This is a genomic window from Bifidobacterium sp. ESL0800, assembly GCF_029395355.1.
Lineage (GTDB): Bacteria > Actinomycetota > Actinomycetes > Actinomycetales > Bifidobacteriaceae > Bifidobacterium.
The window spans coordinates 2,191,519-2,249,189 of the sequence record NZ_CP113913.1 but is presented as its reverse complement, the minus strand read 5'-3'; the positions used below and the strand labels follow the sequence as shown (position 1 = coordinate 2,249,189).

At 53.7% G+C, this 57,671-nt stretch carries 45 protein-coding genes, 2 tRNA genes and 2 pseudogenes (2 of these 49 only partly in view); 7 read left to right on the top strand and 42 right to left on the bottom strand.

What is annotated here, in order from left to right:
• The 8 genes and pseudogenes from OZX75_RS08545 to OZX75_RS08510 all read right to left on the bottom strand — a co-directional run.
• On the bottom strand, nucleotides 1-287 hold the 5' portion of the coding sequence (locus OZX75_RS08545; protein ID WP_277146207.1) for an NUDIX hydrolase. The gene continues 457 nt to the left of window position 1, outside the view; the window shows 287 of its 744 coding nt (coding positions 1-287); its start codon is at nucleotides 285-287; its stop codon lies off the left edge, out of view.
• A gap of 139 nt (nucleotides 288-426) precedes the next feature.
• Nucleotides 427-2,577 (bottom strand): hypothetical protein, encoded by a 2,151-nt coding sequence (locus OZX75_RS08540; protein ID WP_277146206.1) that lies wholly within the window; start codon nucleotides 2,575-2,577, stop codon nucleotides 427-429.
• Nucleotides 2,578-2,618: 41 nt separating this feature from the next.
• The gene (locus OZX75_RS08535) at nucleotides 2,619-3,047 is read right to left on the bottom strand and encodes a hypothetical protein (RefSeq protein ID WP_277146205.1); all 429 of its coding nucleotides are present in this window, start codon (nucleotides 3,045-3,047) and stop codon (nucleotides 2,619-2,621) included.
• Nucleotides 3,037-3,591, bottom strand: a complete 555-nt coding sequence (locus tag OZX75_RS08530; RefSeq protein ID WP_277146204.1) for an ImmA/IrrE family metallo-endopeptidase — start codon at nucleotides 3,589-3,591, stop codon at nucleotides 3,037-3,039. The genes OZX75_RS08535 and OZX75_RS08530 overlap by 11 nt, the downstream gene beginning before the upstream one ends.
• A 133-nt stretch (nucleotides 3,592-3,724) precedes the next feature.
• Nucleotides 3,725-5,140: an oligosaccharide flippase family protein gene (locus OZX75_RS08525; RefSeq protein ID WP_277146203.1), complete on the bottom strand. Its 1,416-nt coding sequence runs from the start codon at nucleotides 5,138-5,140 to the stop codon at nucleotides 3,725-3,727.
• Nucleotides 5,141-5,187: 47 nt separating this feature from the next.
• A pseudogene (locus OZX75_RS08520) lies at nucleotides 5,188-5,982 on the bottom strand (glycosyltransferase family 32 protein); the annotation flags it as partial.
• A 127-nt stretch (nucleotides 5,983-6,109) separates the two neighbouring features.
• A complete protein-coding gene (gene wecB, locus OZX75_RS08515) occupies nucleotides 6,110-7,213 on the bottom strand; it encodes a non-hydrolyzing UDP-N-acetylglucosamine 2-epimerase (protein WP_277146201.1) in 1,104 nt (367 codons plus the stop codon).
• 323 nt (nucleotides 7,214-7,536) lie between these two features.
• The gene (locus OZX75_RS08510) at nucleotides 7,537-7,779 is read right to left on the bottom strand and encodes a hypothetical protein (protein ID WP_277146200.1); all 243 of its coding nucleotides are present in this window, start codon (nucleotides 7,777-7,779) and stop codon (nucleotides 7,537-7,539) included.
• A gap of 498 nt (nucleotides 7,780-8,277) precedes the next feature.
• Between OZX75_RS08510 and OZX75_RS08505 the strand changes: the two genes are divergently transcribed.
• Complete coding sequence (locus OZX75_RS08505; protein ID WP_277146199.1) at nucleotides 8,278-9,282, top strand: glycosyltransferase family 2 protein; 1,005 nt, start codon at nucleotides 8,278-8,280, stop codon at nucleotides 9,280-9,282.
• Nucleotides 9,283-9,475: 193 nt separating this feature from the next.
• Here OZX75_RS08505 and OZX75_RS08500 read toward each other — a convergent pair.
• The 7 genes and pseudogenes from OZX75_RS08500 to OZX75_RS08470 form a co-directional block, all read right to left on the bottom strand.
• A pseudogene (locus OZX75_RS08500) lies at nucleotides 9,476-10,682 on the bottom strand (IS256 family transposase).
• Between the two features lie 420 nt (nucleotides 10,683-11,102).
• Nucleotides 11,103-12,215, bottom strand: coding sequence for an acyltransferase family protein (locus tag OZX75_RS08495; protein ID WP_277146198.1), 1,113 nt, complete (start codon nucleotides 12,213-12,215; stop codon nucleotides 11,103-11,105).
• Between the two features lie 895 nt (nucleotides 12,216-13,110).
• A complete protein-coding gene (locus OZX75_RS08490; protein ID WP_277146197.1) occupies nucleotides 13,111-14,247 on the bottom strand; it encodes an acyltransferase in 1,137 nt (378 codons plus the stop codon).
• A 38-nt stretch (nucleotides 14,248-14,285) separates the two neighbouring features.
• The gene (locus OZX75_RS08485) at nucleotides 14,286-15,398 is read right to left on the bottom strand and encodes a glycosyltransferase (RefSeq protein ID WP_277147530.1); all 1,113 of its coding nucleotides are present in this window, start codon (nucleotides 15,396-15,398) and stop codon (nucleotides 14,286-14,288) included.
• 17 nt (nucleotides 15,399-15,415) lie between these two features.
• Complete coding sequence (locus tag OZX75_RS08480) at nucleotides 15,416-16,249, bottom strand: glycosyltransferase family 2 protein (protein WP_277146196.1); 834 nt, start codon at nucleotides 16,247-16,249, stop codon at nucleotides 15,416-15,418.
• A 68-nt stretch (nucleotides 16,250-16,317) separates the two neighbouring features.
• Nucleotides 16,318-17,442 (bottom strand): EpsG family protein, encoded by a 1,125-nt coding sequence (locus OZX75_RS08475; RefSeq protein WP_277146195.1) that lies wholly within the window; start codon nucleotides 17,440-17,442, stop codon nucleotides 16,318-16,320.
• Nucleotides 17,443-17,549: 107 nt separating this feature from the next.
• Nucleotides 17,550-19,382, bottom strand: a complete 1,833-nt coding sequence (locus OZX75_RS08470) for a DUF4012 domain-containing protein (RefSeq protein WP_277146194.1) — start codon at nucleotides 19,380-19,382, stop codon at nucleotides 17,550-17,552.
• A gap of 254 nt (nucleotides 19,383-19,636) precedes the next feature.
• Between OZX75_RS08470 and OZX75_RS08465 the strand changes: the two genes are divergently transcribed.
• Both OZX75_RS08465 and OZX75_RS08460 read left to right on the top strand, forming a co-directional pair.
• Nucleotides 19,637-21,376, top strand: coding sequence for a sugar transferase (locus OZX75_RS08465; protein ID WP_277146193.1), 1,740 nt, complete (start codon nucleotides 19,637-19,639; stop codon nucleotides 21,374-21,376).
• Nucleotides 21,377-21,630: 254 nt separating this feature from the next.
• Entirely contained in the window at nucleotides 21,631-23,463 is a 1,833-nt protein-coding gene (locus tag OZX75_RS08460; RefSeq protein WP_277146192.1) for an MDR family MFS transporter, read from the top strand.
• 110 nt (nucleotides 23,464-23,573) lie between these two features.
• On the opposite strand, the gene OZX75_RS08455 is transcribed toward OZX75_RS08460, so the two are convergent.
• The 13 genes from OZX75_RS08455 to dapE form a co-directional block, all read right to left on the bottom strand.
• The gene (locus OZX75_RS08455; protein WP_525930242.1) at nucleotides 23,574-24,392 is read right to left on the bottom strand and encodes a GmrSD restriction endonuclease domain-containing protein; all 819 of its coding nucleotides are present in this window, start codon (nucleotides 24,390-24,392) and stop codon (nucleotides 23,574-23,576) included.
• A 311-nt stretch (nucleotides 24,393-24,703) separates the two neighbouring features.
• Nucleotides 24,704-25,399, bottom strand: a complete 696-nt coding sequence (rplA, locus tag OZX75_RS08450; RefSeq protein ID WP_277146191.1) for a 50S ribosomal protein L1 — start codon at nucleotides 25,397-25,399, stop codon at nucleotides 24,704-24,706.
• 13 nt (nucleotides 25,400-25,412) lie between these two features.
• Entirely contained in the window at nucleotides 25,413-25,841 is a 429-nt protein-coding gene (gene rplK / locus OZX75_RS08445) for a 50S ribosomal protein L11 (protein ID WP_277146190.1), read from the bottom strand.
• Between the two features lie 558 nt (nucleotides 25,842-26,399).
• A complete protein-coding gene (nusG, locus tag OZX75_RS08440; protein ID WP_277146189.1) occupies nucleotides 26,400-27,296 on the bottom strand; it encodes a transcription termination/antitermination protein NusG in 897 nt (298 codons plus the stop codon).
• Between the two features lie 31 nt (nucleotides 27,297-27,327).
• Nucleotides 27,328-27,555 carry a preprotein translocase subunit SecE gene (gene secE / locus OZX75_RS08435; protein WP_277146188.1) on the bottom strand — a complete coding sequence of 76 codons (228 nt, stop codon included), beginning with the start codon at nucleotides 27,553-27,555 and terminating at the stop codon, nucleotides 27,328-27,330.
• A gap of 29 nt (nucleotides 27,556-27,584) precedes the next feature.
• Nucleotides 27,585-27,660, bottom strand: a tRNA-Trp gene (locus OZX75_RS08430).
• 546 nt (nucleotides 27,661-28,206) lie between these two features.
• Nucleotides 28,207-29,412 (bottom strand): pyridoxal phosphate-dependent aminotransferase, encoded by a 1,206-nt coding sequence (locus OZX75_RS08425; RefSeq protein ID WP_277146187.1) that lies wholly within the window; start codon nucleotides 29,410-29,412, stop codon nucleotides 28,207-28,209.
• A gap of 322 nt (nucleotides 29,413-29,734) precedes the next feature.
• Nucleotides 29,735-30,868, bottom strand: coding sequence for a glutamate 5-kinase (proB, locus tag OZX75_RS08420; protein ID WP_277146186.1), 1,134 nt, complete (start codon nucleotides 30,866-30,868; stop codon nucleotides 29,735-29,737).
• A 461-nt stretch (nucleotides 30,869-31,329) separates the two neighbouring features.
• A complete protein-coding gene (gene obgE, locus OZX75_RS08415; protein WP_277146185.1) occupies nucleotides 31,330-33,027 on the bottom strand; it encodes a GTPase ObgE in 1,698 nt (565 codons plus the stop codon).
• A 207-nt stretch (nucleotides 33,028-33,234) separates the two neighbouring features.
• Entirely contained in the window at nucleotides 33,235-33,486 is a 252-nt protein-coding gene (rpmA, locus tag OZX75_RS08410; RefSeq protein ID WP_277146184.1) for a 50S ribosomal protein L27, read from the bottom strand.
• 43 nt (nucleotides 33,487-33,529) lie between these two features.
• Nucleotides 33,530-33,838: a 50S ribosomal protein L21 gene (gene rplU / locus OZX75_RS08405; RefSeq protein ID WP_277146183.1), complete on the bottom strand. Its 309-nt coding sequence runs from the start codon at nucleotides 33,836-33,838 to the stop codon at nucleotides 33,530-33,532.
• A 228-nt stretch (nucleotides 33,839-34,066) separates the two neighbouring features.
• The gene (locus tag OZX75_RS08400; protein ID WP_525930241.1) at nucleotides 34,067-37,189 is read right to left on the bottom strand and encodes an Rne/Rng family ribonuclease; all 3,123 of its coding nucleotides are present in this window, start codon (nucleotides 37,187-37,189) and stop codon (nucleotides 34,067-34,069) included.
• Between the two features lie 564 nt (nucleotides 37,190-37,753).
• Nucleotides 37,754-38,947 (bottom strand): succinyl-diaminopimelate desuccinylase, encoded by a 1,194-nt coding sequence (dapE, locus tag OZX75_RS08395; protein ID WP_277146181.1) that lies wholly within the window; start codon nucleotides 38,945-38,947, stop codon nucleotides 37,754-37,756.
• Between the two features lie 251 nt (nucleotides 38,948-39,198).
• On the opposite strand from dapE, the gene OZX75_RS08390 reads away from it, so the two are divergent.
• Nucleotides 39,199-40,140: an AEC family transporter gene (locus OZX75_RS08390; RefSeq protein WP_277146180.1), complete on the top strand. Its 942-nt coding sequence runs from the start codon at nucleotides 39,199-39,201 to the stop codon at nucleotides 40,138-40,140.
• 89 nt (nucleotides 40,141-40,229) lie between these two features.
• Here OZX75_RS08390 and OZX75_RS08385 read toward each other — a convergent pair whose 3' ends face one another.
• The 9 genes from OZX75_RS08385 to OZX75_RS08345 form a co-directional block, all read right to left on the bottom strand.
• Nucleotides 40,230-41,867 carry a Maf family protein gene (locus tag OZX75_RS08385; protein ID WP_277146179.1) on the bottom strand — a complete coding sequence of 546 codons (1,638 nt, stop codon included), beginning with the start codon at nucleotides 41,865-41,867 and terminating at the stop codon, nucleotides 40,230-40,232.
• A gap of 85 nt (nucleotides 41,868-41,952) precedes the next feature.
• Nucleotides 41,953-42,231, bottom strand: coding sequence for a type II toxin-antitoxin system RelE/ParE family toxin (locus OZX75_RS08380; RefSeq protein ID WP_277146178.1), 279 nt, complete (start codon nucleotides 42,229-42,231; stop codon nucleotides 41,953-41,955).
• Complete coding sequence (locus tag OZX75_RS08375; RefSeq protein ID WP_277146177.1) at nucleotides 42,224-42,493, bottom strand: type II toxin-antitoxin system RelB/DinJ family antitoxin; 270 nt, start codon at nucleotides 42,491-42,493, stop codon at nucleotides 42,224-42,226. Before OZX75_RS08375 ends, OZX75_RS08380 begins: the two co-directional genes overlap by 8 nt.
• Before the next feature lie 122 nt (nucleotides 42,494-42,615).
• Nucleotides 42,616-43,806: a homoserine kinase gene (locus OZX75_RS08370; protein ID WP_277147525.1), complete on the bottom strand. Its 1,191-nt coding sequence runs from the start codon at nucleotides 43,804-43,806 to the stop codon at nucleotides 42,616-42,618.
• A 53-nt stretch (nucleotides 43,807-43,859) separates the two neighbouring features.
• On the bottom strand, nucleotides 43,860-45,188 hold the full coding sequence (locus OZX75_RS08365) for a homoserine dehydrogenase (RefSeq protein WP_277147523.1): 1,329 nt from the start codon (nucleotides 45,186-45,188) through the stop codon (nucleotides 43,860-43,862).
• A 360-nt stretch (nucleotides 45,189-45,548) separates the two neighbouring features.
• On the bottom strand, nucleotides 45,549-47,219 hold the full coding sequence (locus tag OZX75_RS08360) for a diaminopimelate decarboxylase family protein (RefSeq protein WP_277146176.1): 1,671 nt from the start codon (nucleotides 47,217-47,219) through the stop codon (nucleotides 45,549-45,551).
• Nucleotides 47,220-47,396: 177 nt separating this feature from the next.
• Entirely contained in the window at nucleotides 47,397-47,807 is a 411-nt protein-coding gene (locus OZX75_RS08355; protein WP_277147521.1) for a GNAT family N-acetyltransferase, read from the bottom strand.
• A gap of 120 nt (nucleotides 47,808-47,927) precedes the next feature.
• On the bottom strand, nucleotides 47,928-49,805 hold the full coding sequence (gene argS / locus OZX75_RS08350; protein ID WP_277146175.1) for an arginine--tRNA ligase: 1,878 nt from the start codon (nucleotides 49,803-49,805) through the stop codon (nucleotides 47,928-47,930).
• 120 nt (nucleotides 49,806-49,925) lie between these two features.
• Nucleotides 49,926-50,525: a PBECR4 domain-containing protein gene (locus tag OZX75_RS08345; RefSeq protein WP_277146174.1), complete on the bottom strand. Its 600-nt coding sequence runs from the start codon at nucleotides 50,523-50,525 to the stop codon at nucleotides 49,926-49,928.
• Nucleotides 50,526-51,028: 503 nt separating this feature from the next.
• On the opposite strand from OZX75_RS08345, the gene OZX75_RS08340 reads away from it, so the two are divergent.
• On the top strand, nucleotides 51,029-51,382 hold the full coding sequence (locus OZX75_RS08340) for a hypothetical protein (RefSeq protein ID WP_277146173.1): 354 nt from the start codon (nucleotides 51,029-51,031) through the stop codon (nucleotides 51,380-51,382).
• A 51-nt stretch (nucleotides 51,383-51,433) separates the two neighbouring features.
• Here the strand turns inward: OZX75_RS08340 and OZX75_RS08335 are convergent.
• Nucleotides 51,434-51,507: transfer RNA gene (locus tag OZX75_RS08335), tRNA-Arg, on the bottom strand.
• A gap of 66 nt (nucleotides 51,508-51,573) precedes the next feature.
• Here OZX75_RS08335 and OZX75_RS08330 point away from each other — a divergent pair.
• Nucleotides 51,574-52,200 (top strand): CYTH domain-containing protein, encoded by a 627-nt coding sequence (locus OZX75_RS08330; RefSeq protein ID WP_277146172.1) that lies wholly within the window; start codon nucleotides 51,574-51,576, stop codon nucleotides 52,198-52,200.
• Nucleotides 52,201-52,241: 41 nt separating this feature from the next.
• Here OZX75_RS08330 and OZX75_RS08325 read toward each other — a convergent pair whose 3' ends face one another.
• From OZX75_RS08325 to OZX75_RS08315, 3 genes are all read right to left on the bottom strand, one after another.
• Nucleotides 52,242-53,213, bottom strand: a complete 972-nt coding sequence (locus tag OZX75_RS08325) for a co-chaperone YbbN (RefSeq protein ID WP_277146171.1) — start codon at nucleotides 53,211-53,213, stop codon at nucleotides 52,242-52,244.
• 137 nt (nucleotides 53,214-53,350) lie between these two features.
• Nucleotides 53,351-54,358, bottom strand: coding sequence for a DUF8094 domain-containing protein (locus OZX75_RS08320; protein ID WP_277146170.1), 1,008 nt, complete (start codon nucleotides 54,356-54,358; stop codon nucleotides 53,351-53,353).
• Nucleotides 54,355-56,127, bottom strand: a complete 1,773-nt coding sequence (locus tag OZX75_RS08315; protein WP_277146169.1) for a hypothetical protein — start codon at nucleotides 56,125-56,127, stop codon at nucleotides 54,355-54,357. Before OZX75_RS08315 ends, OZX75_RS08320 begins: the two co-directional genes overlap by 4 nt.
• 307 nt (nucleotides 56,128-56,434) lie before the next feature.
• Here OZX75_RS08315 and OZX75_RS08310 point away from each other — a divergent pair, with 307 nt between their 5' ends.
• The gene (locus OZX75_RS08310; RefSeq protein WP_277146168.1) at nucleotides 56,435-57,400 is read left to right on the top strand and encodes an FKBP-type peptidyl-prolyl cis-trans isomerase; all 966 of its coding nucleotides are present in this window, start codon (nucleotides 56,435-56,437) and stop codon (nucleotides 57,398-57,400) included.
• Nucleotides 57,401-57,644: 244 nt separating this feature from the next.
• Here OZX75_RS08310 and nucS read toward each other — a convergent pair whose 3' ends face one another.
• Nucleotides 57,645-57,671 carry the end of an endonuclease NucS gene (nucS, locus tag OZX75_RS08305; protein WP_277146167.1) on the bottom strand. Its footprint extends 810 nt past the window's final position, so 27 of the gene's 837 nt are visible here — the last part of the coding sequence; its start codon lies off the right edge, out of view; its stop codon occupies nucleotides 57,645-57,647.

The window sequence follows — 57,671 nt, the reverse complement described above, 5'->3', positions numbered from 1 at the left end:
ACCGAAGCCCGCCAGTGACGTGCAACAAGGTAACGGTCCTCGAAGTCAGGGCCTTCTGCAGCTTTGATTACCGCAACGCACACGGCTCCCGGCCGGTCGTCCTTGACCGAAGCGAAATGGAGGGTCATCTTTTCGCCGGTCCGCTTGGCCACGGCGCCCACCGCCGTCACAGTGAAATCCGCACCGCCCTGCTCGCGGAAAACCTGACGTTCGTTACTCAGTTTGAGGGGCGCCTCGCCGTCCTCAACCCTGAATACGTCATCGTTTACCTCAGATTTTCCTGACATATTCAAGCCTCCATATCCTAGATACCTCTGAACACACAACCTATGCATGGATAATAATGTTTATCACAAGAATAGCGGAATACACATTGCCATACTATTTTCGACATGGCGGGTAAAAATTGACGGATCCCATATTTAATCACCCATCGATAAGAACCGTTTCCCCGCTGGATTGCACTTCTTTCTTCCACCGATGAAGATTAATAAAACTGGGAAGCGTAGAAATAATCCACGAAAGGAAAACCATCAAGACCAGAGGCAACGCGTTGCCAGGCAAAACCAGATCAATCAGCACTGCCACGAGAGCAAGCACCAATGCAAGCGCCGTGTCCTCCTTCAACCCAATATCCTGACTGGAAAGCGTATGCTGACTGCCGGCTTGCAGAATACAGTACCCGACATCACGGGTATTCCCCCTGTCGGCGCCGTTCAATCGCCACCTTTCAATCGCCCCACGCGATTCGTAACAGAATGTTTGGAACTTGCTATGTGGCATGTGACGAAGCGTGTCCGTTACCGGTCCGAACAGGGTATGAATACCATTCGTCTGGGTTTCTCCACCGTTCTCTGTATTTTTGCCGTTCGCGCCTTTTTCTGCATTGTCCATACTCTTAGAAGCCTTCCTAGCCAATTCCCTGACACGATCGAGGAAACAGTTATCCACATAGATTTGCCCGTCAAGATCGTCGGTATCGATGTCTTCGGGAACCGTTTTCCATCCCAAACGACGTTTTGACCAGCACCATGCAACACAAGCGCCTTTTTTGATATTTTTCCAAGTCTTGCCGACGAAGGAAACATTTTGTTCCCGAGGTCGCTCTTCTTTGTTGCTGACGTAAATCAGATTGCAAAAGCCGTCTCCGAATTGGCTCTCTTCACGCTCTTGTGTTGTCGCTGAATCATCGCTTTTGTTTGCCTTCCCATTACCAGTAACGGTTTGAGCTCTATTAAGTTCACGTTGCGGCGCTTCTTGGACATCGGCTTTCAGACATTCGCCAATATGGTCAGCCATGGCTTTCTGATAGATGTATTCATACCAACCCTCAAACCATTTCTGTTCCTTATGCTTTTCGTCTTTATTTTTCTCGTTTTTGGTGCCGTCACCGTTTTCGTAAATATCTTTGAAAAGCTCCAGCGCCTGACTGCGAGCGCATATATTGTTTTCGACCACTATTCGCGCCGTCACCGCTCGCCTTTTATCAGAATCGCACTCAGAAATCCAATCGGTAACGGCCTTTCGTTTTTTCATATCTTTGGGTAGAACAGGTATCTTCACACCAACGTCATCGTAGGAATCCGCGTCATAGACAAAGCCTTTAGCAGCCTCTTGAACCGGAGCGGATTGAACCACGTTCTTGAATCTTTCTGCAAACTGATGGTTCTTTTGCTCCTGATAAATAATTTCCCCACGTTTTTCGGCATCAAGCCATTCCTGCCAGCGCATTGCCAGAAAATCGAACCATTGCAAGGCACGGGTTTTGCCACCGTAAAGGGCTTGCGCATCCTCTATGGATATCCCGGATTGTTTTGATCGAATGGAATCCTGTATACTCAGAGTCTTCAGGAGCGCACCAACCAATGTGCGGGCAACCGACCCGGAGCCTATCCCCGTTTCGCCACACACCTTTTGTTTTTGCACTAAATCACACACTTGAGATTCATCCGGATTCACTGATCTGGCACTAAGATGGGTTCCCCACCCCAGCGAAGCCCCCTTAAATTCAGGTGACAGCCCAAGCAACCTGCCATCCAACGTACAATAGGTCTTCTCCTTGGTTTGGATTTTTGCAGCTTTACTGGCGCCTTCCTGCTTATCCGTATTCTTGCGATTTTCAGGCCCGGCAATAAATGAAACCAGACTTTGTTCAAGAGTGTGTTCCATTCCGGAAACCACCAGCTTCGCGCCGTCCTTATAAGAGGTCCCGAGTATGCCGTTAACCGCTTTCGGCCCAAGCGCAACAAAGAACACTCCGTCAAAAAGATCGGCAACAGTGACGACAATCCTAGGCGCATACAGATACGCCGTACGGATGATGCCGGCAAAGCAAGAGGCGAACTGCGGATAACTGTTCAGAAACCTCTCACAATTGCTTTTACCGGCCGATTGTGACCATAGTCCGTTAGCGAGTTGAGCTTGTTTCGACGCTTCAGAATCGGATATCTTGCCCGCCTCGCCGCCCAATACCCCGTTGGCAGGTATCTTCAACGAATCGGCAATCCGTATCCACTGCTTCAGCTGCTCCATAGAGTCGAAATTCGCGACCATTGTCGTCTGTTCAAATTTATCCATAGAGCTTAGTGTAACGAACTACGATTAAAAGTAATAAAGATTCACAGACTGCTAGCCTGATCAATGGTAGTCGATACCTTATTATGACGCTGGGGACCATTTCCCGGAAAAAGATATTTAGCCATAACAGCTGCGATGCCGACAACCTCGACAGCCAGACCGCTGATAAAAGCAATCAGAACCGAACCTAGCTGCGTATAAGTTTTAAACCAGAAAAGAGCTACAACAACCAGTATAGAAACTCCGATGCAAATGGAAGTTGCCCATAACCCCCAATTTAAAAATTTCTCGCGATCTTCAGTAGCATTTTGCAATGCCTTAAGATCCTCTTTGTCGAATTCATCAAGAACAGACGGCAAAGAAATTTGTGGAGCTGCATCTGGTTGCGGGTATAGGCCAGTATCATTCACGACATCACAATCGTCAGTGTCATTTTTGCCCATGAGAAACTCACTTCCCTCATTCTGCATGAGAAGACAGTTTGGCGCGTCGATCTATGTTGGTCAGACGCCTATTTACTGCTGCGACAGAAACATCGAACAGCCGTGCCATCTCACTTGGTGTTTTCTTTTCCTCACGCAATTCTTCTATTTTTGATTCTGGCATCAATAAAGCCGCCGCAAATTCATCAGCAAAGAACTCATGAGGAAAATAATCATTTCTCTGATCCTTGCGACGTCCTTTTGCAAACTCAGTATCCTGCTTATCGTCATTGAACCCGAATTCAGAATTTTTTGCCAACTTTGACTGTTCTATATAATGTCCAAGTTCGTGAGCAAGAGTAAATCGCCTTCTTATTCTAGGCTCTTCAGCATTGGTATATGCATGAGCCTGCGAATCATCCGCCCTTTTTACAATTGCGCCTGATAACCGCCCAGGCAAATTCGAAGTAGTCAGAGGCAAAACATTCTCCATCAAGCATATCCGTGTAATATCAACCGGAAGACTCTGATCCCAATTTTCGTCCAATACATTTTGTGCCTGCTCCTGTGCATGCTGCCAAACATACTTCATTGTTTTAGCCTCCTTTTTAAGATATAGTTATTCAACTATACTCGTAGCGCATGATAACGTCCAGTTAGTTGTACACTTTTATTTATTCAATCTTATGCATCGCAGATCTATTCATCTTCAACGAGCGTCGAATTTAATGCATTTTTACTTTATCGAGATAGCTTCTCATAAGAGCCGTAATTTTCTTTAGCTCTTGCCTATGAATCGCGATAATGATAATCAGAATTATACATTGCACTAAAATAGATTTAACACCAAATTGGGCAATACAGATTTGAAGTAGTAAAAGGATATTCGTAACAATTGTCTGGAACAGACTAAACTTCATTTTTATATATTTTCGCATGGCTACGAGGCGAGTAATATAGACGCATCCATATCCAACTGCAGTGGCTACAGCAGCACCAAATGCTCCAAAAGAAGGGATAAGGAGGAAGTTTAATATAAGATTAATAGCCGCACCAGCAATTGTTGTATAAGAAATTACTTTCGTATCCTTTACAGCAGTAAAAACCCCTCCAATAAACTGGCTCATTGTGTCAAAGACTACAGCCAATAGGATAAATGGCACGTAATGCCAAGCTTCAAAAAACTCTTTTGCATAAAGCATACGAGCAAGCGGAATATCCAGAATAGTCAATATTGAGCTGACCGTTATGATCGCAAAATTCATTAGGGTATAAGTTTTACCAAAAAAACCGTCATTATCATGCAAATCATATTCGTTAACGGCCGAAATTGACCATGCTTGGGAAAAAATATTTCCAAACATTGATAGGATACTCGGAATCTTATAAGCGACAGCGTATACACCACTAATAGCAACTCCATACATCGCTGAAATAATATAACGATCGGCCGCGCTATTTATCCACCAAGAGACGACGCCGAAGATAAGAGGAAAACTGTACCCAATCATTTCCCTACGAACTCTTGATGATACATGAAGTTTTAGGCATCTAAAAAGTTGTGCTGCCCCAAAAAGATATATCAGCCCTATTAGAGGACCAATTGAATTTGCTAAAAGATAACCATTTAAACCCCATTTAAACACGAGTAAAAATAGAATATTAAATGTAAGTGTAGCTACTGAATTAATAATGCTCGCAACTGCTACTTGTTTGACGCAATCAATTCCTCGACAATATAAAGAGAAGGTGCTAAAGCCAGCTTGCGAGAAAAAAGTCAACGTCAAGAAAAACAGGTATTCATTTTTTAACCCTGGAATGTTGAATAAGGATACACAGAAGGAACCAAATGCAACAACGACAGTTCCAATGATAAATATTTGTAGCGCAACATTGAATACTTCTTTGTTGTCATATTTTTTGTCTAAAGCATATCTCATTGCAGCATCTTGTATGTCTAATGTTGCAATTGGTATAAGAAACATTACCGTTGTTGTAATAAGATCAGATATGCCATAATCAGCAGTAGAAAGAATATTCGTGTAAAGTGGCACCAAAAAAAAGGATAGAGCTTTCGGTATGAAACCACTTAACGCAAAGAAACCCAAATTCTTTGAAAGGAGCTTATATTTTTCTTTCACTACTCTACCCTTTTAGAATTCAAACACCCCAACTTTTAGCTTTACAGCTATTTACTCCTTTTATTGTTAAACCACGTAACAAAAGGTTTGAAATTTCGCTGCGACCAGCAGGCACAAAGCAGAGCAAAAAATGAAACAATCTTATGAGGTATCCATGGATATGTTCGTATGATGTCTCGACGCCAACGAAGAAATACAGCAGTCTCACTTGGTATCCATGAACCGTTAAAGTGATGAATCGTACAGGAATTTTTAGTCAAATTTATCTCTGAAGTTTCAAAATCCTTTGGACAGAAAAAATCTGACGGATATAGAGTAAATCCATCAATTGTTTGCTTCTCTCCATTCAGTATCAGGCCTTTTTCTATGCAGGCATCCGTAATATATGTAACATTCGTTGTCAAATTGAAGGAACCATCTGGATTCACAAACGTGCGGTTATCATAATCAGCAAGCAAACGAGCGAAAAGAGGAAAACCCCTTTCGCTAGCCATAAGACCTGTAGGAATTTTTGTTTTCGATTCAAACCCAGAAAAAGCCTTTTCAGAGAGAAATTTGTCCAACGATGAAAGCACTTCTACATCTGTATCCATATATATGCCGCCTTCATGTACAAGAACCCACAACCGGGCATAGTCGCTGACAAATGCCCATTTTTTGGCTTCATAAGCTTCACGACAATATCGACTTTGAGAAAAGTCGAAATTCGATTCATCCCAACGGACAATCTCATAATCCGGGCAATATTTCTTCCAAGAAGCCAAGCACTTTTCAGCCAATGCCGGAAGAGGTTTACCCCCAAACCATATATAATGAATCACTTTCGGTATCATTTTATATCCATTCTCATTTACAGAATTTTGACATTATATCGGCCGCATACCGCCCTGCATCTGTAGTCCAACTTCTATATCGCCAGAACATTCTTATTATTTATAGATAAGGCAGACACATTGACAACCCATTCAATTATGCCGACAAAATAGATGCTATACGCTTGCTTGCTTTACCATCGCCATAGGGATTAGACGCATGAGACATGGCAAGATATTCAGATTTATCAGACAACAGTCGAGAAAACTCGTTGTAAATAGTCTCCTCGTTAGTACCCACCAGTTTAAGTGTGCCAGCCTTTATGCCTTCAGGCCGTTCAGTGGTATCGCGCATCACAAGAACCGGCTTACCGAGGCTAGGGGCTTCCTCTTGGATACCACCTGAATCTGTCAAAATTAAATACGAAGCTGCCATAAAATTATGAAAATCAAGAACACCTAATGGATCAATAATGCGCAACCTATCAAAACCATCCAACTCTTCATGCGCTGCCTTACGCACGGTAGGATTCATATGAATCGGATACACGGCTTTTGTATCAGGGTGTTCCTCCATGACACGACGAATAGCCCTGAACATATGATGCATGGGCATTCCGAGATTTTCACGGCGATGTGCTGTAATAAGAATAAGGCGACTACCCGCAGCCCAATCGAGTACAGGATTAGAATAATCCGACGTGACTGTTGTCTTTAAGGCATCAATCCCCGTATTCCCAGTAACCCATATTCTTTCTTTTGGTTTTCCTTCCGAAATTAAATTCTGCCGACTCACCTCTGTAGGTGCAAAATACCACTTGCAAACCAAATCAACTGCTTGACGATTGAACTCTTCTGGCCAGGGGCTATCTAGGTTATAGGTCCTCAAACCAGCTTCAACGTGACCAACAGGAATATGCAAATAAAAACAGGATAATGCTGCTGCAAATGAGGTCGTTGTATCTCCATGCACAAGCACGACATCGGGACCCCAAGATTCCAAAACTGGCTTTAACTTATTCAATACACTACATGTCACATCAAATAGAGTTTGGCCTGGTTTCATAATAGAAAGATCATATTCGGGGACTACGCCAAATACAGATAGGACCTGATCAAGCATTTCACGATGTTGCCCAGTAACACACACGGCTACATCGAACTTATCCGGATAGGCCTTAAGCTCTTTTACAAGTGGGCACATTTTGATTGCCTCGGGACGAGTACCAAAGACGAGCATTACTTTTTTCATTTTAGACATGTTCCAGGCTCCTTGTCATGCTCGGTTTATTATCGAATTTACGTTTAAAAAGTCGATATGCCAGATGGGTCGTGCAAGATGAAACGCCTACTGAAACTAGATGCACTTCATCGGCGGGGCAGGTCTCAAATACTTGTTGAGTCTTGTCCTGCACGATGACGCCACTCCCCTATCTGTTGCTCTGCCCATACTATTTTTTTCAAGCTACATTAAGCGCCTGACAATAATACGTCGATTTCGAAAGGCGGCTGCACCATCATTGTTGTTTAGTTGACTGGTTTAGTCGGATGCCTCGGAGGAGTGTTGTAACTTCTCTGTCGGTGTCAGCTAGCCGAAAGCCAAGTGCGCGGGCGTTGGATTCTTACGTATAAGCTGACATAGAGATCTGGCCGCTCGGTGTCGATGTAAACGTTGAGGTCGATCTTCCTGTTGATTGAGCTCACTGTTGTGGTTGATATGGAATCGTAGAGTGTGAATCTCAGTATGGCGAACACGCTCTTGGCGAAGGCGGTGTCCTTAACGGGCCCGACGGCGTAGCCGACTATCGACCGGTCAACCCAAGCCATGAGCAGCCAAGTATACCACTAACCATGACCAAGACGCACGCGTAAATCAGGTCGCCGGATAGGCGTGCATGGCATAGCCGTCGAACTCGTGGCTGAAGATGTTGGGCATGACACACCCATCTATCTTTCTCAATCGGTTTTCTTGTCAGCGTTTGAAAACGTAGACAGTAAAGGGAGTCGCGCCTCATTCAAATTCCAAACCCAAGTGCACAAGACTCCGGACACTACCAATTCAAACCTACTTGAATCAAAATATATTACATTAACTTACAAGCTTTAGTCCTTCAGCCTAATGATTCAACAATCAAACGGAGTTTCTTTTTTCTCTTTTATGATTAAAAAACTGATTGAACCGAAATCGTGCTTCAACTAATTCAACAACACGAAACAAGTAAACTACTTAACATCCCTTGAAGGCATATACTGTCTTAGAGCGAGAAAATCTAATACAGCAAAGAATAGCTTTTGCATAGACTTCGTGAGGAGCAACCAAGTAATATGGACATTAAATCTAGCAGCGATGAACCGCTCGTCTCCGTTATAATTCCGGCTTTCAACGTCGAAGAATATATAAGCAATTGTCTAACAAATGTGCTGGAACAAACTTATAGCAATTTACAAATTATCGTTGTCGACGATGGGTCAACAGACACTACTGGACTTATCTGTGATAAGTGGAGTACTCGTGATCCACGAATAACAGTTGTACATGAAAAAAATAGAGGTCTATCAGGCGCTAGGAATCACGGGGTTTCCAAAGCTATCGGGGAATATATTCTTTTCCTCGATGCAGACGATACGTTGGATCCTGAAACCATAGCTTCGACAACAGCCCTCGCAGCTTCTTCGAATAGCGAATTGATATCTTTCGACGTACAGCCCATAGATATTAGTAGCGGAAACAAGCTGTCACGATCCGAAAGAGTATCCCCGAATCCTTTCCCGATATGTCAGAAAAGTACCGGTAAAGAATGTTTGAAATTTATTCATGCGGGAAATTTGCCAAACCTTGTTCAGACATTTCTTTATAAAGGTACGTTATTTTATGAGAAGGGCTTTACTTTTCCCGAGGAAATCAGGTTCCTAGAAGATGTAGCCTTTGTAAATCACGAATTTGATAAAATCAACACGGTAGCATATATTCAAAAGCGTTTTTACCGTTACGCGTGCAATAGATCAGATTCTTTGACAAACACAAAAGACATTAAAAGCATCACCAATGCTTTTAATCTCATTATTTCTCTCTCTCATAACCGCGCCTCGTATGATTCAGACTATATAAATTATTTGCTAAACCTACTGTTTTATACTGAAACACTTCTTTTCAATTCAAATGACTTCGATAAAAAATTAGACGCACAAATGCGCAAAGAAATACATAAAATTGCCCCTAATTATCTCTTGAAATCGCTTTCAAAAAGAAACCTTGTAAAGGTCCTACTCACCACGTTTCACTTATTCAGGCCAAGTTTTTTGCTGTACAAGCATCTAAATCGTCATTGAGCGGAACTTTAAAGAAACGACAAAACAGACAAAATCTTTTAACAAGCCCTATATACTAAACGAATATTGTCAAGACTTCTGTCTCAACGCACAATTAAACAATGATAATATCTCTGGCTTGTTTTCCGTATCCCGATACCACCATCCTAAAAGTATGTTGGATAACGTCCGGTTTGTTGCGCACTTTCGGTTTTCAGCCTTGGTCGCCTCTGTGCGGTGTTTCAACCGTGTCTTTTATTATCGGTTCGAGCAGTGACATGTCGAGGTAGCGGTGGTCCGGCCAGTCCTGGGTGACGTGGCGGATCCTCGCGGTGACGAGCGTGAGGGCGCTGCGGTCGTCGGGGAACTGGCCGACGACCCTGGTCCTGCGCCGTATCTCGCGGTTGAGGCGTTCGATCATGTTGTTGGTGCGGATGAGCCGCCAGTGTTCCATGGGGTATTCGGGCAGCTGGTAGGCCGTGGCCTCGCCGATGCCCTCGCGCAGGCAGGAGGCGGCCTCCCCGAGCTTTCCCGAGTCGAGTTCGGCGGCCGACGATTCGGCCTCGGCAAGGGTCTTGTCGCGGTCCTCCATGGCGAATATGGCCTTCACATGGCCGCCGTCTTGCGTTTCCGGCTGGGCACCTTGGAGAGGACGTTGCGTTCGAAGTGGACCATGCACCGCTGGTAGCGCGCCCCGGGCAGCAGCCCGACGGCGCGCACCAGCCCCGGGTTGCGGTCGCCTATGGCAAGTCTGACACCGGTGAGCCCGCGGTCGGTCATCGAGCGGATGAACAACTCCCAGCTGGCCGCGTCCTCCTTCATGCCCTCGTCGATGCCGATGATCTCGCGCCGCCCGTCGTCACCGACTCCGATGGAAACCAGCACGCTGACGTTCTCGATGCTGCATCCCCAGGAGCGTTTCAGTCAGATGCCGTCCATGAACACGTAGGGGAACGCGCGTTCGAGCGGACGCCCGCGCCATGCGTTGATGTCCTTGTAGACCTTCTTGAGATCGTCAGAAAGCGTCTGGGGGGCGGCATGCGGTCGCCCCACAGCTGCTCGCCGATCGAATCGACCTGACGGGTCGACACCCCGCTGAAGTACATCTCCATGAGCGCCTCCTCGACGCTCGACTCGCGCGTCCGGTAGCGCTGGATGATGGCCTACTCGAACAGCGCGCCCTTCAGCTTCGGCACCCTGACGGTCATGCTGCCGGCCTTCACCGTAAGCCCCCGCTCGTAATGGTCGGCGCGATACGCCTTCCGGCCCGCCTTGCGCTCGTAGCGTCCGGCGCCTGCGGCCTGGTCGGCCTCGGCGTCCAGCATCGCATTGAGGATCTCCTCGACTTTCGAGGAGACGAGCCTGTCGAGCTCGGTCTCGAACTTGGACTCGTCGACCTGTATGATTCTGTTATCGAGCATGATCACGCCTGCTTCCAATCGGTTTTCTTTGTCAACGTTTGAAAATCGTACACAGGCAAGGGCCGTGCCCCCCCCCTATCAAATCCCAAAACCCAAAGTGCGCAAACTACTGGACACTACCACCCAGTCGAACTGTAATATGTCATTATCGGTCATGGTCCCCAACTCACTTTCCAATTAGCGATTGTTTGATCTAGCGATTGAAAAACGTACATAGGAGAAGGGCACTACCCGTACAACAGCTTTTAGGAAGAACTGTCAAACAACAACGGTGTTGCAACGAGCACTAAGAATCACCTGCGATAAGCCCTCAATCTAATGCTGATCGTAACAGTGACGAGCCAGAAGTCACTGGAAACTGGACAGTACGAAGGTGCGACCATGGCCGAAAACCGGAAGCACGCAATTCACTGGATGTTATCAAATTCTAAACACTCGAGTTATTACATTGTTGGTCTTGGACCATAGAAATTCGAACACACGTCCTTTCTTCCTATCCACAGTTAAAGAGAAAATGCAACTTTTCACGATATCTAAGATTACGCACAATACACAAACACCTATAACGATACCAATTGTGTAGGGTACCATCCATACCGTGGAATATATCTTATCGGATATCAAGGTAAAGTAATTCCAAATCGGCCCCCTCAATGTGGAGAACTCTGTGATGAGGTATATAGAAAAGACATGCGAAGCCAAACCATTAATGGCCTTACTCGAAAAATGAAAATTGTAGAAAACAATAAACCACCCTACTACTTCAAATAAAACCGATGGGTTGAATGTAGTAGGCTCTTCACCTCGTTTGGTAAATACATGTACCAGTGACCAAAGGTATCCAATTGTGCAACATATGATACCCAACGTTCTTTTTTGTAGCAGCCAAGGTACGTACCAGCGGATATAGGCCACAATCGTAAAAATAGCTATAAAATCAAGGTTGATAATTCCCGGAGAAAAACTGATAACACTATTCGAATTCTTAAAGATGGGAAGCTGCGTAGAAAGTCCAGCAAAAAGCGCTATTACGCATAAAACAAAATGCCACCTTTGTGACAGGGCTTTCAAACCAGCGATAAGAAATGGAGCAATAATCAAAAAACCCATATAGCTAGTTGCAAACCACCAGCAATTCGAGGTCGTTGGCAGAAAAGCAGAAACGATAAATTTGATTCTGTCCTTCAAAGATTCTTGGCTAGGCAATAGCCCAACAAGGAAACTAATCAAAGTCAATAAAAGCGACCAAAACAACAAGGTTCTTTCTAGAATCCAAGCTTTCTTAAACGATTTATGGACAGGCAAATCAGAAACACACAAGAAATATGCAGTAATGATGAAAAAAAGTATAGCCCCGACTCGCCCCTGAGTTAGAAATAAAGTCTCTAATAAAACTTTATTGGCACTCATAGGCCTTAATCTTAGCTGAAGGCCAAATAAGCAGAAATGACTACCAATAATCATAACCATAGAGAGGATACGCAGTGCTTCAAAATTTGAACCACGTAATGGTGCTACTGTCTTCTTACTCACTAATTAAGTATACATTAAGCCACATACAGAAGCATTATTATCTGGGAGTGCGAACGTTTTCTTGGACTGGCTGTGTGGCCACTCCCTGGTTTTTCTATATTGTACCGAGCTAGCCAACTCGCTGATTTCTTGATACGGGTCTCTTTGTAGTCGTCACGTGCGCGGCAAGCCGCCGTTCGAACTTCCCATAGGCGGCCCCTTCCCCTGTCACAGCAGTAATGAAACTCGTTCTTGGTCTTCCGCCGAAGAAGCCCCCATCGCGCTGTTGTCCTGCAAACATCCCCTAGTACTCATCAAGCACGTTAGTCTGCCCTCGCTGCAGATCGCAATCAAGACTGACCAACGATTGTGGCAGTGGAAAACCGGATCCCCGAGTGAACCACCGGCCGCTCGCCGTCCTTGAGCGTGGCCATCGTCATTCGAACATGGTGTCCGTCATCACCTAGTCAGAATACTTTGAGCGAATGACGCCCCTGTCACATAGCACTCTATGACCGGCGACAGGTACGCCTTCGGCCGTTAAGCCTGAACTCGGTCACGTCGGTCAATAACAGCCTGCTCGGAGCTTGGCCCTGGAAGTCCCGGTTCACGAGGTTAGGTGCCTCAGTAATCTCGCTGGCGTACGAGCTATACCATCTGCACTGTTTGACGTATACGGACTACGAGCCTCTCCTCGCCCATTAGATGCAGCACGAAACATCAAGGGACCGTCATCATCCAGGCACAGCATGCGGCAGATAGTGCAGTGACCCAGATCCGACCACCATTTTGTGCATCATCATACCCGGTGAGAAATACGAGACAACTACCCGATAACGCTCCTCCATGCCGGACAACACGAACTCCAAGTTGGACACAGAAGCGTCCAACTTGGAGTCTGCACCCCGACCATTGTCTATTTAAACGAGAAAATTCTACCAATTATGGGAATTTTCCTGCATGCCCATGTCACGACTGCACAAAGGAAATAAATTGCCAAGGCTAAAAAGACATCTTCAACCATAAGACGACAAGAAGAACCCCTCCCGACAGGCAAAGCAAATACACCAGAGCCACTGCCCAATTTTGATAACAAGAAATAGACGGGGAAGTGCAACATATATACGCCAAATGTATTAGAACCAAAGAAAATTACGATTTTAGTGCAAGCCTTAGGCAAATGAAGCGGTATGCAGAGTAGCAGTAAAAGAGCGACAATCGTCAACATCGGTAATATTACGCTAAAATCGAATTTTGCATATTCCGTATTGGCAAACTTCTGCTGAAAATAAAGCATACCATCGAGTAGTATCCAACAGATTATGACACCGGATAGAAGACTCAACCTGCCTTTGCGTGAAGTTATAAAGTACCGACCTTTGGATGTATTGGCATAGCGAGCGATATAGCCACCAAGCATAAAATACACCAGCACATAAGCGTATCCTCCAAAAACCGAAAAAGATCCGAGTGGATCTAAGACATCAGAGATATTATGTTTTGTTAATCCCCCAAACAACAATAGAAGAAACTTTGCAGTTGGCAATAGAATAGTAAAGAATAAAAGCACTAAAAACAGCCATCGAGTAAAGAACGGACTCACAGCATCAAAAAGATACTGGATTATCGGGAATACAAGGTATACACCGATCAATGCATTCAGGAACCAGAAAAAGCCGACAGGATAATCGCCTAAACTTGTGCCGCCAAGTAAAAATAGGACCATTTGTTTAATGGTAATCGATTCCGTCCCAATCCATAAATAGAAAGCAATGTTGATTAATTTCCAAATTTCCACAAAAATAATTGTGGACACCAAACGTTTAGTATGTTTTTTTAAATTTTTATACGGCCGGTTGAGCAGTAAAGCACCGTTGACAATAAAGAATAAAGGTACTGCCATCATCACAAAGCTCCACACAGCCCGACCGACAAATGTCCAATCAGGGAACCATCTTAAATACGGTATATGCAATAGTATTACAAACAACATCGCGAAGGCTTTGACAAAATCAAAGCCGACCACTCTTTGTCGCTGTTGTGCCACGGGCATCAGAACGCAATCCTTCTCTTCGTTGATTATCACTATAGCTAGCTACGGTAGACCTCTTCTAGTCTTTTTGTGGTAGCTACCCGATCCATACCCATCTTCCGTACATGTGCACCTCCTTCGCGACGTACCGTCACATCATTATTCTGCCACTGTCTGATAGCTTCATTAACCCATAAATTGACATCTTGAATTACAAGATGCACTTCCTTCAGATCATTGTTATCTAACACTGGTATCTCTTTCGAGAGAAGCATCGGTAGCCCGTTTGCACAAGCTTCGACAACCGCAAATGGGGCGCCCTCGAAAAAACTGGGCATAGTGAATACATCCATCGCGCTGAGATAAGCTTCAGGACGAACTGAATTTCCCGGTAAGAAAACATAGTTTCCCAAACCCAAGGTATCGGCGTAATCTTTAACGCGTTCTTTCAGCGGCCCCTCCCCCACTAAGACCAAGTAGGCAGATATACCCGAATTACGCAGCGATTTGAGGATGTTGACCTGAAATAGAGGATTTTTGGCCTCAGCCAAGCGCCCAACAGAACCAAATAAAAGAGCGCCATCAGGCACACCTAATTGTCGCCGTATCGCTACCCTTGATTCTTGGTTAAAACGGAAACGTCGAGTGTCAATACCATTCTGAAGGACTGTAAAAGGCTTACCAGCAAATAGATATTCGCCAGCCTGCTGTGAACACGCCAAACGATCCGTTGCTGTATTGCCAAATAACGCTCTCCCAAGCCTATGCGCGACATCTTTAATACGTCCGCCCGAAAAAGCTGAGTTATGAGAGTGGACGACGCGAACCGGAACTTTGTGCTTTTTTGCAATCTCAGAATAGACAAAGCCAACACCATTCATCGTATTGATATGAACGGCATCATAATGATGAGTCGCGAGAAGATCATTCCACGCCTTAGTACTGGAAATAAGGCGTCTGACCAAATTCGGTTTTTGATTATGGAACACGACACTGCGATGGCCACCAAGTTCCTTGATACGCTCGTCATATGCATCGCTCCAGTCATGTGTGGAGAAGATGTCGAAGCCGAAACGATCACGATCCAAGGTTTCAGCAGTGTTCATCACGAAGCTTTCAATGCCTCCGACACCCCAAGCTTCAGTGTAAAAAAGTATCTTTCTTTTTATCATTTTCAATTATCAAACCTTTAAAGCAAAGCTTTTCTAGCGTTAAAAAGATAATGATATTTTCTGAAATAATAAGAGAGCCCACTGATATGTCTGAGATTCATTCTACTGAAAAACCTATGCTGTGAGATTCTTTGATAATCGTGCATAATGTCAGCTTCAGGGCAAAACACGACACGTAATCCAGCCCTATGCACTCGAACACAATAATCGACATCTTCAGGAGCATAGAAAATATTCTCGTCCAACAAACCAACTGTTTTCAACGTGGAATATGGCATCAGCCAACATGCCGAAAGCAAATACGGCACGTCCTGCAGCCCATTATTGACCGAGGTCTGAGGGATCTCCATAAAAGCTCCCTGACGTTTTATAGATTTTGCAGGAAAAACTTTACGAAGTTTAATACCTAACGTAGGCAGATTCCTGCCACTAAGCTGATACTCACCGCGTTGATTATGCATACGCGGACCGACAAGACCTATGGCATGCCCAGTATCTCTGTTGAGCTGTTCTACCATTGACGAGAAAGCCTCAGCGCCTACTTGCGTATCTGAATCAATGATGCAGACATAATCGGTATCAGCCGAAACCATTCGCAGGGCCAAATTACGAGACCTTGTAGTACCGATGTTTCTATCTAAAGAAATAAGCTTTATCTCTGAGTTTGAAGCGGCTATGTCCTTAACAAGATTCTGAGATCCATCAACCGAACCATTGTCAACAACAAAAATTCTAATTTTTTTGAACGGCAGCTGCAAAATCGACGTTAAACAAGTTTCAATGTATTTAAGAGAGTTCCACGTAAGAACCACAAAAGATGCAGATGCCTTTTTAATCAGAGGGTTTTGCACATTTGTCTCCTGCTCATAGAGTCCCAGTATCTCAATTCCATTTCAAATTCCGTATGACACTAATAAAATCACTGAGGAGTCCATCTCCGAATAGCGCTTAGTACATCAGTTTGCTGCCAGAAAAAAGAATAATCTGTCCACATGAATCGTTTGGAATAGCAATCCGCGACAAGATAAAGAGCAAAAACGAGAATAATCAGAACGTCACACCACAAAGGAATAAAACGTGTTTCTTTTTCTGTGTCAATTTCTTTGTTACCCATGCAACTCGGTATCAGAACAGATGAAATCTGCACACCGTAGAAAGGCAATCTTGCCAGTACTGGAAGAACCAACGCCAAAGCCTGGAAAAAAATACCATAAAAGAAAATTCCAACTTCTTTTTTATCTTTATTATCACTTTTCGTTTTATGGAAACAATAAAGAACACCGATAAAGACGAGAAGCCTGAAGGTAAAAACGGCAACATTCTCGAGAGAAATTTTGGAATCAAACTGCGATCCTACGTAATTTTGCACATAAGGAAGAATATTCATCGCTTTGTGTATCAAGGGAGTTAATACACTAAAGAGAATCACAGATGATATCGAAACAACAATCATTGTTAAGTCAGAAAAATGCCAATGCAACACAATCGGTATGAGCAAGCAAATTAAAGCTGACGGGTGGAAGCAACAGGCCAAAATTATTAATAGATAATATATTATAACTTTATTCTCAATAAAAAAAATAAATGAAAAAAGAACAATTGAAAGTGCCAGAAATTGACGGTACTGATTCACCGACTCCAGTAAATTGCCGAAACTTAATAATATGAACAATGTTACAGCCGGCATCTTGCTTAAACGCCAAACCGCAAAAAGGAGAAAACCGAAGGTCAAACCGGCCATGACAATAAAGAGATACTGATACTCATCCAGTCCAATGACACGAAGTGCCAGACTAACTAGAGTATATCCCGGAGCGAGGTAATCCCTAATACCGAGAGATCGAGTCCCCAATGCTTCAAATTGGCGTGCATACATAAGCGAATCTCGGCCAACATTCCAAGACCTTAAACCTACTATGCATGTCAGCATCAACCAAATCAGGACAAGAATACCACAGGAAAGAGAAGCCGAATACGATTTAACTCTTTGAGCAATCCATAGCCCGAACGAGGCAATGAGAAATACAGATACAATTACGGTCATTCCTCTCCATGCCTTTCTTCGCAACCGTTTTAATTTTTATAGCTTCTGAGTTTTCTAAGCTCAGTAATCAAAATCTGACTTAAATAGTCTACTCTCCCATCAATATGTCAGTAGTTTATCTTAGTGACACCCGGATCTTCCCAACCCATCGGGCTTTGGTCCAGCTCCAAATCGGAAACGGTCTTCGCAGATGTGGTTACGTCGAAGGAAAAAGTCACCGTCGCGCCTGGCGGCAAAGTGGCCACGCTTGCCCGCAACGGCTTGTCGTTTAAAGTCATCTGTTTCGGCGCGCTTGCTTGCCCATGAATGACAAGATTAGTAACGCTCCCTCCCGCGGGAGCATAAATCAGCGTTTTCTCGCTGCCATATCCCAACGGAACGCTCATTGGATACATGCCTTTGATGTAGTCAGGCAAAGACGAAACCTCTGTCTGGCTCAAAGTATTCGTCATACTATAATCGACATGATAAGTTCGAGCACCCGTAGGATTGGTACTGGTCTTGGTAATTTTGGAAGTACGCTTGATGTACCAACTCATCTTAGAAACATTTTGCTCGTTGACATAAACACCTACCTCAGGATTCTCCTCGCTGTTCGGTGTCTGTCCTGTATAGCCATTCGCCATATATTTCTGCTCAAGCTGAGAATCGAAAGAATACATCGTAAAATGACGCCAACGTGCCATGCTGCCCATAACCCCAGCGATTTTAGAGATTTTATCAAAATTCATATTCGAAAACATGTTGTTCATTGATTGTGTTGCCACTTCGCCAAAAAGAACATCCTGCTGCCCCGGACTATACACTTTATAAATAGTATTGAGTAGAAACTCCGCTGTATTCTGGCCGTCGAGTACCTGCCCATTCGACAACTTCACGCTACCGTTTATGGCAATCAATTGCTGCAAGAAAACCGGGTCAATGGTAATCACCCCATCAATAGGAGCATTCGTGCCCCAGGGAGTTTGATTCCACACCACTTGCATCATCTGTGCAGTACGTGCAGTGTCGGGAACTACCGCAGAATCGCGAATATCGAGCGACATATTTTCCGGACCCCAGTCAGAAAAAATCGCTCGTTCACTGGCAGTGGGGCCGACCGCACCGTACCGTTCGTAAGTGAGGTTAGGAAGGAAATCTCCAACGGTTATTTTCCCATTATCGGTTGTAAGGTCTCCTATAGAACCAACAAGACCACCGCCGGATCGAACCTCGGAAGTGGTCATGGACATCACCGCGTAATGATGCGGCTGATTCACACCAAGAAAATCAGGGACGATTTGGAAAGCTTTCGAAATTTCGTCAATCTTCTCGGCCAGAGCATCAAGCTTCTTATCTGAAGAGTCATAAGCGTTGCGAACCACACCTAACTTTGCTTTCTGCGCAGGCAACTGGTGAAATGCATTTACTTGGGCCTGCATGGAATCGTTGGCAATTTTTATCTGTTGCTGTGACTGCAAAATCGGCTGAAGATTAATCTGTCCGTTACCCTGGCTGAGGTTCGCGGATTTCAGCTGGTTCACCACGTTAAGAAATTGCGGGACAGAATCATGCGTAATCCCGTCAACGCTCGACGTCATACCCTGCACCGTCTTGATGTCGTTGCCGATGAACGGAGCCTTGGCGGCCAGATTCCAAAGCCTGCCATGTGCAATTTCCTTGGCCTGTTGCGTTTCGCTCTGCACCTGCGGCAGTTTCTGCGAAATCTGATCCAGCGAGTCCAAATCGTTGGTGCTCGAGAAGCCGCTGAGCATGGTTACGGCGTTCTGCTCGTGCGTCTTGACCTCTTTGGCCTGCCCATACATGGTCTTGGCGGCATATGCTCCGACCCCGGCCATGGCAACAAGCAGCACGAATATCACCAGCAGGACCCACGGCCAGGCACGATGCCGGCGCATAGGCCTGACGGCCGCCAAATGCCTACCTTGTGGTTGACGCATGAAACTTCCCTTCACTGACATGACAATGAACCATTATGCTCTATTACCTTGGATTTCACGACTTTGAGGCAAATTCTGCACAGATTCGGTATAAGTAAGGTAACCCTGGCAGACATAACACGGGCCTAGGCAGTAGCATGACTATGCAGCACAGTGAGACCGACACACGCCGAGAACTGCAACAGAGCAACCTTCTTTGCCTATGTGTTATGTATCATTGGGTGAGCGGTTTCTTAAGAAGAAGAGGTTACATCGTGGCACAGAGAGTTGAGTCGGGTCATATTCAGCAGACCCCTGACGCGACGCACCTTGACGACAAAACCTTGAAAATCGAAGGAAATCCAGAACTCCCATTCACCAATAAACGCAAGAAACGCACCGCTTCATCAGACCCGCATCGCGTCGATACACCCGTGAGCAACAGCTTTTTCGACGGCTCGTATTTTCTTTCGGACAGCGAAGGCAAGTTCCATTCCAAAGCCACTGATTCCAATCATCAGCTGCTCAACTATTCCATTCCGAAATGGAGTTTCGTCTTCAACACAACCCTTATCGTGCTCGATATCGTCATGACGCTTTTGGCTACGGCTCTAGTGTTGTTTCTCGATACTCCTGCCTACGCGAATTTAAGGAATTACGGCTATAGCCCGAAACGGCTCAACCTATTTCTTGTACTCATCTGTGTCGCGTGGATCGTGAGCCTCGCATCGCAGCACATCTATCACCGTCACGCCATGGGCGAGGGCTACGAGCTGTATAGCGAGATCCTCAACGCGACGTTGGTCGATTTCGTCATCATCTGCATGTTCAGCTATATCTTCAAGCTCGACATTCCGCGTTCTCTGACCGTTCTCATACCGCTTTGCTCCTGCGTGCTGGAGCTGCTGGAACGTTGGATCATGCGTCGTTCTTTGCATCGGCATCGCCGCAAAGACACCTACATGTATGACACTGTGATTGTCGGTTCACCCGAGGGAATCCACAACGTCATCGCGCAACTCAAGGAAAATCCGGGTATGGGCTACAGGCCCGTCGCGGTCTGTCCCGTGGTCTCCGTCTCCGATAGTTCTGAAAATCAGAACTCCCCGGACGCACAGCAACTCGTTTCGGTGCCGTTCAGCGCCACCTGCCCGGAAGAACAGAAACTGCGGATATTGCCGATGGACTCTCACTTGCCTCAAAAGGCGAGGGAACTCGGCTCGCAGGCGATTCTCATCGCCGACGTCATGTCCCGGTATTCCGAGACCATGCGTACCTTCTCGTTGGCGGTGGAGTCCATGGGAATCGAGCTCGCGTTCATGGCCAACGTCGCCGATATCGCATCCTCACAGCTCCATCTGCGCAGCAACCCGTCGATGCCGATGCTCACGGCCCGGCTGCCGCAGTATTCCACATTGACCAGAATACTTAAACGCGCCTTCGACCTCGTCGGTTCCGCCTTCGCCATCATCATCTCTTCGCCGCTGATGGCATTCGTCGCCATCCGCGTCAAGAGCGAAGACGGCGGACCGGCGATGTATTCCCAACAGCGTATCGGGCTTTACGGCAAGCCGTTCACGCTCTACAAATTCCGTTCGATGCGCGTGAATGCTGACAAATACGACGAGAAGGTGGCCGAGGAGACCGGCAACGTACACGGCATTTTGTTCAAGGCCGAGGACGATCCGCGCATCACCAAGTTCGGTCACTTCATTCGTAAGACATCGCTGGACGAATTCCCGCAGTTCTTCAACGTGTTCAAGGGCGACATGAGCCTCGTCGGGCCCCGGCCGCAGCAGCAGTACGAGGTGGATCAATACGGCTCGCTCTATTCCGCACGTCTCTTGGTCAAGCCCGGCATCACCGGGCCGTGGCAGATTTCCGGACGCAACGAACTGAGCCAGGAAGAGAGCGAACAGCTCGACATCTCGTACGTCGAGAACTGGTCGTTCACCGGCGACATCGCCATTCTGCTCAAAACCGTCATGGCCGTTTTCCGCGGCACCGGCGTGTAAATCACACGCCACCCAGTTTGTGTTCAATTTTGTCTTTGTATTTGTGTTTGTAGTTGTATTTGTCTGCGACCTGTGACATCATATATGCCCGCTATCCGGCTAAGGGTGTAATCTGAACCGGGTGAGCAAGCGTAGTGGAATCGTCTTTCCTCCGCCGAAATCATAATTGAACGCCTTGAATTTCGAAAATTGTGATAAACGTATGCAGGTACTAATGAACATCTCAGTGCAACAACAAGAGGGAGCGGGCGGTCGTGTCTGATCCAACGCAAACGTCGGCAAAATCTCCTTCGAAACCATCCTTGTCGAAAGCCCTCACCAAAGAGGAATCCTACATCGACGGGCACTTGAGCCATGCGGCCTTCATCTCCATCGCCATCCTCACCTTCATCACCTTCGTCGGCAACTTCACCCAGCTGCAACTGAGCGCGGCATTGCCGACCATCGTCTCCGAGTTCCACATCAATGTGACCACCGGCCAGTGGCTGACCTCCGTCATCCAGCTGGTGCAGGGCGTCATGGTGCCGCTGACCGCCTACCTCACCCGCCGTTTCTCCACCCGCCAGATTGTCATCACCTCGATGGTCGTCTTCACGCTCGGCTCTGTGCTGGCCTGGTTCGGCCCGACCTTCATCGTCGTGCTCGCCGGCCGCACGCTCGAAGCCATCGGCTCCGGCGTGATGTGGCCGGTGCTGCAGATCATCGTCTTCTCGGTCTACCCGATGTCCAAACGCGGCGTGGCGATGGGCACCGTGGGCGTGGCCATGAGCGTCGCCCCGGCCATCGGCCCGACCTTCGGCGGCTGGCAGACCGACGCCAGCGGCTGGCGCTCCATCTTCGTCTCGCTGACCATCGTCGGCGCCATCGCCCTGGTGCTCGCCATTTTCGGCCTGCATAACTTCGGCGAGAACGATGACGACGCCAAGGCCGACTTCTTCTCGGTGTGCCTGTCGATCATCGGTTTCGGCGGCCTGCTCTTCGGCTTCACCAACATCGAGACCTATGCGTTCACCAACCCTCTGGTCTGGCTGCCGATGGCCGTCGGCCTGGTCGGCATCGTCTGGTTCGTCACCCGTCAGCTCAAAGGCGCCAAGCGTTACAAGAAGGAAATGAACGCGGCCATCGACGATCTCGAAAGCAGCGAGATGCAGGCGTTCAAGGAGAGCGCAACGCAGCAAGCCGACGATTCCGCTTCATCTCAACCCGGCAGCGCTTCGGCCTACCCGGCAAGTATCGAGGCCGTGCACGCCATGGTCAAGCATGTCGCCGACAATCCGGACCACGCGGACAAGCTCAAGAAGCATTTCGCCAGTTCCAAGAGCCGATCGATCATCGATGGCATCAAGAAGATCCAGCCGCCACTGCTCGACCTCACCGTGCTCAGGAACCACAGCTTCATGATGGGCACTATTACCGCCGCCATGAGCTTCTTCGCCTTCAGTTCCATCACCGTCATCATTCCGCTGTTCATCCAGAACGACCGCGGCTACTCGGCCACGATCTCCGGACTGGTGATGCTGCCGGGCGCCATCGGCCAGTGCATCGCGCAGTTCTTCGGCGGCCGTGCGCTCGACAAGTACGGCGCGCGCCCCGTGGCTCTGGCCGGCACGACCATCCTCATGATCGGCACCATCATGATGAGTTTCATCAGCACTGGCATCCCGATCTGGTGGGTCTCCATCTGCCAGTTCATCCGACAGATCGGCATGGGCTTCGTGCTGATGCCGGTGACCACCTGGTCGCTCAACTGTCTGGAAGTGCGCTCGATGTCCGCCGGATCGGCCGTCACCAACACGGTGCGACAGATATCCGGAGCCATCGGCGCACCGGTGCTGGTCATCCTCATGGAGGAGTTCACCAAGATCCGGCAGAGCTCGATGGGTTCGGGCCACGAAGCCGCGATCCTCTCGAACATCTTCGGCATCAGGATGTCGCTGATCATCAGCTCGGTCATCGCGCTGGGCATGGTGCTGATCGTGTTCTTCGGCGTCAAAGGCCAGGGTGCCGGTTCGGCCCGAGACCTCGCCAACCGCACGCTGCGCCACGTCCATGTGCCCCACGTCCCCCACATTCATCAGCACAAGTAATCGGGATTCACGCCACGTTCAACAAACGCCGATGCACAGTTTGGAATGCACATCACAAACTGCACATCGGCGTTTTTCTTATTCTCGGGGCACTCCAGCCGAAGACGCTCTTACCGCTTCGGAATCTGCTGGGCCGGGCACGTTTTCAGGACTTTTGAGATGGCTTGTTTTTCGGAGGTCGTCACCGAGAGGTTGTATTTCTGCTTGACCCCGACCTGACGGGCGACGTAGGCACAGCGGAATCCGCGGTTCGCGGGAAGCCAGTAGGCGGCGGAGGCGGAACCCTTCTGCTGATTGGCCGGACCGTCGACGGCCAGCAGATTGTAGGCATCGTTGCCGTATTCCTGTTTCGTCTCCGCATCCCACTGGCTCGCCCCGGACTGCCAGGCGTTTTCCAGCGCCACGACATGGTCAATCTGCACCGCCGCGCTCGTCCGTTTGCCACGCACGAAACGGATGGATTTGCCGGTGTACGGTTCCTGCAAAGCGCCGGTTTTGACCTGACAAGCGCTCGGTTCCTTGTATCTGACGCTTGTCATGTCTCGCTTGAGGATGTCGTCACGGATGGTGCAACCGTCACCGTCGTCGTCGGTGGTGTTGTAGCCGAACGAATCGCGGTCGTAACCACGAGTGCTCGGATGGTCGTCCACCGGCAACGTCGCCAGCACCTGCGCCACCGGTCCGGTCGCCACATACTGGCCGGTCATCTGCGCAAGTGGCTTGCTCACTTTCGGCAGCGCCAGCCCGAAACCGACACCGATAATGCAAGCCGCAAGCAACAAAATCAGGAATCGTACCAGCAGGCTGTCGAAATCGACCCGTCGCCGTCGGAAATGGGCGTTGCTGACCCTCCTGCCGCCTTGAACAGGTCGACGGCGATAGTTGTTGGGCTTCCGCCGATACGCCCCTCCAGTATGCCAAGTCGTCATTTTTCCTTTTAGCCCTTCCCGGTGTCCCTTATTGCCGCAAAACGTTACGGCATCATCACGTCGATGGTGATTTAGGAATACAAAAAGCCAGAGGAAAAAGCAAGAGCCGAACACCGATTTACATAAAAATCAAGATTTCTTGATATTACGTTTGAGTGATAATAAACAATTACGAAAACCAGATAATGGATATTCAAGGCAAACAAGCGAGGAATTCATCAACAAAACCAAAGTTGCCCGGCACCTCTTTAAAGGTACCGGGCAACTTATCGATGAACTACGCTTTGCGCAACTCACACGCTTTTCACGCTTCAGACGAGCGGGGCAAGGTCCAGCGGAACGCCGGGGCCCATCGTCGAGGTGAGCGTCGCCTTGGAGATGTAGCGGCCCTTCACGGTGGAAGGACGCAGACGCTTGATCTCTGCGGCCACAGCCTGGAAGTTCTCTTCCAGCGCCTTCTGCTCGAACGACTTCTTGCCGATGATGAACGACAGGTTGCCGTTCTTGTCGACGCGGAACTCGATCTTGCCGCCCTTGATGTCCTTGACAGCCTTGGCCACGTCCATGGTCACGGTGCCGGTCTTCGGGTTCGGCATGAGGCCACGGGGGCCGAGCACGCGGCCCAAACGGCCGACCTTGCCCATCATGTCGGGAGTGGCGACCACGGCATCGAAGTCGAGGAAGCCGCCCTGCACCTTGGCGACCATGTCGTCGTCACCGACCATGTCGGCTCCGGCTTCGGCAGCCTCAGTGGCCTTCGGGCCACGGGCGAACACGAGGACCGTTGCGGTCTTGCCGGTGCCGTTCGGGAGGTTGACCACGCCACGGACCAGCTGGTCCGCCTTGCGCGGGTCGACACCCAGGCGATAGGTGGCTTCGATGGTCTCATCGAAACCGCGCTCGGGCATGCTCTTCAGCAGAGCGATAGCTTCGGAAGCGGTATACAGATTGCTGCCGTCGACCTTCTCGGCCGATTCACGATATTTCTTGGAATGCTTGTTAGCCATCTGTGTTCCTCCCTCAGCCTTCGACCGTGATGCCCATCGAACGGGCGGTGCCCGCGATGATCTTCATGCCGGCCTCGACGTCGCGAGCGGACAGATCGGCCATCTTGGTCTCGGCGATCTCACGGACCTGAGCCGAGGTGACAGTTCCGACCTTGTGGGTCAGCGGGTTGTCGGTGCCCTTCTTCAAACCAGCTGCCTTGAGCAGAAGCGCTGCGGCCGGCGGGGTCTTCAGAACGTAATCGAACGAGCGATCCTCGTAGACGGTGATTTCGACAGGAACAACCTGTCCCATCTTGTCTTTCGTCGCTTCGTTGTAGGACTTGCAGAAGTCCATGATGTTGACGCCATGCGAACCGAGAGCAGGACCGAGCGGCGGCGCAGGATTAGCCTTGCCGGCCTCAATCTGCAGCTTGATCAGCGCAGTGACCTTTTTTCCAGCCATAAATATGGCTCCTTTTCATTGTCCGTGCGGTGCTTACGGTCGCCCACGACACTTTTCGATATATCCGGTTTCGGCCGTTTCTGTGCGCCGTCATCTTGCGATGGCCGCACACCAGGCTGATAATACCGAAACCGACATATCGTCAATCTCAGCAAACCGTTGGTATATCAAGTGTCACGGGTCTCCTCCCGCAACTGATATTGCTTCTGCTGTGCTAGCGGGTCTCCCCTCCAGACACAAGCCTTTCTATTATTCCAGCCCTGCAAGACAATGAACTCTATCGCGATAAGCTGCATGTTCGTCGAAATCAGCGCTGTCAAAGAATCCCTGCCTAGTCGAAGAAAATGCGGTTTTACCAGCACTAACCTTCACTGCTGTGCTGGAAACACCGCATTTAGAAATTCTTTTTAGGACCTTTCCAGCATCAATGTGTGTGAAGTGCTGGTAAAGACTCATTTGCGACGACGGGCATATGCTGTGACAGGCAACGAATACCAATGATGCCGCAGACCTTGCGACCTGCGGCATCATTACTGAAAAGGTTAGACCGAAACGGTATCAGACGATCTTCTCGACCTGGCTGAAACCGAGCTCGACCGGTGTGTCACGGCCGAATATGGAAACCAGCACGGTGAGCTTCTGCGTGGTGGGCTCGACGTCCGAAACCGCGCCGGCCATCGTGGCGAACGGGCCGTCAATGACGGTGACCTGATCGCCGACCTTGTAGGAGACCTCGACCGTACGCTTCTTGGCGGCGGCAGGCTTGTCGCCCGCCTCCTTGAGCGCCTCGGAGGCGATCATCGGAGCCATCATCTTGACGACGTCCTTGCGGCTCAGCGGTGCAGGTTCCTTGGTGGGCCCCACAAAACCGGTGACGCCTTCCGTCTCGCGGACGATGCGGCGGGCGTTCTCGTCAGGCCACATACGAATGAGCACATAGCCGGGCACACGCACACGGGTGACGACCTTCTTGCCTTTGTCGGTATGCTTCTCGACCTCTTCCATCGGCACTTCGATCTGGAAGATCTGATCTTCAAGGCCGAAGCTCTGGATACGGGACTCGACGTTGGCCTTCACGCGCTTCTCATAGCCGGAATAGGTGTGAAGCACATACCACTTGCCGTCCAAACCGCGCAAGCTCTTGGAGAATTCCTTGACGGCCTTGGCTCCGGCGTCGTCAGCATCCTCGCCTTCGGTGTTCGCAGCAGTATCGGCAGCAGCGTCTCCGGCGACTTCGGCAGCGTTTTCAGACTCGCTTTCAGCGCCTTGAGCGCCCTCAGCAGAAGCAGCATCCGCGGAATCGTCGGAAGCCGGCTCAGTTGCATCAGCATTTTCGATACCCGCTACGGCATCAACTGCAGCATTATCAACGTTCTGCGCCTCTGCAGCAGTCTGATCACCGTTCGGCAGATCGGGCAATGCATCCAAGTCCTCGAGATTCACTTCATTATCCATGCTTTTAGTCACCTTTAAAAATTATTTACGCTCAGCCGAAAATCCAAAGAGTCAACTTGCCGAGACCGAAATCCATACCCGTAACGAGGGCCATCAGCAGCACCACAAAGACAAACACGGCAACCGACCAACCGGCCAGCTCTTTGGCGCTCGGCGTGACGACCTTGCGCAGCTCGTCGATAACCTGCTTGATGAACAAGCCGATACGCATGAAAATGTTCGGCTTGACGCTCTCTTCAGACTCGTGTGCCTTCGCCATATCCGTCCTTCGTTTGGCTTGTGATTACTTGGCAGGGAAGGCGGGACTCGAACCCACAACCTACGGTTTTGGAGACCGTTGCGCTACCAATTGCGCCACTTCCCTAGGTGAACTCTGTCTACGATACTCGAAGCACGAGACCATGCGACATAAACCGCCGAGGAAATAGTCTAGCCTCTTTTCGTGGTTTCGTCCACTCCTCGTGTCGCAACGAATTCACGGCACCTCAGTATACAGAGGCTGCTCAATTACTGTTTGCGATAGTTGCCGGAAACTTCATGATCAAATCCTCCAAAATCGGGGGTCTTGGTGCACCAAGAACCCCAAAAATGAAAGAATCACCACCAAATCCCACAAAAACAAGCCACTTGGTGCACCAAGAACCCCAAAAACGGAAGAATCACCACCAAATCCCACAAAAACAAGCCACTTGGTGCACCAAGAACCCCAAAAACGGAAGAATCACCACCAAATCCCACAAAAACAAGCCACTTGGTGCACCAAGAACCCCAAAAAAACAACGAATCTTGCGCAGTTACATCCGGGGCAGGAGGCTAAGCAGATCGCGATAGGGTAATCGGCAGGGAGAGCCAACAGACTAAAAGGCTCAGGCCTTTTCACTTCTCTCGTCCTTGCCTCAATCTATGGATTTCAGCCAACCCATTGCTTGAAACGGCGCATGCCCTCGGCCAGATCATCGTCGGCGAGCGCATACGAGAAACGCAGGAAACCGGGTGCGCCGAACGCTTCTCCAGGCACTGCGGCGACATGACCTTCGTCGAGCAACAGCGCGGCCAGATCGGAGGAGGTTTTGGCAGTCTTTCCGGCGTTGCCGATCGGACGGTTCAGCAAGGCGGTGACATCAGCGAAAGCGTAGAACGCGCCCTTGGGGGTGCGGCAGGTGACGCCATTTACCGCGTTGAGGCCGGCGACGATGGCCTTGCGGCGCTTGTCGAACGCCTTGCGCATCATCGCCACCGCGTCGAGCGAGCCGGAAACCGCCGTGTACGCGGCCTGCTGGCACACGTCGGCAACGTTGGAGGTCATATGGCCCTGCAGTTTGGCGGCGGCCTTGGCCACCGGCACGGAGCCGATAAGCCAGCCGACGCGCCAACCGGTCATGGCGTAGGTCTTGGCCACGCCGTTCAGGACGATGAGCTGGTCGCGCACTTCCGGCACGACGGCGCCGATGTACGCGGTCTTCTCGCCGTCATACGTAAGATGTTCGTAGATTTCGTCGCTCAGGATCCATACGTGATGTTCCAAGGCCCACTGCCCCACGGCACGCAACGTTTCTTCGCTGAAAACCGCTCCGGTCGGATTCGAGGGAGTGTTGATGAAGATGGCTTTGGTGCGTGGCGTGCGCGCGGCCTCAAGCGCTTCGACGGTCGGCTCGAAGCCGTTCTCCGCACCGCTGAAAACGATGACGGGCTTGCCGCCGGCAAGTCTCACGGCCTCGGGATAGGTGGTCCAGTAGGGGGCGGGAACAATGACTTCGTCACCGGGATTGACAATGATCTGGAGCGCCTCATACACGGCCTGCTTACCGCCGTTGGTCACCACTACCTGATTGGGCGAGACCTCGTAACCGGAGTCGCGCAACGTCTTCTCGGCGATGGCCTTACGCAACTGCGGCAGACCAGGGGTCGGGGTGTAACGATGGTTCTTCGGATCGCGACACGCCGCGGCGGCCGCCTCGACGACGTAATCGGGAGTCGGGAAATTGGGTTCGCCGGCGCCGTAACTGATGACATTGACGCCTGCGGCCTTCATCGCCTTCGCCTTGGAATCCACGGCCAGGGTGGCGCTCGGCGCCACAGAATTCACACGATCACTTAACGTCTGCCACTCTGCCATTTTCGTCTCCCGCATCTCGCTGGCAATTACCAACTCAAGATTAGACCGCAGTGGCGAATTGGCAAGACAGATGGGCATATAACGAAATGCGCAACATCGCCGGGCCAACAATTGTGCAAGAAATGGGTCACTGACGCCATCCCAACGCTACATTTCTTGCACAACCAACGCATCATGAAAGACTTAAGCCACTGACACACACTCAGCGGCACATTTCTTGCACAGCTAACACGCCATGCAAGATTCAATCCACTGGCATACTCCCAGCGGTACGTTTCTTGCATAATTGGCTGGCGGCCAGCTGGCGGAATTGGTTTCTGGTCTATAGCAGCACCAGATTGTCGCGGTGGACGAGCGGATGGGCGTATTCCTCACCCAGCAAGCGCTTGAGCTGGGATGTGTCGCGGCCGAGGGTATGCGGAATCTCGTCGGAATCGAAGCCCGAGAGGCCTTTGGCGATATGGTTGCCGTCTTCGTCGTCGATCCAGACGGGGTCACCGGCCGAAAATTCGCCGTGCACTTCCAATACTCCGGCCGCCAACAGACTCGCCTTGCCGCCGAGCACGGCTTTGATTGCGCCTTTGTCGCCGACGAGCGTTCCGCGCGGATTGGCCGCAAAACCGATCCACAGACGACGTGAGGAATCGCGGTGCTGCGACGGGGCGAAAGCCGTGCCCGTGGGCTCGCCGTTCAGGGCTCCGGCAATGTTACCGGCGCTGGTCAGCACCACGGGAATGCCGGAAGCGACTGCTATACGCGCTGCCTCGAGCTTGGTGACCATGCCGCCGCTGCCGACGCCCGACGAGCTGCCGGCGACCGTTACCTCGTTCAGAATTCCGTCTACGTTCGGCACGAAACCGACCCGTTTGGCATTTGGTTTTGAGGGCGGAGCCGTATAAAGGCCGTCGACGTCGGTCAGCAGCACCAGCGCATCGGAACGCACCAGATTGGCCACCAGCGTGGAAAGGTGGTCGTTATCGCCGAAGCGAATCTCGTTGGTAGCCAACGCATCGTTTTCATTGATAATCGGGACCACGCCAAGATCAAGCAACCTAAGCAGCGTGCGCTGTGCGTTGCGGTAGCGCGAGGCGTGCATCGTATCATCGGCGGTCAGGAGAATCTGACCGACGCGCACACCGTAGCGCGCGAAACCGATCTCGTAATGCTGCATCAGCACGCCCTGACCCACCGAAGCCGCGGCCTGCTGGGTCGACACATCGGACGGTCGCGCGTCGAATCCGAGCGGACCGAAACCTGCCGCGATGGCACCGGACGACACCAAGACCATACGAGTGCCGCACTTGGCATGCTGAGCCAAAATCTCAACCAACGCGCCGACCTTGCCGACGTCCAAATGTCCGGAAGGCTTGGTCAGCGAGCTGGAACCGACCTTGACCACGACGGTCCGCGCGTTCGCGACCATCTGCCGAATCTGCGACTCACTCGCCCTCTGCATTGCCTTGTCACCTGTTTTCCCTATACCGCTTTATGCGTTGACGGATATTCCAGCCAGCAACAGCTTACTTCCTTGCCCTCATAAACCATAGGAAACACGCCGGGAGCGACGTGAGCGAAGAGGCTTTACCAATATGATCAACATTCATCATGTCGGAACCCATTGCAGGAATCCAGCGAAAAGGCCATAGATCAAAAAACATGTTCACAATAACACCGGAATCATTCTGCCATATGGCTTAAAACCGTTCAAGAACTGCTTGGAAAGACCGCAATCACTTTCCGCCATTTCATGATATATTACAACTGATTTTGAACACGACCAAGGAGTCTATCTCCCCCAATAGGGCAACAGAGAACCAAATAAACTACAGCGTGAGATATGCAAAATCGATGCTCATATCTCACGCTGCCTAACGTCAGTCGACGCTGCTTGCCCGTCTCGCAGGACACGAATCAGTATTAGTCGTCATCGTCGCCGTCATCGGATTCGTGGCCGCCGAGAATCGCGTGCTCGTCGTGCCTGTCGTCGTCAACGCTCGGATCGGCCCAGTGGCCGGCTGTTCGTTCCTGACGCATCGCCTCGCGCACGGCGGTCTTGGCGTCCATCATCTCGTGATACTGACGGCGGCGTTCGGCGTTGGTGCGGCGGCGGACACGGTTACCATCAGACCCGTCATCCAACCGCAGGTCCTTGCCGCGGGCACCCAACTGGGCGCCGTCGAGCATTTCCGCGCCGGCGGCGATGGTCGGGTCCCAATCGAAGGCGACCGCATTCTCACCCTTGCCGATGCGTACTTCGTCACCGGGCTTGGCGCCATGGCGACGCAGCTCGTCCTCGACACCTAAGCCGGCCAGACGGTCGGCGAGATAGCCCACGGCCTCATCGTTGTCGAAATTGGTCTGACGCACCCAACGTTCCGGCTTCGCACCGGTGACGGTGAACCACACCGCTCCCCTGCGGTTGCTTTCGCGCTCGACAGTGAAATCAAGCGAGGTGCCACGTTCATCGTCGGCACGGCGGCGACGGCGCGCCGGCTGCTCCAACGGCTTGATGACCACGCGCTCTTCGTCGCGCTCGGCTTCTTCGCGGGCCAGCTTTGCGCGCAGCTCGGTGACCATCTCGCCTAGAGCGTAACCGAGTTCCTTCAAGCCCTCGTGCGAGGCGGTGGAGACGATGAAGGTCTTGAGTCCCAACTTCTCGAACTCCGGGCGTACGAATTCCGCCAATTCCTTGGCTTCGGGCACGTCGGCCTTGTTGAGGATGATGACGCGCGGGCGTTCGGGAATCGGGATGACGCCGAGCGGAAGCTTGAGTTTCGCGGCGTACTTCGCCAGCTCGTCTTCCAGCGCGTGGTAATCGGAAATCGGATCGCGGTCCGGCTCCAACGTGGCGCAATCGATGACATGCGCGATGATCTCGGTGCGTTCGATATGGCGCAGGAACTCGAGGCCGAGCCCCTTGCCCTCCGAGGCTCCGGGAATCAGGCCCGGCACGTCGGCGATGGTATAGCGGTATTCCTCGAGCTTCACTACGCCGAGGTTCGGTACGAGCGTGGTGAACGGATAATCGGCGATCTTCGGTTTCGCGGCGCTCATCGCGGCGATCAGGCTGGATTTGCCGGCCGAAGGGAAGCCCACCAACGCCACGTCGGCGATGGATTTGAGCTCCAGGATCACGTCGCGTTCCTCGCCCGGTTCGCCGAGCAACGCGAATCCGGGGGCGCGACGCGTCTTGTTGGCCAGCGCGGCGTTGCCCAAGCCTCCCATGCCGCCCGCTGCGGCGACAAACCGATCGCCGGCGTGGCGCAAGTCCGCCAGCTCGCGGCCGGGGTGCTTGGCCTTGCCCTGCGCACCCTTGGCCTCGAAAATCACGGTTCCCGGCGGGACCGGCAGCACCACATCGGCGCCTTTCGAGCCGTCCTTGGTGTCGCCCAGGCCCATCGTGCCGCTTTCCGCCCGGCGATGCGGGACGAAACGATAGTCGAGCAGGTTGTTCGCGTTCGCGTCGGCGACGAAAATGACGGAACCGCCGTCGCCGCCATTGCCGCCGTTCGGCCCGGCCAACGGCTTGTATTTCTCGCGCTTGACCCCTGCGGACCCGTTGCCGCCGTCCCCGCCCTTGACGTGGACGGTCACTCTATCTACAAAGTCTGTCATGTTTCCTTACCTTACCGATGGGTATTCATCTTCCCATAACCCTGGCGACGAGTCCCGAAATTATCGTTTTGGGCAAAAGTATGAGGCGCGTCGCAAGCACATTCCGGCATCGCAATCGCTTCCCGCCGGCCATATCATCAAAAATACAAGAAGGTCGCACCCACATAGGTACGACCTTCTTGATGAAAAGCTAGTTGGCTTGAAGTCTCACTCGGCGACTACGTCGACGACCTTGCGGTCGCGGCGAACGCCGAACTTCACGTTGCCGTCGGACAGCGCGAACAAGGTATGATCCTTGCCGGTGCCGACGTTCTGGCCGGCGTGGAACTTGGTGCCACGCTGACGAACGATGATGTTGCCGGCGACGACAGCCTCGCCACCGAACTTCTTGACGCCAAGGTATTGCGCGCTTGAATCGCGACCGTTGCGGGAAGCGGATGCGCCCTTCTTATGTGCCATTGTCTGTTCCTTTCAGGCTTTGATTGCTCTTACGCTACCGAAATCAGGCGATTGCCGTGATCTTGATGACGGAAAGCGGCTGACGATGGCCCTTACGGCGGGCAACGCCGGTCTTGTTCTTGAACTTCTGGATGTTGATCTTCGGGCCCTTGGCCTCATCGTCAACGACTTCAGCCTTGACGGAAACCTTGGCAAGATCCTTGGCGTTCAGCGTCACCTTGGCGCCGTCGACCACGAGCGCGACCGGGAACTCCACGGTATCGCCCTTCTTCGCATTGAGACGGTTGACCAGGATGACGTCACCGACCTCGACCTTTTCCTGATGGCCACCGGCCTTCACAATCGCGTACATATCTCGTTCCTTGCTATTTCGAAAGCTAAACTGCCCAGCACGTCTTCGACTTCCACGGCCAGACACCAGTCTTTTAGAGTACACCGACCCACGTACTAACGTCAATCCATACTAACGGCATGTCCCTACGTTGCGCATGGTCGGGGTGTTGTGTTCCCGATTTCACAAAAGACAAGTGAAAGCGAAACCGGGAACGTAGATTTATTACCTTATTATTTCAGCGCGATTTCAGCTTTTGTCAGCCGAAGAATCAGCAGACGAATCCGAATCGGATGCTTCTTCCTTCTCCTCGTCGTTGGCCGCCACAGCCGCCGCGGCGATCTGCGCGAGCTTGGCCTTGACCGCCGGGCTCGAACCCTTCGGCGCCTGCACCTCGGGAGCACTGCCATGGCCGTGCTTGTTGGTGTGGACGAACGGGTCGCCGCCCTTCATCGCGTACGGATCGGCATAATCGGCGGAAATCGTGGGCTCGTCATGGAGAATGAAGCCACGGCCCTTGCAGGTCGGGCACTCCTCGCTGAAGGCCTCCACCAGGCCCTGGCCGATGCGCTTGCGGGTCATCTGCACCAGGCCGAGCGAGGTGACCTCGGCCACCTGATGCTTGGTACGGTCACGCGCGAGGCATTCGACCAAGCGCCGCAGCACGAGGTCGCGGTTGGCGGGCATCACCATGTCGACGTAATCGATCATGATCATGCCGCCGATGTCGCGCAGCCGCAGCTGGCGGGCGATCTCCTCGCTGGCCTCGAGGTTGCAGCGGGTGACCGTCTCCTCAAGCGACTTGCCCTTGCCGATGAACCGGCCGGTGTTGACGTCGATAGTGGTCATGGCCTCGGTGCGGTCGATGACGATCGAGCCGCCGCTGGGCAGGTAGACCTGGCGCTCCATGCCCTTGCGAAGCTGGGAGTCAATCTGCCACTTATCGAAGACGTCCTTGCCCTGATGCTCCTCGGGATCCCACTTTTCGAGGCGGTCCTTCAAGTCGGGGGCCATCGTGTCGAGATATTCCTCGATACGCTCGTAAACCGTGTCGCCTTCGACGATGAGCTTGGAGAAATCGTCGTTGAAGATATCACGCACCACACGGATGGCCACGTCGGGCTCGCCCTGCAAAAGCTTCGCGCGCTTGCCGTTGTGATAGAGCTTGCGCTTGTCCTCGATCTTCTGCCATTGACGCTTGAGATTCTCGAGGTCCTTTTTCAGCGCGTCTTCGCTGGCACCGTCGGCGGCGGTGCGGATGATGACGCCCATATCCTTCGGGGCGATCTTGGAGACAATGGACTTCAGGCGCCCACGTTCACGCTCGGGCAGCTTGCGGCTCACGCCGGTCATACCGCCGGAGGGGACAAGCACCAGGAAACGGCCTGCGAGCGTGACCTGCGAGGTCAGTCGCGCGCCCTTGTGGCCGATCGGATCCTTGGTGACCTGTACCAGAACGGGATCGCCGGATTTGAACGCAAGTTCGATGCGGCGCGGCTGGCCTTCCAGGCGCGTGGCGTCCCAGTTGACCTCGCCGGCGTAGAGCACGCCGTTGCGGGGCTGGCCGATGTCGACGAACGCGGCCTCCATGCTGGGCAGCACGTTCTGCACGCGGCCCAAGTAAATATTGCCGACGGTGGCGACCTCCTGGATATCGGAGACGTAATGCTCGACGAGCACGTTGTCTTCGATCACGGAAATCTGGGTATGTTGCCCTTTCTCGCGCACCACCATCAAGCGGTCGACGTTCTCACGACGGGCGAGGAAATCCTGCTCGATCAGCTGGTTCTGACGGCTGCGCTCGCGGCGGTTGTCGCGGCGACGCTGCTTCTTGGCCTCGAGGCGGGTGGAGCCTTCGATATCGGTGATCTCGTCGATATACTGCTGCTTGCGACTGCGGCGCGAGGTGGAACGAGACGAACCGCTTTCGCTTTCCTCGCCTTTGGAACCGCGATGACGACGACGGCGACGGGTCAGCGGCTGGTCGTCACTGTCCTCTTCGGATTCATGCCTACGGCGCCGACGGGAATCGCCGCGATCAGCCTCGCCACGATCGTTGCGGCTATTGCGATCGTTGCGATCACCATTGCCCTTGCGGCTGCGGCGAGAACCGTGCTCTTCGCTTTCGTCCTCTTCATCAAATTCGGCATCGTCCTGATCGGCTCGCGAAGAACCACGGCCACTGCGCTCACGGCGTGTCGCCCGTTCACTGCCACGCCCACGACGCCTCGCTCTGGATTGCTCGGCTTCCACATCGTCGATGGGACGATAGGTGATGTCGTCGTCTTCGAGGTCTTCCTCGATCTGCTCGATCTCGTCGGCCGCATGACGCTCCTCGGCGTTGAGCCTGCGACGACGATGGGTGCGACGTTCGCTGCGTTCGGCGGCTTCCTCGTCATAGATGTCATCGTCATCCTCGCTCCGGCGCGAACGACGGGTCGTGCGCGAAGCATTCCGGCTTTCGTCCTCATAATCGCGGTCACGGTCATTCGACCTGCCACGTCTGGAACCCGAACGGCTCCGTCGCTCATCTTGTTCCTCGTCCGACCGTTCATCGTCGCGTTCGGAACCACGGCGCGAACGGTTGCTGCGCGTCGAGCGGCGTGAACCGCGCTCGCCGCCTTCGTCGTCCTCGTCCGCACGAGCGCGAGAACGTCGCCGAGTCGTCTTAGGCTCATCGTTTTCATCGTCTTCGCCTTCACCGGGAAGCACAGGCTCCTGGAAGAGCAGCGATGTCATTGGATGAGGGGTGTGATGGCTCTCGTGGCCTTCGGGAAGGCCTTCGACGGCGTCAATGACACGTTCCTCGGCGGTTTCGACGGCAACTTCCGTCTTTGCCTCGCTTGCCGATACGGAATCGTCGGACCTGCCACGCGACTTTGCAACACCTGTACGGCGGCTGCGGCCTGAAGCGGAAGATTTCTTCGACTCGTCATCAGACTTGCGAGTTCGGGCGTTTCGGCGAGACGTTTGAGGCCCCTCATCCGCCTCTTCATCGTCACGGGCACGACTACGCGTCCGTGTCCTTTTCGTCGTGCTGGATGACGAGTCATCCGTGCCGCGCGACGAAGCGGCCTTCCTGCCGGTTCTCGTTCCAGACGTTCTTGAACCTGCCTCGACTCCGCTTTCGTCGGATTGCTTCTCGCCACTAGCGGATTCAGCACTTTCACGCTCTTCCACTTTCAATGCCACGGCGGCACCGGCGGCACCGGCACCGCGGACTACGCGGCGGCGAACCGTACGGCGACGCGTTGCGGGCTCACTATCCGTAGATGGGGATGAAGAAGGTAAATTGGTATCGTTTTGTGTGGCGTCATCGGTTTGACCGACCCCGCCTCGGGTTACTCTGGGCACAATGCTCCTTGTCGACATGCTGCAATCATGTCGGCTTATCTTGGCCGTCTACGGCTCTCACACCGCGCTCTCACCGCGGCCACGCAACAGTTGCGTTCGTAGTCGGCAATCTAAAAGTCATTACGTTCGTCACGGCGGACACCGGCACTTGCGGATTAGCACGCAAGGGGATCAACGCCATCGGAATTCGGCAACTTGCAGAATCACCAGCTTTTATTATACGTCCACTGGGGTAGAAGTGACAACAGATGCACTATGCTGTGATCACCGACGCACCCAAATTTTATAATTCCACCCAAAACAACCCTGTTGGTGCCACCAAGTTGCCTGTATTCACGCAATTTACGGCCAATTCTCCATTTTTGGGGCATCTTGGTGCACCAAGAACACGCTAAAACGCAAAATTGATGGGCAATTCCCAAATTTTGGCGGACTTGGTGCACCAAGATACCCCAAAAAATGAAGAATTCACAAATGGTGGGGCAAACATAGGTCGTGCGCGATAAGCGCCACAACTAACCGGAAGCGCTACAACAGTCCGGCAACATTGCAACGCAGGAATCCCGGATACGCAAACGTTCGCTAACGTAGCCACTGCTCGAGGATATCGGCAAGCAACATGAGCTGGCTGAATGGTATCTGCTCATCGGCCTTGTGTGCCAAAAGCGGGGAGCCAGCGCCGAGGTTGACGGCCGGGATGCCGATGGACGAGAAGCGGGCGACATCGGTCCAGCCGAGCTTGGCCTGGGGGGCAAGTCCCGTTTTCTCCTTAACCAGTTTGGCCAAAGAAACCGCCAACGGCGCATCCATGCCGGGGCGCGCGGACGGCGATTCGTCCTTCATCTCGATATCGAAGCCTTCGAACATGCCGCCGGTGGCCTTGTGCTCGCCGTTGCCCATCTCGGCGCCGGCATCGGCCCCCATCATCAGTGCTTTTGCGGCCGGCAGGTCCTTGTCGGGCGCGAAACGATAGTTGACGTGGATACGGCACTCGTCGGGGATGACGTTGGTGCCTTTGCCGCCGGAGATCAGGGTGGCGTTGACGCCTTCGCGGTAGGTCAGGCCGTCCACCTCGACATCCTGCGGAACGTAGGCGGCAAGCCGGTCGAGGACTTCGGCGGCCTTGTGAATCGCGTTTTCGCCCATCCATGCACGGGCGGAATGGGCGGCGACACCGTGGGTGACCACATCGAAGCGCATGGTGCCGTTGCACCCGCCTTCGATGCCGCAATCGGTGGGTTCGCCGATGATCGCGAAATCGCCTTGTATCCACTCTGGGTGGGCACGCGCCACCTTGCCCAAGCCGTTCTTTTCGGCCACGACCTCCTCATGGTCATAGAAAACGTAGGTAAGGTCGTATTTCGGCGCGGTCATCGTCGCCGCGAGATAGAGCATCACCGCGTCGCTGGCCTTCATATCCGTCGCGCCGCGGCCGAACATCACGCGCTCTCCGGAATCCTTCATCTTCGAGGCCACGTCGGCACGTATACGCTCGTCTCTCGGCTCAAGCCAGACCGGCGGGAAATTGTCGATGACCGGAACCGTGTCGAGGTGTCCGGCGAGCACCACCCGCTGCGGGCGAGAAAGCGAGGTCGAGGCGACCACCGTGTCACCCAGACGGTGAACCGTCATATGTGGCTGCCCGCGCAGGAACGTCTCGACCTCATCGGCGAGCGCCGTCTCGTCGTCGGAGACGGAATACGACTTCATCAATTCCTCGAACAGCCCGTTAAGCGCGGTCTCGCGCGCGGATCCCTCTTGTATCGTCAGACTCATGGCTTCTTATCCTAGCGGACCGGCATACGGATCTTCCATGTTTGCTCACATCTGCGATTCGCATGGCGCGTTCACGATTGAATGCACCATGAACGTCATGACACCATTAATCGGTAGGTATCGTGGTCAAGGTCCCATACCGGTTTTCGTGTGTTATGCCGTGAGACGTATCTTCACAAACCGGCAAAAACGAGGCATCATACTAAGGTAAACGTGGTTGATCATTAAGGCCGTGGCCAAGGGAGAGATTCATGGGTTTGCTGAGCGCGATGCAAGGGTTTGTGGTCATCGCCGTCATCATCGGCACCGGTTACGTCGCGGCACGTTTCAACATCGGCGGCCCGACCGCCCAGATGGTCCTGAACCGCTACGCGTTCTTCGTCACCAACCCGTTTTTGATGTTCGCGATCCTCTCCAAAGAGCCGATCATGGAGATTTTCCATCCCTCGATTTTCGTCGCATTCTTCTCCGCGCTGGCCGTGGGTGTGCTGTTCCTGATCCTGAACAAGATCTTCTACCATATGGGACCTGCCGATGCGACGGTGGGCGCGCTCAACTCGTTGTATCTCAATTCCAACAACATCGGCCTGCCCATCGCCACCTACATTTTGGGCAATGGGGCGCTCGTGGCACCGATTCTGGTGATGCAGCAGGCAATTTTCACGCCAATCGCGCTGACGGTTCTGGACTATACGACCACTGGCAAGATGTCGGTGAAAAAAGCGCTGATGCAGCCATTGCACCAGCCGCTGCTGATCGGTTCGCTCGGCGGCATCCTCGTCGCGGCCATCACCGCATGGATCGGCTATTACCCCATTCCGAAATTCATCTACGACCCGGTCAACATGATCGGGCAGGCCGCGATTCCGATGATCCTGATGGCGTTCGGCATGTCGCTGCGCGGCACCAAGCCGATGCAGAACAAGAGCTCGCGCTCGGCGGTCATCGCCGTCACCGTTCTGAAGAACATCGTGATGCCGATTATCGCCTTCCTTATCGCCAAATTCATCATGGGCTTCACCGGCAAGGTGCTCTACGCCTGCGTCGTGCTCGCGGCGCTGCCGGCCGGCCAGAACGTCTATAATTACGCGGCCCGCTACAATGTCGGCATGACCTTCGCCCGCGACGGCGTGCTGATCTCGACCGTTTCCAGCCCTATCGTCATCGCCATTATCGCCGCACTGTTGAGTTAGCAGCGTTACAAAAGTCGAAGATACAAATTACAAATCGCGGAATCGCGCCAATCTGCATTTATATCTTCGCCTTTTGCAACCTGAACAAATCACATATGCCGATATTCGCGCGCCAAATCGCCCAAGCGCTCGACGAAATGCGGCCAATCCGCGTTCATGGCGGTCAGCAGCTTGCGGTTGGGCACCTCCGAAACCGGAATCCACGCAATCTCCATGCTCTCGTCGTCGTTGGGATGCGGGCTGACCCTGCACCCCGGCTTCTCGAAGGCGAAAACCGTGGTGTAGGCCCAAGGGCCATGCTCCTCGCGATGCGTGCCGACCACCTCAATGTCCTCCGGGGTGATATTGGCTTCCTCGTAGCTCTCGCGCAACGCACCCTCGATCGGGCTTTCGCCGTCCGCGAGCGCCCCGCCGGGAATGCCCCATGTGCCGCCTTCCGCGCTCCACATCGCACGGTGCTGCATCACCACGTCCGTCACCTCGCCGGTCTCCTCGCTGCGGCGGGCGAGCAACACGCCGGCGGCGCCGTTCAGACCCCAGTGACGACGGCCGCAGGCGCACTGCACCCAGCCGTCGCCGGGCTGGTGAACGTTGTCTTTGGGAGGCACGATCGACGCGGCCTGCGCTTCGGCATCTGCTTTCGCCTTTGCCGCAGCAACTTCGGCCTTGGTTTTTGTCGACAACGACTTACCATTGGTATTACAATTTGTATTGGTGGCTGAAGGCGAATCTGCACCATCTGCCATGTCGTTCGCAGCATTCAACGCAGCTCGTACACTGAGCTTCGTCGCGGCGACCTTGCCGAGACCGGCGTTCCACAGATCGGGCCACGCCACGCCCATGTCGCCGACCATGCGGCGCAGCAACGGCAGACTCAGGCCGAGCACGCCGCTCGGGTCACCGTCGACGCCGGCGATGAACGCTCCGCCGAGACCTTCCAGTGTAAAGCATCCCGCCACTTCCAACGGTTCGCCGGACGCGATATACGCTTCGATGTCACGGTCGGAATAATCGCCGAACCGCACCACGGCATGGCTGGATTCAAGCTTCTGCCGGCCGGTGGCGAAATCGATGAGGCAATGGCCGGTCCACAACTCCCCCGACTTGCCGCGCATCGCGCTCAGCCGTTCCCGCGCAACCTCCGGCGTATGCGGTTTGCCCAACGCGACGCCCTCGAAAAGGAACATGGAATCGCAGCCGATGATCAGCGGACCGACCTTGGCGTCGGCAAATCCCGGATACTCGGCCAGGGCCCGCTCCATCGGTTCGGCCTCGGTGGGCACCTCGACACCAGAGAAATCTCGGGTCAAGGTCGAATGATGATCATAAACCTTCTCGCCGTATTGATCGGTGTTGCCGTTGCCCGCACCCGCGCTGCCGTCACCTGCGACGGAACCGTTGCCGACACTTGCGTTGCCCGACCCGGCGTCCGCAGCGCTCTCGGTGTGCAGCGGGAAAGCGGTCACCTGCTCGCCATCGGCGTTTCGGGCGGCTTCGGCGACCTGAAGATAGGCCTGATAGACGCTGCGCGCCTTGGCCTGCGCCAATATCATCACGCGCTGCTCGCAACTGAGGTCGTCGACCGCAACCCCCCGTGCCTTTGCCTCGGCGGCCACCGCAGCGGGTTCATCGACATGCGAGACGTGAATAATCGGAGAAATGCCGGCGGCATTGAGCACATTGCGCCGCGAAGGCGACTGCGAGGCAAGAATCAGCGGAATCGACATAACACTCCAAAGTTGCGGAAACCCAAAAGAATCGGTTCCTTCATGCTACTCGTCCTCGTGGAGGTTACCTAGCCTGTTAAAAACGCTATAACAACTCGTCGTGACTCCCAGTACGCATCATCGTAATGAGAAGCTCGGTACCATCGATACGATAAATCAGCAGCCAGTCGGTGGCAATGTGCAACTCGCGGTACTGTCGAAGATTCCCTTTGAGCTGGTGATCACGATATCTGCGACGCAATGTATCGGTATCTCCCTGCGCAAGAACGTGAAAGACCTCATACAGCCTACCCATTTCGTAATGTTTCCGTTTCAGGCGCTTAGCATCACGCAGAAACTCCTTGGAAAGGGAGATCTCATACATCTTCAATCATCCTTTGGGCGGCATCGGCATCCCCGGCGTAAACAAATCCGCTGTTCTCGGCCTTACGCACCGCCTTTTCCAACGGCGTCAGCGACATCGGGCGGAAAGGCATGCCACCTTCCTTGACGGCCTGCGAAAGAAACATGTTGATGGCAGCACTCAAATCAATGCCCATACCTGCGAATACCTTGACGGCCTGCTCCTTCAACGTCTTGTCCGTGCGCACCTGAATACGCGTCTGCTGTGCTGCTGTGTGAGCCATAATAACCACCTTATATACGATATTGGAGTCTTTTGTCGGTATAAACGACTCCATTACGGATATACTAGCATTTTTTGAAGACGTTTCACATCCTTGATGAATTTGCCAAAAATACCCAGAACTCAAGCATTATCAATAATTCGTTTCATCGCTTCGGCATCGCCGGCGTAATAAACTGGATCGACCTCGACGCCTTGGGGGCTGACGGGAAGGTGCAGGACGCGCCAGTGGCCGCTTGACAGTTCGGCGGCGGCGATGCTGTCGATTTGCGCGGCGGCATCGCCGTAGTGAAGCACCAGCACACACGGGCCGGCGCCGGAGACCGCTGCAGCGTAACCTTTCGCGCGCAATGTCTCGATCAGCTTCCAGGAAGGTTGCATTAGGGATTTGCGATAGGGTTGATGAAGCCTGTCTTGCGTCGCGGCAAACAGCAGGGCGTTGGAACGCGAGGCGATGGCGGAATCATCGACGAGATCATCGCCGGCATCATGAACGGATGGGGCGACACTTGGCGATTGGCCAGCGGAATCGTTGACAAGACTTGTCGGATTCATGGCGGCGGGGAGCAGCGCAACGCGGGAAACGTTGAACACCGCGTCGGCGTACGGCAACTTCTGCGGCAGGGCCTCGCGCGCCTTTTGCGTGGAAAGCTCGAAATCCGGGACGAAGACGGCGGCGGTCATGGCTTTCGACACCGGGTAGTTGACGGTATGAAACCCGGCACGCAGAGGCTCGCCGCCGGGAATACCTACGGATCCCACGCCTTCCGCCGTCTTGAAATTCCATGAAACCGTGAGCCCGCCGTAGACCGCAGGAGCCACGTTATCGGGATGACCTTCCATCGAGGCGGCCATCTGGAAAATCGTCTCTCGGTTGAAGTCGGCGTCACCCTGTGCGAAAGCGGCCGCAGCCGCGATGCCGGCGACGATGGCCTCGGCCGACGAACCCATGCCACGGGCCTGCGGAATGTTGTTATACGCCTCTAAAGCAAACCCGAAGCGACGCAGGCCGAACGCCTCGCACGCGCGGCGGAAAGCCGAAACGACCAGATGGGTTTCGTCGCGGGGCAACGTGTCCTCGCCTTCGCCGTGAATGATCACCTTGGCAGCAGTGTTTGAAAAGCCGTCTGACTTGCCTTGATTACCATGGCTGCTTTGATTGCCTGTTTGGTTATCGCCCAATTCATCTTCATTGATAGTAAAAGTGAGCTCGTCGTGATAATCCAGCGCCAAACCGACAGCATCGAAACCTGAACCGAGATTCGCGCTCGTGGCGGGCACCCGCACCTTGACCTGCTTGACTTTCGGCATCATCCCCGCCATATTGTTCCCCTCACTTGGTCATGGTTGCTCAACGGCGAATCCGCTCACATCTCGCGCAAGATCGAGGGCTCGCCAATCACGAAATCGAACTTGCAAACATCCTCGACCGTTTCGCGCAACTTGGTCTCGTTGCATTGATGCGTCACCACGCGCAGGGTCTGCTGCTCACCCGAATAGCCGGGGTCGTGCGGGGTCGGCTTCAGATCCTGGTTGATGCCGTTGATGGAGACGTTGTGGTCGGCAAACGTCTTGGAAATCGCGGCGAGGATACCTGGGCGGTCGCAGATGCGGAAACGGACGGCGAACGCGGCGCGCGAAGTGCTCAACGGAGCCTTGGGCAGGTTTTGGTACATCGAAATCTGCGGACCGGTGCCGCCTTGGACGATATGGCGGGCGACGGTGACGATATCGCCCATAACCGCCGAAGCGGTAGGAGCGCCGCCTGCGCCACGGCCGTAGAACATCAGATCGTCGGCCGCCTGCGCGTGTACGAATGCGGCATTGTAGCTGCCGTGAACGCTGGCAAGCGGGTGGTTGTCGGGGATAAGCGCCGGATAGACACGCGCGGAAACGCCATGCTCACCATTGACCACAACGGCGAGCAGCTTGATGACCTTGTGCTCGGCCTGCGCCAACGCGATGTCGTCGGCAGTGATGTTGGTGATGCCCTCCGTCGTGACGTCATCGATGCTCACCGGGGTATGGAACGCCAGCGAGGCCACGATGGCCGCCTTGTTCGCGGCGTCCTCGCCCTCGACGTCGCCGGTCGGATCGGCCTCGGCGTAGCCCTTGGCCTGCGCGTCCTTCAGCGCCACCTCGAAATCGAGGCCTTTGGTGGTCATTTCGTCAAGAATGTAATTGGTCGTGCCGTTGAGAATGCCCAGAACGCTGGTGACCTTGTCGCCGACCAACGATTCACGCAAGGGACGGACCAGCGGGATCGCGCCGCCCACCGCAGCCTCGAAGTAGATATCGACGCCGTCTTCCTCTGCGGTGCGGTAGATTTCCGGACCGTATTTCGCCAGCAGCGCCTTGTTCGCGGTGACCACCGATGCGCCGCTTTCAAGGGCCTTCAAGACCAGCGACCGGGCAGGCTCGAGGCCGCCGATGAGCTCGACCAGGATGTCGCTGTGGGTGGCGACGTATTTGGTGTCGGTGGTGAGCAGCGTTTTGTCGATCCAGGGGAAGGCGACCTTTTCGGGATTGCGGCAGGCGATGCCGGTAATTTCGAGTGGCTGGCCGATGCGTTGCTGGAGTTCTTCCTTTTGCTCGTTCAGGATTCTGGCGACCTGCGAGCCGACGGTGCCCACACCAAGCAACCCCACGCGTATCGGGGTCGAGCTGTCGTGAATGCCTTTGGGCAACACTTCCATCTGACCGTCTTCATCCTGAGCGCGCCGTTGCGCCGAACTGTTCACCTGGCCCATACCACTCTCCCACTCAACCGCTTATACTGCATCAAACATGCCTAGACTTATCAATCCTAGAAAATGAATCCGACAGGAGTCTGTCCCCATAACCTCGTCGCCACGCTACACTCGAATATCGCCGATATCATTGCAACTTGTTAGATGTCGCTTTTTACTTGCTTGCTGACGTTAAGCAAGTAAAAAGTCAACTTAGCCACCCTAAAAGTCGCTTTTTACTTAGCTGGCACCAGTAAGCAAGTAAAAAAGCGACACAAAACGAATAATTTCGTTTCGGACTGTTGCATTCAGCCTATGGCAGCTGGGTCAGCTGACATCAAGAGAAAGCAGGTCGTCGATGGTCTGGCGGCGGAGCATGAGATGCGCATCTTTGCCGCTGACGGCCGCCACGGCGGGAATCAGCGCCTGGTTGTAGTTGCTGGCCATCGTGCGGCCGTAGGCACCGGTGACCGGGATGGCGAGGATATCGCCACGTTTGAGGCTGCGGGGCAGGCGGCATTCGTGCACGAGGATGTCACCGGATTCGCAGTGCATGCCGACCACTCGGGCGAGCATGGAATCCTTGAGATTGCCGTTTTCGTCGCGTTCGCCGCCACCATCGCGGTTGGCGAGCAGGGCCGTGTAATCCGCCCCGTAGAGCGCCGGGCGGATGTTGTCGCTCATACCGCCGTCGACCGAAACGTAGGTGCGTTCGGCGATGGGATTGCCGGCTGCGTCTTTCGTGCCCTTTGGCAGCATGACGCGCTTGATGGTACCGACGCGGTAGAGCGTGACACCTGCGGGAGCGACAATCCAGCGGCCGGGCTCGAAGGAGATGACCGGAGCCGGCATGCCCAGCGCCTTGTTGATCGAGGTGACAGCCTGCGCCAGGCGCCCGAGCTCGGCGTCGATGTCCATGGAATCCTCGGCGTCGGTGTAGGCCACGGAATAGCCGCCGCCCAAATCGACCTCGGGCAGGGTGTAGGCATCGGTGGCGTAGAAGGTCTTGCGTAAGAGCATCATGCGTCGCGCGGCTTCGATGAAGGCGTTGGCGTCGTGAATCTGGGAGCCGATATGCGAATGGATGCCGACCAGCTCGAGATCGTCCTGACGGGAGTAGATGTCTTTGAGCACCGCGAGCGCCGGCCCGTCCGCCACAGCGTTCATGGCTTCGGCCAGTTCGCGGTCAGCATCGGAGACTTTGACGCGGCTCATGTCGTAGGGATATTTGATGGAGTAATCGAGCTTACGACCGCTGCCGTTTGCGGGATCGTTGGCTGCGGCTGCGACCGCGTCGGCGGCGACCGAGCCTACGTGGCTCTGCGAAACAGAACCGTCGGCATTCGCGGTGGAATCATCGGTATTACTATTACCGGCGTTCACATCGCCGAGCGAGCCCAAGATATCGAGCACTTCCGGGCCGACACCGGCCGGCAGCAGCGGCACGCCGAATTTCTGGTCTTCGTGGGCGGTGGAGATGTATTCGTGGCCACCGGCGTGGATGCCGGAGGTAACGCGCAGCATGACGCGGGCGCGTTTGCCCAACCGATGCGCGATGGCGGCGATGCGTGCGGGCTCGTCGGCCGAGTCGACGACGATCTTCGAGAATCCTTCACGAACGGCCAGCTCGATCTCCTCGTCGGATTTGTTGTTGCCGTGCAGCACGAGACGGCGCCCGGGGACGCCGGCGGCGAGCGCGATTTTGATCTCCCCCATCGAGCAGGTGTCGACGGACATGCCGGCCTGCGTGACGATGCGCACGACCTCCTTGGAGAGGAACGCCTTGCCCGCGAAGCTGACGTGGGTGGTCGAGGTGTTGAACGCGTCGGCGGCGGCACACACGAACTTTTCTGCGCGAGTTCGCACCTCGTCGGTGTCGATCAGATAGAGCGGCGATCCGAACTCGTCGAGCAATGAAGCGGCGCTGTGCCCGTGGAAAGTCAGTTCGCCGTCACTATTGAATGCTGTCGCTTCCGGCCAAATCGGAGTGATACCCATATCGTTCGTCCCCTTTTTCTTCGTCTGTCGCTGGTTTGAAGCTCTACCTAACGATAGCGAATCGCGGTGAAAATGGTGGAATCATCTCAACACAGCGATTTACCTATTGAGCTCGCACAGAGATTAGTCCAAAATCGCAATATCCTGTGCACTTGGCAGAACCAACGGCAAGCCCACTCATCCATTGCAAATCTGCATGGCTACGCCATCTTGCATGATTTCGAACCCGTGTTTTTGATAGAACGCCGCGTTTTTGCTTTCCTCCGGCATGACTTCGATGTAGAAGTAATCGAAGTAACGTTGCTTGACCATTTCAACCATATGACCGGCAATGCCTCTGCCCTGATATTCGGGATCGACCAGAACGTAATGCATATAGGCCATCATCGCCCCGTCATCCAAAACGCGCACCAGCCCGGCAAGCCGATCGCCGTCCCACGCCGAAAAGACCGTGGAAGAACCCATCAAGGCCTTGTACAAACGTTCCGGGTACTTTCCGGAAACCCAGTCGACGGAAAGGAAAAGACGCTCGACCTGCGCCTGTGTGAAACATTTTTCGTCCGTGAATTTGATGGTTTCGTCGGCCATATTCTCTCCTTTGTTCTTCCCTATCGCCGATCCGCGTGCAAACAATGATAAATACCGCATAAAGAAATCGGCCACGTCATTCCACAATGGAAAACGTGGCCGATTTAACGCCAATCAGTACTACATCTTGTCGGGGGCGGTGACGCCGAGCATCGCCAGGCCGGAGGCGATCACGCGCTGGACCGCGTCGTTCAACTGCAAGCGTGCGGCGGCACGGGCCGGTTCCGGGCACTTGGCGACGCGCTCGGCCTCGTCCATCTTGCGCTCATCCAAGCCGGTCAGATCCATCGGCACCACGCGCTCGAGGTTGTACCACTTGTGGTACGTGCCGGCGAGCGACTCGAGGTAGTGCGCGATCTTGTGCGGGGCGCGCAGGTCGCCGGCGTCGGTGACGACGGACGGCCACTGGGCCAGCGAGCCCAGTACCTCGCCGTCGGCAGGAGTGTCGAGCAGCGACAGGTCGGCGGCGTTGGTGTCAATCTTCGCGGCTTGCGCGTTGCGGTCGACGTTGCAGCTGCGCGCGTGCGCATACTGTACGTAATACACCGGGTTCTCGTTGGTGTGCGAGGCGAGCACGTCGAGATCGATGTCGACGCTGGTGTTGTAGTCGGTTCGGGCCAGCGAATAGCGCGCTGCATCCACGCCCACGGCCTCCACAAGGTCGTCGATGGTGACGACGTTGCCGGCGCGCTTGGACATGCGCACGGCCTTGCCGTCCTTCATCACGTTGACCATCTGACCGATGAGGATCTGCATATTGACGTCGGGTTTGTCGCCGAACGCGGCGCACATCGCCATCATGCGGCCGATATAGCCGTGGTGGTCGGCACCGAGCATGTAGATGGCCACGTCGGCGGGGTTGACCTCGCGGTGGCGCTTGTCGTAATAGTAGGCGATGTCGGCGGCGAAGTAGGCGTACTCGCCGTTGGACTTGATGATGACGCGGTCCTTGTCGTCGCCGTGCTTGGTCGAGGCGAACCAGGTGGCCCCGTCCTTTTCGTAGATGTCGCCGTGGTCGCGCAGCCAGGCGATGGCCTTCTCGACGGCACCGTCCTGATAAAGACTGTTCTCGTGGAACCAGACATCATAATTGACGCGGAAATCCTTCATAGACTGCTGGATCTCGGCGAACATCATCGGCACCGCGCGCTTGCGGAATTCCTCGCGCTGCTCAGAATCGCCCTCACCCAGCGGGTTACCGTCCTTGTCCTTGCCACCGTCGACGCGGGGCAGGGCAAGCACATCCACGTCGTCGGCCTTTGCTTCGGCGATGACGCGGTCGGCGATCTCGTTGATATACGTGCCCTTGTAGCCGTCGGCCGGGGTCTCCTCGCCGTGGGCCGCGGCGACGAGGGATTTGGCGAAGCGGTTAATCTGCTCGCCGTGGTCGTTGAAGTAGTATTCGCGCACGACCTTGGCGCCGTTGGCCTCGAGCACGCGGGCCATGGAGTCGCCGGTCGCCGCCCAGCGCACGCCGCCGATGTGAATTGGGCCGGTCGGGTTCGCGGAGACGAATTCGAGGTTCAGGGTCTTGCCAGCCAAGTGGTCGTTCAGGCCGAACTTGGTGGAATGTACGGTTTTCGCGGTAGAAGTGGTGGTATCGCTATCCTTGCCCTTCCAGACCTCGACGCCCTTATCGACGGGATCGACGTCGACGGCCTGGTCCAGAATCTGCGAGACCACCGCAGCCGCGGAAGCCGAATCAAGGGTGATGTTGATAAACCCAGGACCGGCCACCTCAACGGAGTCGATGCCGTCGGCGTCACGCAGCCTGGCGGCGAACGCCTCGGCCAGGTCGCGCGGCTTCATACCAGCCTTCTTGGCCAGCTGCATCGCCACGTTCGACGACCAGTCGCCATGGGCGCGGTCCTTCGGCCGCATCACAGCCAGCTTCTCGACCGGCGGCACCAGCTCGTCACTCAGCTCGCCGGCCTGGCCGGCCGCAACCAGCCCATGTGCAATATCAGAAATAAGTTCACTCAACGCTTCAGGATTCATGCACCTCAGTCTAGCGTGTCGAGTGAACCAACTGGGCCCCAGCCAAAATAGCTGGGGCCCAAGTCTATAATATCGCGGTTTTTCAACCGGCTAATTGTGTTATAAATATAACCTCCAATATCAGTTCTCATTCAATCGAGGAATAATCCTGGTATCAATAATAGGAATCGGCTTCGTACCGGTTTTCGTTATATTTGTAGAAAGAACCGACCTTGCTTGCGCTGTTCTTGGTGCATGAACTTTCGCATCTGAATCAATTGATGGTTCATCGGTACAAGTAACACCTAAGCACCAATTTTCGGCACCTAAAAAAAAATCATATTTACTATTACCGGATTCAGCTATATATTCAACGCTTTCTGGCATCCGGATCAGTTGTTCAAGCGCCGCTAATTTCAAATTGATGATTTCCAAATTATGACCAGCTTTGATTTCCGGCTTTCCGAAACTATTCCTTAATAAAAAATCATAAAATATTTCAGATCCGGAGGGGACTTGCAAATGACGACGTCTATAGCTGTTTCGCATTTGTAAGGGCACATCACAACGCAAACCTGTTAAATGCATAAAATGATGTTTCAGCCAATGCACATCAATCGAAGTGTTAGCAAATTCGAATATATAATGACGGTTTAGAAAAAAATCATTATAAGCCTGGGCAATGGGGCGTAACCGTTCAACAGCGTCAGATAGATTCTTGACTCTGTCTGCTCCCATCATGCTCCCTCGCATCAGAAAAGTGTAAAACCGGGGAGCCATGACACTCCCCGGTTCGCATTGTGGAATCGTTTATATTACGCCCTCCGTTAGGCGACCTGCCCATGAACAGGCCTACGGGAATAACGGCTTCCAAGCCGATTCGCCCATTCCCTGGACTAGATGCCTTCCTGCGTGGCCGCCATCGACAACGGTATAAAGCATCACGACGGAAAATCCCACTTTGCGAAGCGTTCGCACGATGTTTACCACCATCAACAAAGCGCTTCTCCTACAATTTATCAGATAGAGAGAATCAAAGCAAGACATTTTGCCTGTTCATGATATATCTTGAAAGGCATAGCGAAGCAAAAAGTTTAAAGTATACTGAAAACTTTTCTTAATTTTTGTGATAGTTTTACTTATACTTAAAACTCTTGAACGTTCGCAAAAGCCTCGATTTGCTCTTCATAATCGAGAGATATCATGATCGTGATATCCAACCAACCCTCCAAGAAGAAGGAATCATGGGAATTCTGAATGGCGGAATCAAAGCGGAACGCCACACATACGCAACGAAGCCCGAAGAGACCTACAACGTTATGCTCAATTTGCTACGCGGCAGCAAAACCTTCACGTTGAAAGCCCGCAACGACGAGAAGCAGGCGTGCATCTTCACCACCGGCGTCACCGCGTTCGCGTGGGGCGAAGACCTCGTGGCGACCGTGGACGAGGCCGAAGGCGGATCGAGCGTGAGCGCGTTGGTGCGTTCCAAGACGAAGCGCGCGCCGCTCACCCAGATTCATAAGAACAAAAAGGACATCAAGCTGTTCTTCAGCGAACTTGATCAAAAGCTGGAACCATCGATTTGCGCACAATAACCGCAGACAGACCGCAGGCAGACCGCAGCCAGTAAGTCATCGGCAATTTTGTGGGCCCAACGGGATTCGAACCCGCGACCTTTCGCTCCGGAGGCGAACGCTCTATCCAGCTGAGCTACGGACCCAAACAACAGGTTTCAGCATAGCACCGCAGCCGACCAAACGGCGTGGCATCCGTCTAGACTTGATATATGGCTCCTGAAATGAACGACTTCGAATTCGACCGGCGGTTCTTCTGCCGAACCATGCCTGCGGAACTGGACGACGGCAGCGCGCCGACACTGATTGTGCAGAGCTACTACGTGCACTCCGACAACTACGCGCTGCGCGTGCGTCTGTTGAGCCGGAAAAACCGCATCGAGATGGACGCCGACACCGATGCGATGGCGGTGCTCGACCAATATCGTGACGATTTCTCCGAGGCGTCGGTGGCCATCAAGGGCCCGTCTGTGGGCGGCACGCGCTACGAGGCGGAGCGCGAGATCGATGCCAACATCGCCGCTGAGCTGATCAAACGCGGCGGCGAGGTCATCATCAAAAACCGCTTTGCGGCCTGGATCGGCGAGGACGGCTGGGACATCGACGTCTTCGGCGGATTGAACGCGCCGCTGGTGGTGGCCGAGGCCAAACGTTCGCGGCCGGTCACCAACCTCATCATCCCTGATTTCTGCGTCACCGAAATCACCGATCAGGCGCGGTTCTCCAACGACGGGCTCGCCGGCAGGCCGTTTGCGACCTGGAGCGAGGACTTCGAGCAAGAACTGGCCAAGCAGGGCCCGCATTTTGAGCAGATCTACGGCCGCAATCGGCACGAATAGACGACCGCTGAGGCATTTACGACCGCAATCGGCACGAATAATTAGTACATCAACGTGGACAGGCGGCGGCGAGCGGCCTTCAAGCGCGGGTCGTCCGGCGCGGGAATGGCGAAGTACTCGAGCAGGCGCTTGCGCACCGGCTCCAAATCGGCCTTGTGACCGGCCGCGAGAAAATCAAGCAGGCGCGAGAACGCGTCCTCGATCTGGCCGCCGATCATGTCGATATCGGCGACGGCAAGCTGGGCGTCGACATCGTCGGGATGCTCGGCCGCGGCGGCGCGGACCACGCGCACATCCGCGCTGCCGGAACGCGCCAGCAGCAATGCCTTGGAACGTTCGCGGGCGGCCAGGGTATCGTTCGGATTCGCTTCAAGTACTTGAGCATAAGCCTCGGCGGCACCGGCATAGTCGCCGTCGGCCGCGAGCTGGTGGGCCTGCTGATGCTCCGGCGGCACCTGCTCGGCCGCATCCGCTCCCTCACCGGCAGCAGCATCGGCATCCGGATCGCCGGAATACGGCGCGGTGCCGGTGACTCCGGCCTGTTGGGCCAACTGCACGATCTGCGGCAGCAAGGTGTCGCTGATCTGGCTCAATTCCTCGTCGCTCGGCAGCCCCTCGAGAATCGGCATGGGCCGGCCTCCGATAAGCGCGAACAATGCAGGCGCGCCCTTGATCTGGAAGGCCTGGGCGATACCAGGTTCCGCGTTGATATCGATACGGGCCAGCTGCAGCTGCCCTTTCATCCCATTGATGGTATCCCCGAGTTTTTTGGCCATCGCGAACAGGCGGTCGTCAGTGGGAATCCACAGCAACAGCACCACCGGATAGGTGGCGGAGGTCTGCAGAACCGCTTGGAACGTGGATTCGGTGACGTCGATGACATAGCCACCTGCGCTCGGCGCACCGCCGGCCTGACCCGGCTCGGCCTGCACCTGATGCTTGATCGAACTCAAATCAACCGCACCCGCCAATGAAATGCCCGGATTCGTCCCTGAATTGTTTGCTGCTGCCAAAAGTGCCTTCTTTCTCGCTGCGTCGGCTCGACACAGGGGTCACTATCTATCCGATACGCGTATAAACACCATCTAATCTACCTGCCGCCCGCCCCGCAGGACACCGCTTTGTCTGATGGCGGACCGGGGCCGATGATCTAGAGCGCTTCGACCTTGATCGGCTGACGTTCGGCACCTACCGCGACCACCTTTTTGCCTGACTTGGCCGGCGGCACGTAGAAGGCCAAGACGTTGACATACGTCACCTTCATCGTTCCGGTGGCCTTGCCCTGACCGAACAACGCGCGCTCGGCGTCGCTGGCCGGCTGCGATTCGCGGCCTTCGCCGGCGATACGGGTCCATTCCGAATTGATCTGCGAGACCACCAGGTCGCCGCCCTCGCTGGAACGCATCACCGCGATTTCGTTTTTGACCGGTGTGAACGTCTGGGTCTGCGTGCCATGGTTGCGTTCCATGCCCTGCTGGACCGTTGCGGAAAGTTTGTCAAGATCTTGGCGGAAATAATCGTTGCTGAATCTCGCCGCGAACTTGCTCTGCTGCCCGTGCGTCAAAACGTCCGCATACTCATCCACCGCCTGTTGCGGGGTCATCGACAATCCGGAATCATCCGGCGAACCCAAACTGGCACCGATTGAAGGAATGGCGAATTCCGGAAGCTTCGCCCCTTGGAACAGTCGTACGACACCCCACAGTTTGTAATTGCTTCGAGGGCCCTGCTGAGTCATCACCAGAAGACGCTTGGACTGCTGGTCCTTTGTGGTGGTGGTGATCGAGAACACCGAACGCGGCCAACCCGACTGGGTGGGAATAATCGTCTGCGCGATGTCTTTGGGAATGGTGGCCTTGGGATCGAGCGAACCAGTTGCTTGGGCTATCGACAGTTCGCTGGTACGCACCTGTTGGGCCGGCCCGGTGACGCGTGCCGACAGTCCGTCCGGTTTTTTGGCGTTGTCCGAAGCGTCAAGAACGTCCAGGATCGACTTGCGTATCGCTTTTTCCTGGGCTTCGGTGATATCCGGAGTCTGGGTCGACGATTCGGCCCCTTGCGGTTGCGGGGTTTTCTCGCCGCACGCGGCCGCCCCGACCAGTGTGGCTGCAGCGAGCGCCACCGCCGTCAATGTTTTCAACAGTTTCTTCGTACTCATACGTTCTTTTCGTCCTCATTCACGGTCGGCGTTTCACTGGTTTGCTTCGACGTAGCGTTGGCGGCGTCGGCCTCGCCGTTCGACGTTTCCGACGTTTCCGAAGAGAGACGGGCGAAATACGCACGCAGGTCACTCATTGAAATCACCGTGGTTTCGGCTTGCGCGTGGCCTTCGTCAATCAGCTCATCGGCACTTGAGGCCGTGCGGCCTTCGCCATTGCGGGCATCAGAGTGTTCAGCATTATCAGAGCCGGCGTTTCCTGCCGACTGTTGAAGAGACACGGATACGTTGGCATCTCTAAAGTCAGTGGTCTCTTTCTTGCGGCCATCAGTATTGTTGCCATTATTGAGATTACCGGCACTACTATCGTCGACATGGCTTGCTGTGGTATGCCGCGCGTGCCTTCCTACATGGGCCGAGGTCGCGGCGGCATCCGATTCGGTTTCCTGTTCCGGTTTGCCGCAATGGCGCCCGGACCGTTTCACGCCGTGATTCTTTTCATCACTATCGACTGCTTTCGCACCCTCAGCCAAGTGTTCAGAGTCCGTACCTGCAACCGTTTCGCCCTCACCGGAACGCTCAGGTTCAGAACTCTGAAGTCGAGCGGTTTCCGTTTTGTCGTCGTTACCGTCGGCATCGGCGGCGGCAGCGTTATCCGTGCTGTCGTCGTTTCCATCGGTATCGTCGTTTGCACCGGCATCGTTCTTCATCTGCATATCGGCGACGAGATTGCGTCTGGTCGGATCGATGATACTGGGCGCCGAAAGTCCGTTTTCCGAAGTACCAGATAACAATGACCCCTCACCCGACGCAGCGTCCGCGCCGCCTTCGGCCCTCGACGCCTCGTCCGAAGCCCCAATGTCGGAAGGACGAATCTTATGAGAGGGACGATGGTTATGACTCGAGTGCGTCAGACTCGTCCGAAGCACAGCGATGCTTCCGGTCATGGCCTCGTAAATCGAGACTTCCTCGGCCTTCGCCTTCTCCCGCTCCTCACGACGCTTCGCACGCTTGCGCTTGAACGATTCGTTGGCCATAATCGCAAAAATAGAAGCAGACAATATGGTCAGCACCACGCACACGCCGGCCGCGACGAAGAACGGAAGCGCATGATTGGGCACCTGATCGCGCACCCAATGCATGGTGATGATGGCACTCGGTTTCGCCGATTTCTTGGGCATCGCGCCCATGTCCACGACCATCACCTGATCGCTTCTCACATCATTGAGGTTCAGCTTGATGGCAGAGTCTCCGCACTTCACGCTCGTCCACATATCCGAATCCTTGAAAGCGACCTCATCGCCGCCTTTCGAGGTGTCGATCCTGGACCCTGTATCGGTTTTGGTGGAAAGCGCTTTCCAGCCATCCAGCCCGGTCACTCGTACATATTGCTGACCGGCCAGCCAGCCGGCGGCGTCTTTGGCATTGCCCAAGGCCACACAGGTCCGCGCGCTAGATTTTGCTGTCTTCGTTTTATCGGAGCGGGATGCGGCTTTTGCCCGGTCGCCGTGAGTGCTCACTTCTACATCGACGGATTTGGCGAGTAGATTCAACATCCCGGAATCAGTGACGACATAACGGGTTCCGGAAACCGAGGTAGTCGCACTGACCTCACGCGCCGGCTTCCAAACGGTCATGTTCAAGGTTCCCAAGACGATGAACAACACCGCAAGAAGGCCGAAAATCGGCGCGACAACGCCACGCATGATCACCGCGTGTCTGGTCGGCTTTGCGTTGCGCTTATTCTTTTTATCCTGTTGTGAAGTCATATTGCCTTATATTCTACAAGGTCTATCCGATAGAATTCTGTGAGCGATTATCACGGTATTACATTATTGCATACAGAGTAAATCACACCTTTAGGTCCGATTATGTGATTTACTCTGTAAGCTCACGACGAATACAAAGCAAATCACACTTTTGAGCCGAATTCTGTGATTTACTCTGTATCGCAGGGATAGATACAGAAAAAATCACATCTCCACCATGGCCAATCACCATCAGCCAGCCGACGATATCGGCTCAGCCATCTCCGACTATGCGCTAAATCAAGGTTCAGGGCTAATGTGGTGAACCATGAGCAACAAACACCCCCGAACATTCGGCCGCATGCTCGCAGCGGCTTGCGCCATCGCCCTGTCATTCGGCTTGGTCGCCTGCGGGTCGGGCAGCGACAACAGCAAATCCGCCGATTCCTCTTCCGACACGCAGATGGCCGGAGTCAAGGCCACCGGAACGCTTGGCAAAAAGCCGAAAATCACTTTCCACACCCCCATGACCGTGGTCAATAATTCCTATGCCGTACTGCAAAAAGGGAATGGCGCCGCAATTAAAAAAGACAATCACGTCTGCATCCAGGGCATCGCGCTGAACGCCAAGGACGGCAGCGAGATGATCAGCACCTGGGAGAAGAACACGCCCGACTGCTCGATGGTGATGAACGAGGACGGCGCGGGCAAAACCTATTACAACGTGCTCAAAGACCAGAAGATCAACTCGACCATCGCTTTCGGCGTCAACGACCACAACAAAGCCAGCACTTCGTACATCATGGCGATCACCCTCGTTTCGCAATCCAAGCCGCTGACGAAGGCCAAAGGCACCAAGGTGACCGACGTTCCTGCCGACCTGCCGAAGGTGACGCTCGACAAAAAGGGTGCGCCTTCCATTGATTTCAATGGTTACAAGCCGGGCAATGATCTCGTCGTCCAGCCTCTGATCCGCGGCACGGGCAAGAAGGTCGCCGAAACAGACACCATCGACGCGCATTACACCGGCTGGGTGATGGACAAGGACGGCAAGCCGTCGAAGTTCGATTCCTCGTGGGACCGCGGCAAGTCCTCACAATTCTCGCTGCAGCAGGTCGTCGACGGTTGGAAGAAGGGCCTTGCCGGTCAGACGGTCGGCTCGCAGGTTCTGCTGATCGTTCCCCCGGATCTTGGCTACGGCAACAAGGCGCAGGCCAAGATTCCCGCCAATTCGACGCTCTACTTCGTGGTCGACATCCTCTACGATTACGGAGCCACGCAGGCCCAGCAGTAAGCCGGCCACCGAAATCCGATAATTAAACGGGCGACGAGTCAAACAACAACGATTCCCGGACACTCACCTTGACGTGACGTCCGGGAATTTTCATACCGTACCCAAAAACGGACTCGCCAAGAAACAACCGAATCGGATAGAACAATAACGATAACGCGACAATAAGGCGAATCTAAGGCGCAGAATCCCAATACGAATCCATAGAGAATCGCAGATTTGTCCGATACTCCGATACCGATTCGCCTCAGAACAGACGCAGGCTGTCGTCGTC

Excerpts from the sequence above, each read along its gene's own strand:
- OZX75_RS08535 (WP_277146205.1), bottom strand. The coding sequence starts at position 3,047 with ATGCAGAATGAGGGAAGTGAGTTTCTCATGGGCAAAAATGACACTGAC.
- OZX75_RS08530 (WP_277146204.1), bottom strand. The coding sequence starts at position 3,591 with ATGAAGTATGTTTGGCAGCATGCACAGGAGCAGGCACAAAATGTATTG.
- OZX75_RS08505 (WP_277146199.1), top strand. The coding sequence starts at position 8,278 with ATGGACATTAAATCTAGCAGCGATGAACCGCTCGTCTCCGTTATAATT.
- rplA (WP_277146191.1), bottom strand. The coding sequence starts at position 25,399 with ATGGCTAACAAGCATTCCAAGAAATATCGTGAATCGGCCGAGAAGGTC.
- OZX75_RS08360 (WP_277146176.1), bottom strand. The coding sequence starts at position 47,219 with ATGGGTATCACTCCGATTTGGCCGGAAGCGACAGCATTCAATAGTGAC.
- OZX75_RS08390 (WP_277146180.1), top strand. The coding sequence starts at position 39,199 with ATGGGTTTGCTGAGCGCGATGCAAGGGTTTGTGGTCATCGCCGTCATC.
- obgE (WP_277146185.1), bottom strand. The coding sequence starts at position 33,027 with ATGACAGACTTTGTAGATAGAGTGACCGTCCACGTCAAGGGCGGGGAC.
- OZX75_RS08340 (WP_277146173.1), top strand. The coding sequence starts at position 51,029 with ATGGGAATTCTGAATGGCGGAATCAAAGCGGAACGCCACACATACGCA.
- OZX75_RS08330 (WP_277146172.1), top strand. The coding sequence starts at position 51,574 with ATGGCTCCTGAAATGAACGACTTCGAATTCGACCGGCGGTTCTTCTGC.
- OZX75_RS08510 (WP_277146200.1), bottom strand. The coding sequence starts at position 7,779 with ATGGCTTGGGTTGACCGGTCGATAGTCGGCTACGCCGTCGGGCCCGTT.
- secE (WP_277146188.1), bottom strand. The coding sequence starts at position 27,555 with ATGGCGAAGGCACACGAGTCTGAAGAGAGCGTCAAGCCGAACATTTTC.
- OZX75_RS08425 (WP_277146187.1), bottom strand. The coding sequence starts at position 29,412 with ATGGCAGAGTGGCAGACGTTAAGTGATCGTGTGAATTCTGTGGCGCCG.
- argS (WP_277146175.1), bottom strand. The coding sequence starts at position 49,805 with ATGAATCCTGAAGCGTTGAGTGAACTTATTTCTGATATTGCACATGGG.
- rpmA (WP_277146184.1), bottom strand. The coding sequence starts at position 33,486 with ATGGCACATAAGAAGGGCGCATCCGCTTCCCGCAACGGTCGCGATTCA.
- rplK (WP_277146190.1), bottom strand. The coding sequence starts at position 25,841 with ATGGCTGGAAAAAAGGTCACTGCGCTGATCAAGCTGCAGATTGAGGCC.
- nusG (WP_277146189.1), bottom strand. The coding sequence starts at position 27,296 with ATGGATAATGAAGTGAATCTCGAGGACTTGGATGCATTGCCCGATCTG.
- OZX75_RS08455 (WP_525930242.1), bottom strand. The coding sequence starts at position 24,392 with ATGACGACTTGGCATACTGGAGGGGCGTATCGGCGGAAGCCCAACAAC.
- OZX75_RS08345 (WP_277146174.1), bottom strand. The coding sequence starts at position 50,525 with ATGATGGGAGCAGACAGAGTCAAGAATCTATCTGACGCTGTTGAACGG.
- OZX75_RS08540 (WP_277146206.1), bottom strand. The coding sequence starts at position 2,577 with ATGGATAAATTTGAACAGACGACAATGGTCGCGAATTTCGACTCTATG.
- OZX75_RS08310 (WP_277146168.1), top strand. The coding sequence starts at position 56,435 with ATGAGCAACAAACACCCCCGAACATTCGGCCGCATGCTCGCAGCGGCT.
- OZX75_RS08320 (WP_277146170.1), bottom strand. The coding sequence starts at position 54,358 with ATGAGTACGAAGAAACTGTTGAAAACATTGACGGCGGTGGCGCTCGCT.
- OZX75_RS08385 (WP_277146179.1), bottom strand. The coding sequence starts at position 41,867 with ATGTCGATTCCGCTGATTCTTGCCTCGCAGTCGCCTTCGCGGCGCAAT.
- wecB (WP_277146201.1), bottom strand. The coding sequence starts at position 7,213 with ATGTCTAAAATGAAAAAAGTAATGCTCGTCTTTGGTACTCGTCCCGAG.
- OZX75_RS08485 (WP_277147530.1), bottom strand. The coding sequence starts at position 15,398 with ATGATAAAAAGAAAGATACTTTTTTACACTGAAGCTTGGGGTGTCGGA.
- OZX75_RS08490 (WP_277146197.1), bottom strand. The coding sequence starts at position 14,247 with ATGCCCGTGGCACAACAGCGACAAAGAGTGGTCGGCTTTGATTTTGTC.
- OZX75_RS08370 (WP_277147525.1), bottom strand. The coding sequence starts at position 43,806 with ATGATGCCGAAAGTCAAGCAGGTCAAGGTGCGGGTGCCCGCCACGAGC.
- dapE (WP_277146181.1), bottom strand. The coding sequence starts at position 38,947 with ATGAGTCTGACGATACAAGAGGGATCCGCGCGCGAGACCGCGCTTAAC.
- proB (WP_277146186.1), bottom strand. The coding sequence starts at position 30,868 with ATGCAGAGGGCGAGTGAGTCGCAGATTCGGCAGATGGTCGCGAACGCG.
- OZX75_RS08400 (WP_525930241.1), bottom strand. The coding sequence starts at position 37,189 with ATGTCGACAAGGAGCATTGTGCCCAGAGTAACCCGAGGCGGGGTCGGT.
- OZX75_RS08475 (WP_277146195.1), bottom strand. The coding sequence starts at position 17,442 with ATGACCGTAATTGTATCTGTATTTCTCATTGCCTCGTTCGGGCTATGG.
- OZX75_RS08365 (WP_277147523.1), bottom strand. The coding sequence starts at position 45,188 with ATGGAAGTGTTGCCCAAAGGCATTCACGACAGCTCGACCCCGATACGC.
- OZX75_RS08315 (WP_277146169.1), bottom strand. The coding sequence starts at position 56,127 with ATGACTTCACAACAGGATAAAAAGAATAAGCGCAACGCAAAGCCGACC.
- OZX75_RS08470 (WP_277146194.1), bottom strand. The coding sequence starts at position 19,382 with ATGCGTCAACCACAAGGTAGGCATTTGGCGGCCGTCAGGCCTATGCGC.
- OZX75_RS08355 (WP_277147521.1), bottom strand. The coding sequence starts at position 47,807 with ATGGCCGACGAAACCATCAAATTCACGGACGAAAAATGTTTCACACAG.
- OZX75_RS08375 (WP_277146177.1), bottom strand. The coding sequence starts at position 42,493 with ATGGCTCACACAGCAGCACAGCAGACGCGTATTCAGGTGCGCACGGAC.
- rplU (WP_277146183.1), bottom strand. The coding sequence starts at position 33,838 with ATGTACGCGATTGTGAAGGCCGGTGGCCATCAGGAAAAGGTCGAGGTC.
- OZX75_RS08380 (WP_277146178.1), bottom strand. The coding sequence starts at position 42,231 with ATGTATGAGATCTCCCTTTCCAAGGAGTTTCTGCGTGATGCTAAGCGC.